The sequence below is a fragment of the Microbacterium hydrothermale genome (genome assembly GCF_004854025.1).
GTDB lineage: Bacteria > Actinomycetota > Actinomycetes > Actinomycetales > Microbacteriaceae > Microbacterium > Microbacterium hydrothermale.
Map to the genome: position 1 here is coordinate 112,857 of NZ_STGM01000006.1, position 53,986 is coordinate 166,842.

Here is a 53,986-nt window from a genome sequence, read left to right on the forward strand (position 1 = left end):
ACGGCGGGGTGACCGCCACCAACCGCACGATCGCCAAGGCCGCCGAGCTCGCCGAGCTCGAGGGCGTGACGAGCGTGGCCCTGGAGGCCAACCCGCGGGGCAACATCGAGGCCGCGGCCCGCGCCGACATCGTGCTGATCGGGGTGAAGCCCGGGATGGTGCCCGACCTGCTCGACGAGATCGCCCCGCACCTGCGCCCCGGGGCGATCGTGGTCAGCCTGGCCGCCGGCGTGACCCTCGCCACCTTCGCGCGGCACCTCGGCGACGACGTCGCCACCCTGCGGTCGATGCCGAACACCCCCTCGCTCGTGGGGAAGGGCGTGACGGGACTCGCGGCCGGCCCCGCGGCATCCGTCGACGACGTCGCGGCGGTGCGCGCGCTGTTCGAGACGGTGGGGGCCGTGCTCGAGGTCCCCGAGGCGCAGATCGACGCCCTCTCGACGATCTCCGGCTCCGGCCCCGCCTACGTGTTCCTGCTGGTGGAGGAGTTCACCAAGGCCGCGGTGCGCATGGGCTTCGACGACGACCAGGCGCGGCTCCTCGCCGAGCAGACCTTCATCGGCGCGACGACGCTGCTCGACGCCTCCGACGTCGACCCCGCCGAGTTGCGTCGCCGCGTCACGAGCCCGAAGGGCACCACCGAGCGCGCCGTCGCCGTGCTGCAGGCGGCGCACCTGGACGACGTCTTCACCCGGGGCGCCGAGGCGGCCCTGGCCCGCGCGAAAGAACTGGCCGCCGGGAGCTGACATGCGCCTGCGCTTCGCGGGACCGATCTGGTACTGGCGCGGCCCCGCGCCGTACCACTTCGTGACCGTGCCGGCCCGGGAGGCGGCTCTCATCGCCGAGGTCTCCCCGGTGGTCACCTACGGGTGGGGCATGATCCCGGCATCCGTCACGGTCGGGGCGACCACGGTGATGACATCGCTCTGGCCGAAGGACGGCGGCTACGTGGTGCCGGTCAAGAAGGCCCTGCAGGATGCCGAGGACCTCGGCGTCGGCGACGAGATCGAGGTCGTGCTCGACATCGACGCGTGACGTCCCGTCGTGCCGGCGCGCGTCACGCGGGAACGCCCCGCGGGTGCTGTCGTCGGTGCCCGTGCTCAGCGGTCGAGGGCCGCGAAGCGCTCGATGTCGCTGTTCGTGCCCGAGACGATGATGAGGTCGTGGTTGGTGACGACCGTGTTCGCCTCGGCGTAGCGGAACGGGCGCCCGGGGCTCTTCACCCCGACGACCGTGACGTTGTACTTCGTGCGCACGCCCGACTCGTTCAGCCCCACGCCGCGCACGAGCTTCGGCGGGTACATCTTGGCCAGCACGAAGTCGTCGTCGAAGCGGATGAAGTCGAGCATGCGTCCGCTCACCAGGTGGGCGACGCGCTCACCCGCCTCCGCCTCGGGGTAGATGACGTGGTTGGCCCCGACGCGGGCGAGGATCTTGCCGTGCGACTGCGAGACGGCCTTCGCCCAGATCTGCGGGACCTTCAGGTCGACGAGGTTCGCGGTGATGAGCACCGACGCCTCGATGAGGGAGCCGACCGCGACGACCGCGACCTGGAAGTCCTGAGCGCCGATCTGGCGCAGCGCGTCGATGTTGCGCGCGTCGGCCTGGACGGCGTGGGTGACGCGCTCCGACCACTTCTGCACGAGCTCGAGGTTGCCGTCGACGGCGAGCACCTCGCGGTCGAGCCGGTCGAGCTCGCCCGCGCAGGCCGCTCCGAACCGCCCGAGGCCGATGACCAGGACGGGGGCGTCACTGCGGATGCGTTCAACCAACGATGGGCCTTTCCACGGGGAGCGCGTACAGCTGCGACCGGGACGACGCCGCCACGGCCGCGGCGAGAGTCACTGTACCAATGCGCCCCATGAACATCGTGGCCGCCATGACGTAGACGGCCGGGTCGGGCAGCTGGGCGGTCAGCCCCGTCGACAGGCCCACGGTGGCGAAGCCCGAGACCACGTCGAAGAGCACGTGCTCGATCGGGGCGTCGGTGATGCGGCTGATGGTGACGGTCGAGACGGCGACGATGGTCGCGCCCCACGCCACGACCGACAGGGCGACGCGCTGCACGTCGCTGGGGATGCGTCGGCCGAAGGCCTGCACCGAGGGGCGGCCCTTCGCCTCGGAGAACACGGCGAGGGCGAGGACGGCGAGGGTCGTGACCTTGATACCGCCGGCGGTGGATGCCGAACCCCCGCCCACGAACATCAGCATCGAGCCGACGATGAGGGTCGCGCCGTTGAGGTCGCCGATGTCGATCACGCTGAATCCGCCGGAGCGCGTCATGGCCGACAGGAAGAACGCCTGGAACGTCGTGTCCCACGCATCCATGCTTCCGAATGTCAGCGGGTTGTCGTATTCCAGCAGCAGAATGACGCCCGCCCCGACGAAGAACAGCACCACCGTGGTGATGATGGTGAGCTTCGCGTGCAGCGACCACAGCCGGAACTTCCAGTAGTGCCGCCACAGCGTGAAGATGACCGGGAAGCCGATCGAGCCGAGGAAGACGCCGGCCATCAGCACCGTGAGCAGGAAGTAGTCCTGCGCGAAGGGCGTCAGGCCGTCGGCGTTGGGGATGAATCCCGTGTTGGTGAAGGCCATCGCCGCGTAATAGGGCGCCTCCCAGAGCGCGACGAGCGGATGGATGCCGCCGATGATGAGCGACGGGTAGATCAGGACGGTGAGCACCGCCTCGATCACGAGGGTCGACAGGGCCACGGTCCGCAGCAGCTGACCGACCTCGCCGAGGCGCACCGTCTGTCCCTCGTTGACCGGTCCGCCGTGCGCGCGCAACGGGTTGCTGTCGCCCGCGGCGATGAGCTTGGCGCGCAGTCCGAGGCGTTTCGAGATGACCAGACCGAGGATGGAGGCCAGCGTGAGCACCCCGAGGGCACCGACGTTGACGCCGATGTAAGTGATGACCCGGCCGAGCGGCGACAGGTCCGAGTACATGTTGATGGTCGACAGCCCGGTCACGCAGATCGTCGACACGGCCGTGAAGACGGCATCGGCGAGGGGGATGCGCTGACCCGTCGCCGAGGCGGCGGGCAGGGAGAAGAGCGCCGTGAAGAGAGCGATCAGGGTCGCGAAGACGAGCACGGCGAAACGGGCCGGCGATGCCGTCGTGAGATTGCGCAGACGATCCCATGCCTCGTAGGCGATGCGCCGCATGCGCACCGGCAGTCGCGCCTCGTTCGGCGTCGCCGCCATGCGCCGCTCCCTTCGATGCCCGAACCCGAATCATGGTACTCGGGGCGGGGCGCGGCTAATCTGATGCCATGGCGGACATCTTCGACGTGATCGCTGACGGAACGCGTCGCGACATCCTTCAGCTGCTCCTCGACCGGGCGACCGGCGGTGAGCGGGGGACGAGCGTCTCCCAGATCGTGGCGGCGCTCGGCGTGAGCCAGCCGACGGTCTCGAAGCATCTCAAGGTGCTGCGCGAGGCCGAGCTCGTCTCGGTGCGCGAAGAGGGGCAGCACCGGTATTACAGTCTCGCGGTCGCGCCTCTCGACGAGGTGGACGACTGGCTCGTGCCGTTCTTCTCCATCGACGAAGAGAACGAGCCGGCTCTCCCCGAGTCCGCGGTGCACGCCGCCGAGGTGGTCGGCCGGGCCGCGGCATCCGTCAAGCACTCGTTCTCGACGGCGTTCCGCAAACTCCCCGGACGGTGAGCCGGAGGATGCCGCACATCGGGCATCTGCAGAGCACATCCGTCACAGAAGCCGCATAGGTTTACAGCCGTCTCGCGCAGACCCTAGAGTGTGCTCAGCATCAGGAGGGTGAGTTCACCCGGAACGAGGGGTGAGCCATGGCCGAGCTGCCGGACGTGCGGTTCTTGACGGTCGCCGAGGTCGCCGAGCTCATGCGCGTGTCGAAGATGACGGTCTACCGTCTGGTGCACGCGGGCGAACTGCCCGCGGTGCGCTTCGGACGCAGCTACCGGGTGCCCGAATCGGCGGTCGTGGAGGCCGTGCAGCGACCGGTGTCCGACGTCGGCTAGACTGATCCGAGGCTTTTTTCCGAACGCCTAGTGTTCCCGGGCGCCGACATCGGCACCCAGACCCCGACTTAGTGAGGTTTTCCGTGGGTTCTGTCATCAAGAAGCGCCGTAAGCGCATGGCGAAGAAGAAGCACCGCAAGCTGCTTCGCAAGACTCGTCACCAGCGCCGCAACAAGAAGTAACGCGGCCACCACACCGAGCGCCTGTCCGATGCGACGGGCGCTTCGTGTATCCGCGCGCTGCGCGACGCCGCGCGCTGCGCGATGCCGCGTTGCGTAGACCCACGCGACGTCGCTCGCGCCCACCCGTCCGCCCTCAGGAGGCACGCATGCAGTCCATCTCGGTCCACGACCTGCACGCGGGGCGCGAGCGCCCCCTCATCGACGTGCGCGAAGAGCACGAGTTCGCCGCGGGGCACGTCCCCGGTGCGGTGAACATGCCGATGTCGACCATCGGCGAGCACCTCGACGACCTGCCGGGCGAGCCCTTCGACGTCATCTGCCAGGCGGGCGGCCGTTCGGCACGCGTGGTCGAGGCGCTCTCGGCTCGCGGCCACGACGCCACCAACGTCGACGGCGGAACGGGTGAATGGATCGCCGCGGGATACGACGTCGAAGCCTGAGCTCCGGCCCCGCGCCGATCGCGCCTCCTAGGATGGAGACGTGACCACCCTCACGTTGATCGGCAAACCCGCGTGCCATCTGTGCGAGGTCGCGGAGCAGATCGTCGACACGGTCATCGAAGGCCTCCCGGCCGACGTGGCCGACCGCATCTCCGTCGAGCACGCCTCCATCGCCGAGGATGCCGCGCTCTACGCGACCTGGTGGGAGAAGATCCCGGTCGTCCTCATCGACGGCGACCTGCACGCGCATTGGCGCGTGTCGGCCGACCGTCTCCGCGCCGCACTGATGGCGGCCGACACCCAAGGAGCCTCCGCGTGAGCATCCGCCACATCGTCCTCTGGAAGCTCTCCGCGGACGACGCCGACACCCGTGCGCTGCACGCCGAGCAGATCAGCGAGAGACTGCTCGCCCTCGAGGGGACGGTCACCGAGATCGACCGCATCGAGGTCGGGCGCAACGTCGTCAACCCCTCGTCGAACTGGGACGTCGCCCTGACGATCGACTTCGCCGACGTCGACGCCCTCGAGCGCTACCAGGTGCACCCCGCGCACCAGGAGGTCGCGGGATTCATCCGCTCGGTCGTGTCCGAGCGGTCCTGCGTCGACTACCCGTTCTGAGCCCGTCCGCTGGGCCGGTGCCGGTTCAGCCGAGAGGCCGCACCGTCGCCGGGACCGCCGCGAGGGCGATGCGGACCGCGTCCCGATCGTCGACGCGCTGGTCGGGCGCGTGCTCGACGACGACCCGGCTGCCGTCGCTCGTGCGCACGGTCGATCGGCGCACGCTGCCCAGGAAGATCGTCTCTTCGACGACCGCATCCACGCCGGGGGCGTCGGGGCCCACCAGCAGCACGTTCTCGGGGCGGACCACGACCTCGCAGTGACCGTCGTGCGCGGCCGCCGCGAGGGGGAGCTCCTGCCCCCACACCTCGACGACGACGCCCTCGACGATCCCGGGGACGGCGCTGACCGGCCCGAGGACCTCGGCGACCGCCGTATCGCCGACGCGGGCGTAGACCTCGTCGGGCGTGCCCGCGGCGACGACGCGCCCCGCATCCATCACGACGAGCTGATCGGCCACGGCGGCACCCTCGGCGGTGTCGCGCGTGGCCCACAGCGTCGTCACGCCGCGTTCCCGCAGCTCTCGAACCAGTCGATCGCGGGTCGCGGCGCGCGCGCTCGTGTGCAGGGCGGCCAGGGCGTCGTCGAGCACGAGGGCGCGGGGCCGCGAGGCCAGAGCACGCGCGAGCGCCCACCGCTGGCGATCGCCGTGCGACAGGCGGTGCACGCTCTTGTGGCCGGTGGTCAGACCGACCAGCTCGCACAGACGGTCGGCCTCGGCATCCGGATCGATGACCCCCGCGTGCCGGCCCGCGGCGACGATCGCCGCGCGCGCACGGCCGAAACGCGCCACCGGCGTGCGGTCGCGGACCTCCGCGACGCGGGGCGCCGCCGGCCCCACACGGCCCTCGATCGTGACGGTGCCCGCATCGGGCCTCTCCGCTCCGCTCACCAGGCGCAACAGCGTCGACGCCCCGCAGCCGGAGGGACCGACGAGACTGACGATGCGTCCGGCGGCAACATCGAGATCGACGCCGTCGAGGATGACGACCCCAGAGCGTTCGCGCCGGACGCCCTCGAGGACGATGGTCCAGCCCGTGGGGCGCGACGCGTCGCCCGGTGACGGATCGAGGGCGGTGACGGCGACCATGACCCGACGGTAGATGCCCCGGATGACATGCGAACGCCCGGGGAGTGAACCCCGGGCGTCGCCGGACCGAACCTTACGGAGCCAGGCGCGTCGGGCCGCGGAAGAGGTAGGTGACCTCGCGGATCGACGACTCGCCGAGCAGCAGCATGAGCACGCGCGCGAGACCCATGCCGAAACCGCCGTGCGGGGGAGCGCCGAAGCGGAAGAAGTCCAGGTAGAAGTCGAGGTGCTCGGGGTCGAGCCCCTTCTCCTTGGCCTGCTCGACGAGGACGTCGACGCGGTGCTCGCGCTGCGCGCCGGTGGTGATCTCGACGCCGTTGAACAGCAGGTCGTACGACTTGGTCAGCCCGGTCTCCTCGTCGCGCATGTGGTAAAACGCGCGGATCTCGGGGTGGTAGTCGGTGATGAAGACGAACTGGTGTCCGTACGTCTCGGCGACGTGCGCGGCGATCTGGCGCTCGCCCTCGGGGTCGAGGTCGCCGTCGGTGCGGGGGATCTCGTAGCCGCGGGCGGCGACGATCTCGCGCGCCTCGGCGAGCGGGATGCGGGGGAACGGGAGCGTCGGAACCTGAACCTCGATGCCGAACAGCTCCTGGATCTCGGCCCCGTGCTTGTCGGCGACGGCCTGGAAGGCGGTCTGCAGGAGCTCCTCCTGCATGCGGGCGACGTCTTCGTGCGAGTCGATCCAGCTGATCTCGGCGTCGATCGAGGTGAACTCGGTCGCGTGACGGCTGGTGAACGACGGGTCGGCGCGGAAGGCCGGGGCGATCTCGAAGATCTTGCCGAAGCCGGCGACCTGCGCCATCTGCTTGAAGAACTGCGGGCTCTGCGCGAGGTAGGCGGTCTTGTCCTCGAAGTAGGGCACCTCGAACAGCTCGGCGTTGGACTCCGAGGGGGAGGCCATGAGCTTGGGGGAGTGCACCTCGATGTAGTCGCGCTCGACCCAGTAGGTGCGCATGGCGTGCTCGAGCGTGGTCTGCACGCGGAAGATGAGGTTGTTGCGGCGCTGGCGCAGGTCGAGGAAGCGCCAGTCCATGCGCTTGTCGGGGCTGCTGTCGGCGGCGATGGGCGTCTCGGGGTTGGCCGCGGCGGCGACCACCAGCTCGCCGACCTTGATCTCGACGCCGCCGAGCTTGACGCGCTCGTCGTGCTTGAGCTCGCCGCGCACGGTCAGGAACGTGCCGGTCGCGAGGCCGCCGATCGTCTCGGTGAGGGCGAGGGCGGCGGCATCCTGCTCGCCGGCGTCCTCGGCGGGGCGCGTCGCCGGGTTGACCAGCTGCACGGCGCCGGTCTCGTCGCGCAGGACGACGAACTGCACCTTCTTCTGATCGCGCACGGTTTCGACCCATCCCGACACCTCGACGGGGCCGGCGGGGAGGGATTTCAGCTGGTTGACCAGGACGCGTTCGCTCACGATCGACCAGTCTACGTGCGGGCGGTCGCGCGCCCCTCGTCGGCTCCGCGTCGGGGGTCGTCGCGGTGCGGCCGGCCGTGTGCGGAGTCGATCCGCGGGCGGGGCGCGCCCGCCGTCCCTATGATGGCGCTCGTGACGTTCTCCCTCCCCCCGGAGTCGTTCCGGACGCTGCGTCCGGAACCCCGCGGGCGTGCCGCGCGACCGTGGGACGTCGCCCTCACCATCGTCCTGCTCGTGCTCCTGCCGCTGCTGGCGCTCGTGGCGACCTACGCCGGGGTGGTCCTCGCCTCCGCCGCGCAGGCCTGCGCGACGCAGTCGTGCGACGCCGGGCTCATGAACACCGGCTTCTGGACCGCCGTCATCGCCCCGTGGGTGATCCTCGTGATCGGCGTCGTCGCCGCCATCGTCCGTCTCGTGCGCCACCGCCTGGCGTTCTGGGTCCCCCTCGTCGCGATCGCGACCATGGTCGCCGTGTGGTTCGTCGCCGCCGCCCTCGTCGGCGCCGGGCTCTCGGCATCCTGAATCGCTCGGGGGCAACCCCCAGGAACCGTGCCGGGCCGGGCCGTAGCCTGGATCGAGGACGCCTGGACGGGCGGCCGATCACCGAGCGCGAAGGCACCCGATGACCGACACCACCCTCTCCCTCTCCCCGCTGCGGGCCGGCTCCGGTTCCGCCGAGGAGCAGTCCTGGCTGACCTCGCTCGCCGACTGGACCGTGTCGCTCATGGAGGTCATCGGGCCCGTCGGCGCCGGCGTCGCGATCGCCCTCGAGAACCTCTTCCCCCCGCTCCCCAGCGAAGTGGTGCTCCCGATGGCCGGGCTCACCGCCAGCCGCGGATCGTTCACCCTCATCGAGGCCCTGCTGTGGACCACGGTCGGTTCCGTCGTCGGCGCCTTCCTGCTCTATGGGCTGGGACGCTGGCTCGGCGCCGCGCGGCTGCGGGCGTTCGCGGCCAAGATGCCGCTGCTGCATCCCGAAGACGTCGACCGGACCGTCGCCTGGTTCGAACGCCACGGCGGCAAGGCCGTGTTCTTCGGTCGGATGATCCCGATCTTCCGCAGCCTCATCTCGATCCCGGCCGGCGTCTCGAAGATGCCGCTGTGGCGCTTCGGGCTGCTCACCGGCGCGGGGAGCCTGATCTGGAACACGATCTTCGTGCTCTCCGGCTACCTGCTCGGCGAGAACTGGCACATCGTGGAGGAGTACGCCTCGATCCTGCAGTACGTCGTCATCGCCGCGGTCGGCGTAGGCGTCGCGTGGTTCCTCTACTCGCGGGTGAGGTCGTTGCTCGCGGCCCGTCGGGACGCCTGAGCGGGGGATATCTCCACGTCGAGGCAACCGGCATCCGGACTCAGTCAGACCACAGAACCCGCGCCTAGACTGGGATCGTGCCCGCCGATCGCCTTCATCTCGTGCGCCACGGAGAGGTCTACAACCCCCGTCGCGTGCTGTACGGTCGGCTCCCCGGTTTCGGTCTGAGCGTCGAGGGGCGCCGCATGGCGCGGCAGGCGGCCGAGTACGTCCACGGCCTCGAGCGTCCCGTGAGCGCCCTCGTGGTCTCGCCCCTGCAGCGGACGCGCGAGTCGGCCGAACCCTTCGTCGAGCTCTTCGGCGCCGAGCCGTTCATCGACGATCGCGTCATCGAGCCCACCAACGTCTTCGAGGGCCGCCGCATGAAGCAGGCGCTCGCGAACCCCCTGAACTGGCGTCACCTGAGCCGCCCCGCCGTGCCCAGCTGGGGCGAACCGTACGAGCGCATCGTCGCCCGCATGGTCGCGGCGATGGACGACGCCTGGAACCGCGTGCCCTCGGGCGACGTCGTCGTCGTCTCGCACCAGCTGCCCATCTGGGTGACACACCTCGCCCTGTCCCACCAGCCCACCCGCCACGACCCGCGCAAGCGCCGCTGCGAACTGTCGAGCGTGACGAGCTTCGAACGGCGCGAGGGCGCCGGCGGTCCGCGGTTCGTCGAGGTGGCGTACGCAACGCCGGCATCCACCGCCGGTGCCGTCGACGTAGGAGCCGTGTGATGCGCCGAATCCTCACCGCGGCCGGAGCCGTCCTGGCCTCCGTCGCGCTCATCGCGGGCCTGTCCGCCTGCAGTGCCGATCCTCTCGCCGACCAGTACCGCGCCGGCGACAACAAGGGCTACATCGCCGCCAACGGCTTCCAGACCAAGGAGATCGCGGCCGACCAGCGCGGCGAACCCGTCGACTTCTCGGGAACACTCGACAACGGCTCTCCCGTCTCGAGCGCCGACTTCGCGGGCAAGGTGCTCGTGGTCAACTTCTGGTACGCCACGTGCGGACCGTGCATCATCGAGGCTCCGCGTCTCGAGCAGGCCTACCAGAGCTTCCAGGGTCAGGATGTCGCCTTCCTCGGCATCAACACGTACGACCAGCCCGCGACGGCCCTGTCGTTCGCGCGCGACCACGAGGTGTCGTACTCCAGCGCGATGGCCGTCGACGACGCGCAGCTGAAGCTCGCGTTCAACAAGGCGACCCCGCTGAACGCCACCCCCACCACCCTCGTGCTCGACAAGCAGGGCCGCGTCGCGGCCCGCATCGTCGGCGAGCTCCCCGAGGCGTCGATCCTCGAGGCGATCGTGCGCACGCTGGTCGCGGAGAACGCGTGAACCCGGGCGCTCTCGTCTTCGACGGGGCGCTGTGGGTGGCCGTCCCCATCGCGCTCGCGGCGGGGCTCATCTCCTTCCTGTCGCCGTGCGTGCTGCCGCTGGTCCCGGGATACCTGGGCTACATCGGCGGTGCCGTCGCTCCCCGCGGGGGATCGGCATCCGGGCCCGGCCGCGGGCGGCTGCTCGGCGGGACCCTGCTGTTCATCGCCGGTTTCACGGCGGTGTTCATGGCGATCAACGTCCTGGGCGGCACCCTCGGCGCCTTCTTCATCGAGTACGCCGACGTCATCACGCGCGTCATGGGCGTGGTCATCATCTTGATGGGGCTGGTGTTCATCGGTCTGTTCGGGCTCGCCCAGCGATCGGTGCGCATGCAGTCCCGCGCGAACCTCGGGCTCATCGGCGCCCCGCTGCTGGGCATCGCCCTCGGCATCGGCTGGACGCCGTGCATCGGCCCCACCCTGACCGCGATCCTCTCGGTGTCGTACAACCTGGGCGACCCGGGCCGGGCGGCGCTGCTCGGACTGGCGTACTCGCTCGGCCTCGGCATCCCGTTCGTCCTGCTCGCCCTGGGCCTCGGGTGGGCCACGCGGTCGGTGTCTTTCGTCCGCAGGCACATCCGCGTCGTGAACCTCATCGGCGGAGGGCTGCTGATCGTCCTCGGCCTGCTCATGGTCACGGGCCTGTGGGGCCAGTGGATGTCGGTGCTGCAGGGGGTGATCCAGGGTGTCCAACTCCCGCTCTGATCGAGGGAACACGATGACCGACCCGCTGCGTCCGTCCGACCACGCCGACAGCGGCTCCGCCGACGAGGTCACCCAGCCGAAGCTGGGCGTCGTCGGCTGGCTGCGCTGGGGATGGCGTCAGCTGACCAGCATGCGCACCGCCCTGGTGCTGCTGCTCCTGCTCGCGATCGCCGCGGTGCCCGGCTCGCTGGTGCCGCAGCGCAGCGCCGACCCGAACGGCGTCACCCAGTACTTCACCGATAACCCCGACCTCGCGCCGGTGCTCGACAAGCTGAGCCTGTTCGACGTCTACACCTCGCCGTGGTTCTCGGCCATCTACCTCCTGCTGTTCATCTCGCTGATCGGCTGCGTGCTGCCGCGCACGAAGCACCACTGGAAGGCCCTGCGCTCGCAGCCGCCGCGTACGCCGGCGCGTCTGTCGCGCCTGGACGACCACCGCTCCCGCACGATCGCGGTCGAGGGTGAAGCGGATGCGGATGCCGATGCCGTGGCGGCGGCCGCCGTGGAGTCCGCGGCCGCGCAGCTGCGCAAGAGCGGCTACCGGGTGGCGCGCTACGACGGGCGCGGATCGTTCTCGGTGTCCGCCGAGCGCGGATACCTGCGCGAGACCGGGAACCTGCTCTTCCACGGTGCGCTCGTGGGCGTGCTGATCGCCGTCGGCGTGGGCGGGGGATTCACCTACACCGGTCAGCGCGTTCTCGTCGAGGGGCAGGCCTTCGCGAACAGCCTGCTCGACTACTCCTCGTTCAACCCGGGTCGCTTCGTCAGCGGCGACACCCTCACGCCGTACTCGATGACGCTCGACAAGTTCGACGTCACCTACGTCCCCCCGGGGCAGCCCGGATCGGGTCAGGCCGGCGATTTCGTCGCGCACGTCACGACGCAGGCCCCCGGTACCGATCCGCAGGACGGGGAGGTGCGCGTCAACCACCCGCTCGACGTGCAGGGCGACCGCGTCTACCTGCTCGGCAACGGCTACGCCCCGACCGTGACGATCCGCGACGCCCAGGGCAACGAGGTGTTCCACGACTCGGTCGCCTTCCTGCCCCAGGATGCCAACATGACCTCGCTCGGCGTCATCAAGGTCGCCGACGGCCTGCCCGAACAGCTCGGCCTGCTCGGATTCTTCTACCCGACGATGGACGTGCTCCCCTCGGGCGCCCTGACCTCCACCTACGGGGCGCTGGAGTACCCGACGCTGACGCTGCGCGTCTACGAGGGCGATCTCGGCATCGACGACGGCACCCCCCGATCGGTGTACACGCTCGACCCCTCGGGCATGACGCAGATCGCCGGAGGAGACAGCGGGAACCCGGCCATCCAGCTCATGCCCGGCCAGACGGAAGACCTGCCGAACGGCCTCGGCACGATCACCTTCGAGAACGAGGCGCCCGCGGGAGCCGTCGGGTACGAGGGGTCGGTCAAGCGTTTCGCCTCCCTGTCCATCCACCGCGACCTCGCGGGACCATGGGTGCTCTCCTTCGCCCTGCTGGCCCTGCTCGGTCTGCTCGCCGCGCTCTTCGTGCCGCGCCGCCGCATGTGGGTCAAGGCCACCCCGCAGGGCGACTCCGTGCTCGTCGAGTACGCGGGCCTCGCGCGCGGGGAGGACCCGACGCTCGCGGCGGCCGTCGACCAGCTCGCCGAGAAGCACGGCGCGACCCTTCCCCCGACCCCCGGCCAGAGCCACCCCGACACCGGAAAAGTAGACTGAGACCATGCCCGGAACCGACCCGCTTCTCCTCGACGAGATCTCCCTCCTCCTGGTGTGGACGGCGGTCGCCATCTACGTGCTGGCGTTCATCGCCTACGCGATCGACCTGGCGCGCCGCTCCGACCTCGCGCTCAAGGCGAAAGACGAGGTCGTCGCGCGCGAGCTCGTGACCGCGGGCGGCGGGGGAGTGATCTCCTCCGGCGGCGGGTCGGCGGCATCCGGTGCCTCCGCCGCTAAGCCGCGCTACCTCTGGGCCCGCCTGGGCACCGTGCTCACGGCGCTCGGGTTCGTCTTCCACCTGGTGGCGACGGTGCTGCGCGGAATCGCCGCCGAGCGCGTGCCGTGGTCGAACATGTACGAGTTCGCCATGACCGGGCTGCTGCTGATCATCGCGGTGTACCTGGCCGTGCTCACCCGCTACGACCTGCGCTTCCTCGGCTCGCTCATGACCGGCCTCGCCGTGCTGCTGCTCGGTGGTGCGACGCTGGCGTTCCACGTGGAGGTCGTGCCGCTCGCCGACCCGCTGAAGTCGGTGTGGCTCGTCGTGCACGTGTTCGTCGCGAGCCTGGCGACGGCGCTGTTCGCTCTGGCTTTCGGGCTCTCGGTCGTGCAGCTCATCCAGACCCGTCGCGAGCGCAAGCTCGCCGAGGCCCCGGGGGATGCCGAGCCGAAGCGCGGCTTCCTGCGCACGGTTCCGAACGCCGACGCCCTCGAGTCGCTGGCCTACCGCTTTGCGATCGTCGGCTTCATCTTCTGGACCTTCACCCTCATCGCCGGCTCGATCTGGGCCAACGACGCGTGGGGCCGCTTCTGGGGCTTCGACACCAAAGAGGTCTGGACCTTCGTCATCTGGGTGCTCTACGCCGGTTACATCCACGCTCGCGCGACCCGCGGTTGGCGCGGCACCCGCTCGGCGTGGCTGTCGATCATCGGCTTCACCGCGGTGCTGTTCAACTTCACGATCGTCAACGTCTTCTTCAAGGGCCTGCACGCCTACAGCGGCCTGACGACGTAATCCCCCCTTCCCGTGGGACTCGGGCCCGTCCGGCTGTCGCCGGGCGGGCCTTTCTGCTCGCGTGCGTCGACGCCCGGCCCGGGCGCGTGCTGCTCCGCCCGGATGCGCTCTGTGCCGTGCGGGCGCGCTCTGCCCCGCCCGGGCGTGCTCTGTGCGAGTGTCCAAGACACCCGGTCGGAAGTCGAACCGGTCCGGGTGTTCTGGACAATCGAGGGTCTTCAGGGGCGCCACCCGCGCGAGCGGAGGGCTCGGGCGACTGGGTCCACGACGCACCTGGCGGGGTCGAGGAGGTGGTGGTCGACGACCCTGACCAGAAGCCATCCACGAGCGGCGATGGCCGGCCAGCGATCGGCATCCCGTCGGAACTGGGCGAGATCGGCGTGTTGCCGGCCGTCGTACTCCACGGCCACGCGGTAGTCGGGATAGGCGAGATCCAGGCGCGCGATGAAGCTGCCGTCCTCGTCGTGGAGGTCGCGGTTGAGCTCGGGCTCCGGCAGACCCGCCCGCATGAGGATGAGACGTACGACCGTCTCCCGTGGCGACTCCGCACCCGCCCGCAGGAGAGGCAGCGCTTCGCGCAGATCGCTCACTCCACGACGGGCGAGACGCAGCGCAGCTTCCTGGAGGTCGGTGTGTTCCGCGAGCCTCCGCGTGAGGATGGCGTCGCCGACGGCGACGAGTCGATCGACGGGGTGCAGCGCACCCAGCTCAGCCCAGGTTTCGGCCGGGGTGGGCACGGGCAGGCCGTGGCGAAGCGTAAGGTACTCGATCGGCACATCGACGCGGTGCCCCGTTACTCCGCGGGTTCGCGGCTCTCGCGCGGGCGGCCGAGCGGAGACGTGCAGGTTCGCCGAGGAGGAGGCGGGCAGAGGGAGGTCCCACAGCATCGCCGCCGTGGTGTGGCTGAAGAATTGCGCCGAGGTCAGGCGCGGCTCGTAGATCCGGCAGAGGGCCACCACGTCCCCGGCCGCCGCGTCGACGCGCGCCCGAAGCCCGTGGAAGGGGGCGTTCAGATCCATAGCCGTCAGCCTGTCTCGCCGCACACCCAGGCTCCGCGCCTCGCGCACGGTGAATGCGGGTCCGAGCTCGTTCGGGAGGGTCTGCCGTCGCATCCTTCGACGACACCGCATCGGGGCGGTCGGCCGCCGCTCCTTCGCGGGCATCCGTGGACGCAGCGCACAAATCCCGCCGTGGGGAGGAGCCTCGCGGTCCTCGGGGCGCCCGGCGGCCCCCGGCACGTACGAGTGTCCGAAACACCCGGACGGCTCGACGGAAGGTCCGGGTGTTTCGGACACTCGAGGTGCGGTGCGGTGCGGTGAGGCGGGCTGCGCGGGTCGAGCGGGGCACGGGCGCGCGGCCCGGGCACGCGGGAGCGTGGTCAGGCGCGCGAGTGTCCAGAACACCCGGACGTTCGAGGAATTCGTCCGGGTGTTGTGGACACTCGACCCTGCGGGACCTACGCGGGCTGGGCGGCGGTCTTCGCGGAGGTCGTGCGGCGGCGCACCACGATCAGCGTCGTGACGATCAGCGACAGCACGGCCCACACGACGAATCCGGCGAGGCCGGCCCCGACTCCACCGGCCGACGACAGGGCGCCGAGCATCGCCTGGTACGCCGGAGCCGTCGGCAGGAGGGATGCCGCGGCGGCCAGCGCCGGAGGCACGGTCGAAACGATGCTCGCTCCCAGCGCCAGCGCCCCGATCACGGCGGCGATCCAGCGACCCGCGCCCCCGAACACCGCGACCAGGGCCTGGTGCACGGCCGCGAAGGCGATGCCGGCCGCGACGCACACGAGGGCGAACATCGCCCAGTCGCCCCAGTCGTACTTCGAGGCGATCTGCACCACCCCGGCCACCAGCAGACCCTGCACGGCGCCGACGAGGGCTGCGGGGGCGAAGCCGCGTAGGGCCACGAGAGCCGACGGGCGGCGGCTGGTGAGGGCGCGCGCCGACACGGCCTGGAACGCCACGAACGAGGCGAGCCCGCCGAACCACAGCACGGCCATCGCCAACAGGGGGACGGCCGCGAGGCCGAACAGCGAGTCGTCGGCGCCGGTCGCCGACACCGGATCGGCCACGACGTCGGCGAGCGTGGTCGCCTGGCTGTCGGTGTAGGTCGGCAGCTGCGCGACGGCCGAGTCCAGCCCGTCGGCGAGCGACGAGGTGCCGCTCGCGACCTGGCTCACGCCGTCGGCGAGTTTGCCGGCGCCGTCTTCGGCTCCGGAGGCCCCGGATGCCAGCTGCGCGGCGCCCGAACTCAGGGTCGCGGCGCCCGCGCCGAGCTTCGTCGTCCCGTCGGCGAGCTGGGTCGCACCGGTGGCGATGCCGTCCATTCCGCCGGCGAGCGTGCCGAGACCGGTCGCCGCCTCGCGGGCGCCGCCGGCGAGGCCGGTCGCGCCGTCGGCGAGCTGCTGGTTGGCGTCGGCGATGGCGCGGATGCCGGCGGGGAGCTGGGCGGCCTGTCCGGCCAGATCGCCGATCCGCGTGACCGTGTCGGTCGCCTGGCCGAGAGAGGCTGCGGCGGCGGCCGCCGCATCGCGCAGGGCCTGGCACTGCTCCGGTGTTCCCGTGCACTCCGCCGCCGCCTTCTGCAGGGCGTCGTTCGCATCGACCAGGGCCTTGTTGACCTGCGGGGCCGCGTCGGCGAGCTTCTGCGCGTCGTCGGCGAAGCCCGGGGGGATCTGGTCGGCGAGACCGTTGATCCGCGTCGCGAGCTCCTGGTTGCCGGCGGCGATGCCGTCGGCCCCGGTCGCGAGCTTGTCCACGCCCGCGGCGGCGTCCCGCGTTCCGCTCGCGAGGGCCGTCGACCCCGAGGCCAGCTTCGAGGCGCCGTCGGCGAGCGGGCCGGTCCCGGCCGCGATCTGAGCGGCCCCGTCGGCGACGCCCGCGGCTCCGGTGGAGAGCTGTCCGAGACCGTCGCGCAGGTCGCCCGCCCCCGTCGCGGCCTGCGAGGCCCCGTCGGCCAGCTGGTGCGCGCCGCTCGCGGCGGAGCCGAGCTGATCGCTCAGCGTGGTGAAGCCGAGGAAGACGTTCTTCAGGTACTGCGACGACAGCTCGCCGCCGTAGACGCTGGTCGCGGTGGTGGCCAGCGCCGAGGTGATGGCTCCATCGACGACGCGCGCGTCCGGGGCCGTCTGCACGCCGATCGTCGCCTTGACCGGCGTCTCGCCCGGCCGCGTCGAGAGCGAGGCGGCCGTGAAGTTCTCAGGGATCGTCACGACGGCCGTGTACGTTCCATCGGCGAGGCCTGCGGCGGCATCCTCGTCGTTCGAGATGACCCAGTCGATGTTGCTCGACTGGTCGTCGGCGCCCTTGACGAGACCGCCGGTGAGCTGTCGACCGAGCGGGACGAGCTGGCCGTTCAGTTCGACCGCCTTGTCGTCGTTGACGATCGCGGCGGTGATGTTCTCGAGCCGGTCGGTGGGGTTGTACAGCGCACCGACCAGGATGCCGCCGATCACGGCGGGCAGCAGGAGCACGCCGATGAGCGTGAGCCAGGTGACGGGGCGGCGCGAGCGGGAGCGCTCGACGGGGAGAGTCATGCGAACACCTCGGAGAGATCGGCGAAGGTTTCGGGTTCGGTGCGGTGCCGTCGCGGCGTGGGCAGGGGCAGGGAGACCACGTCGGGGCGGTGCGCCTCCGACAGCAGGGCGAGGGCGCGGCGTTCGTCGCGGGCCGACACGACGAGCGTGAAGGGCGACGATGCGTCTCCCGCCCGCTCGCGGGCCTCGACCGCGGCGCGGCGGAGCACATGCGCGACGTCGTCGCGGGCGTCGTCGTCGAGGCGGTCGATGTCGGAGACGACGACGATGCGCGTTCCGCGGGCGACGGCCTGGGCCACGTCCGCCTCGGCGGTGGAGGGGTCGTCGAGGAGGGCGACACCGACGCGGGCGCGCACGGCACCGGCGCGTTCGGGCACCAGCAGTCCGTCGACGCGGAGCTTGCCCTCGATCTTCGACAGGCGACCGGCGAGGGCGAGGAGGAGCGTGCGCGTGGTGCGGGTCTCTCCCGTCACCAGCAGCGTGCCGCCGTAGCCCAGGCGCAGCGACACGTCGCGGAACACCGGCTCCTCGGCATCCGACGAGACGGATGTCTGCAGATCGTCGGCGGCGATCGCCATCGCGGGCTCGGCCGGCCAGTCGGTGAGGTGCACCTCCCGCTCGACCGCCTCGCCCTCGACGTCGAGCTTGGGCAGGATGCGGTCGAGCCAGCGCGGCATCCACCACGCCTTCGCGCCCAGCAGCGCAAGGATCGCCGGCACGAGCGTCATGCGCACGAGGAACGCGTCGACGGCGACCCCGACGGCGAGCCCCAGGGCGATGGGCTTCAGGCTCGAGTCACCCTCGGGGACGAACGCCACGAAGACCGCGAACATGATCACGGCCGCCGCCACGACGACGCGGGCGGATGCCGAGAAGCCGCTGCGGACCGCGCCGAGCGCCACCTCGCGGGGCGTGCGTCCGTCGCGTTTCGCGTGCACGTAGTCCTCGCGCATGCGCGAGACGAGGAAGACCTGATAGTCCATCGCGAGGCCGAAGAGCACACCCATCACGACGATGGGCATGAAGCTGATGATCGGTCCGACCTTGGCCACGTGCAGGGCGTCGGCGAACCACCCCCACTCGAACACGGCCGCGACGACGCCGAACGAGGCGGCGACCGACAGCAGGTACCCGCCGGCGGCGGTGAGCGGCACCCAGATCGAGCGGAACACGATCATCAGCAGCACGAGCGACAGGCCCACGACGAACAGGCCGAAGGGCAGGAGGGCGGCGCCCAGCTGATCGGAGATGTCGATCGTGACCGCGGTGTAGCCGGTGACGAGCAGGCGCACGCCGAACTCGTCGTACAGGCGGTCCTCCTGGGCGCGCAGCTCGCGCACGAGGTCGGCGGTGCGGGGGTCGTCGGGGGCCGTTTCGGGGACGATCTGCACGATGCCGGTGTCGGCGGTCTCGTTCGGCGTCGCCAGGGCCACCTCGGCCACGCCGGGGATCTTGGCGATCTCGTCGCCGATGTCGGTCATGAGGTTCAGCGGGTCGTTGGAGGTGACGATCGTCCCCGTCATGATGAGGGGGCCGTTCGCGCCCGGACCGAAGTACTCGTCGGTCAGCTCGTACGCGACGCGGGCCTCGTCGCCCTGGGGCAGCTGTCCCGCGTTGGGGAGGGTCAGCGCGAGGGAGGCGGCGGGGATCGCCGTGACGCCGAGCACGCCGATCACGGCGACGGTGGTGACCACCGGATGCCGGGTGACCAGGCCCACCCAGCGCTTGGCGGGGCCGTTGCGCTGGGCCCGCACGGCCGCCGTCGAGGCGCGACGCACGCTCTCGGCCGCGGCCTCTTCGGCGGCGGCGGCGTCGTCTTCGGCGGTCGCCGTGCGCGAGCGCTTCTTCGGGCGCTTGTAACCCCATCCGACCACGCGCTGTCCGGCGAACCCGAGGAAGGCCGGGGTCAGGGTCAGCCCGACGCACACCGCGATCGCGACCGCGACGGAGGCGGCGATGCCCATGGTGGTGAGGAAGGGGATGCCGGCGAAGCCGAGGCCGATGAGAGCGATGAGCACCGTGATGCCGGCGAAGACCACGGCCGAGCCGGCGGTGCCGACGGCGCGCGCGGTGGACTCCTCGGGGTCCATGCCGGCTCTCGTCTGGTCCTGATGTCGCGACACGATGAAGAGGGCGTAGTCGATGCCGACCGCCAGGCCCAGCATCACCGCCAGCAGCGGCGTCGTCGACGACACCGTGGCGAATCCGGTCGCGATGAAGATGAGCGCGATCGAGAGGGCGACGCCGAGGATCGCGGTGGCCAGCGGCATCCCGGCCACGAGGAACGAGCGGAACGTCACCATCAGCACGAGGGCGGCGATCAGCACGCCGAGGGCTTCGGTGAGGGAGGCGCCGGGGATCTCGGTGGCGAAGAGCTGGCCGCCCAGCACCGCCTGCGAGCCGGCGGGAAGGGCGTCGCCGAGGGCGGTGGCGGCCTCGCGGAGTCCGTCTTCGGTGGCCTGGGGCACCTCGGTGGATTCGCCGGAGAACTGGATGCGCACGATCGCGGCGCGCTGATCGTCGGAGATGCCGCCCGAGATGCGGGAGTCGTAGGGGTCGGTCACGGCTTCGACGAAGTCGAGCCCGCCGACGTCGGTCGTGGTCTTCTGCACGGCGTCCTGGTAGGCCGGGTCCGTGACCTTCGCCCCGTCGGCCGAGACGACGATGATCTCGGCGCTCGCGCCGCTCACCTGGGGGAACGTGCGGCCCAGCATCTCGAGGCCCGCCTGCGACTCGGTACCCGGGATCGTGAAGGTGTTGTCGGTGCCCTTGGCGAACAGGGCGACGCCGCCTCCGGCGAGAACGAGCACGAGCAGCCACGCGGTCAGGACGCGCCACGGGTGGCGGAACGACCAGCGACCCAGGGTGTACAGGAATGTCGACACGGCGGCTCCCACGATCGGTGAACGGGTCGATACATCACCGTATCGGATACATCAATGTATCGTAGTCGGAGCGGGCGAGGTCGAACCTGGATTTCGCCCCAGAAAGAGAGGCAGCGGATGAGCGATTCCGCCCCCGCGACGACGCGCCGTCGCGAGAACACGCGCACCCGTCTCATGGATGCCGCCGCCGAGATGTTCGCCGAGATCGGCATCGAGGCCTCGTCGGTCGAGGCCATCTGCGAGCGCGCCGGATTCACACGCGGCGCCTTCTACTCCAACTTCGCCTCCAAGGAGGAGCTCTTCCTCGCACTGTGCGCGCGATCCGCCGAGGTGACCGTCGCGATGGTGCGCGAACGCGTCACCTCGATCGAGGATCGCGGCCTGGATGCCACGGGCGAGGTCCTCCAGCTCGTGCAGGAGGTGCTCGAGGTCGCCGGCGACGACCGGCTCGACGTGCTGCTCGCCGCAGAGATCCGCGTGCAGGCGCTGCGCAGCCCGGAGTTCGCGGAGGCGTATCTCGCGCTGAACCGTGCGTTGAGCGTCAGCGTGACGCAGCTGGTGCGCGACATCGCCCACGCGCGCGGGCTCTCGCTGCGCGTTCCGGCCGAGATGGCGACCGAACTGCTGCTGTCCGGGTGGGTGACGACCGCCGAGACGGCGCTCATGACGCGTCAGAACGCGACGGACACCCGCGCCGCGCTCGGCGAGCGCCTCGAGCAGCTCGTGCGGCTCATCCTCGAGTGAGCACCCCGTAGCACCGGCTCAGGCGCGCGATCCACCAGTCGCGTCGTTCCTCGTCGGCGGCGACGCGGTCGAGGTCGGCGCCGGAGGGGCGCGGACGCTCCAGGCTCAGCATCCCGTCCCGGGCGACGAGGGGGGATGCCACGACGTCGGCGGTGAACAGCGACGCGGTACCCAGACCGCAGTCGTAGGGCAGCTCCGGCAGCGACGCCGCGAGAGCCGCCCCCATCGACAGGCCGATCGAGGTGTCGAGCGCGCTCGAGACGACCACCGGGAGCCCCGCCTGCCGCACGATCTCGCGCGCCGCGTGGAGGCCGCCGAGGGGCTGCGCCTTGATCACGAGCAGATCGGCGGCCCCGCTGCGCGCGACCCGCAGGGGATCGGCCGCCTTGCGGACGCTCTCGTCGGCGGCGATCGGGATGTCGAGGTAGGCGATGCGCTCCCGCAGCTGCGCGAGCTCGTCGACCTCGGTGCACGGCTGCTCGACGTACTCCAGGTCGAACTCGGCGAGGGCGTGCACCGCTCTCTCGGCCTCGTCGACGTTCCACGCGGCGTTGGCGTCGATGCGCACGCGCCCCTCGGGGCCCATGCTCTCGCGCACCGCCCGCACCCGCGCGACGTCGTCAGCGAGGGTCTGACCGGCCTCGCCGACCTTCACCTTGACCGTTCGGCATCCGTCGTAGCGCTCCAGGATGCCGCGCACCTGGCCCGCGGGCACCGCCGGCATCGTGGCGTTGACGCCGATGCGGTCGCGGACCGGGAGGGGAGAGGGGGACCACCCGTAATCGAGGGCGGCGCCGAGCCAGGTCGCCGCCTCGTCGTCGCCGTACTCGACGAACGGGGAGAACTCCGTCCACCCCTCCGGCCCCTCGAAGACGACCGCCTCGCGGACATGGATGCCGCGGAAGCGGGCAGCCAAGGGGAGCGAGACGACGCGCGCGGTGGCGAGGACGTCGGCGAGCGTGGGGAGGGCGACGGTGCTCATGCCCTCATCATGGCGCTCAGCGGTGATTCGGGGCCGGTGGCCCGCCGGGGAGGAATTTCTGCCGCTCGTCGCTGTATGACGACGACAGATCCCGCTGGTGGTCGAGGGACTCCATCGCCCCCTCGAACTCCGCTCGCGTGCGGCGCGGGCCGAACAGGTAATCCCGCAGTCGCGAGAGCTTCGACATCTTCTTCGTCATGATGACTCCGATCGTCTGGCCTCTCCACGCTACGTGGCCGCGAGCGTGCCGTCCACCCGTCCCGCCGTCCGGGCACGGGCATAGGCTGACGCCATGCTCTTCGACACTCCGGTGCGGCTCGGCGTCCAGATCCAGCCGCAGCACGTGCAGTACTCCGACATCCGCGACGCCGTCCTCCGTCTCGAGGAGATGGGCGTCGACGTCCTGTTCAACTGGGACCACTTCTTCCCGCTCTACGGCGACCCCGACGGGGAGCACTTCGAGGCGTGGACCATGCTGGCCGCCTGGGCCGAGCAGACCGAGCGGGTCGAGTTCGGCGCCCTCGTCAACTGCAACAGCTACCGCAACGCCGACCTGCAGGCCGACATGGCGCGCACCGTCGACCACATCAGCAAGAAGGGCGGCGACGCCGGTCGCTTCATCTTCGGCACCGGTTCGGGCTGGTTCCAGCGCGACTACGACGAGTACGGCTACGAGTTCGGCACCGCGGGCTCGCGGCTGAACGCCCTCGCGACCGACCTCGATCGCATCGCCGCGCGCTGGTCGAAGCTCAACCCCGCCCCCACCCGCGAGATCCCCGTCATGATCGGCGGCAAGGGCGAGCAGAAGACGTTGCGCATGGTCGCCCGTCACGCCCACATCTGGCACAGCTTCGTCGCGCCCGACGAACTGCCGCACAAGTTCGACGTCATCCGGACGTGGGCCGAGACCGAGCAGCGCGACCTGTCCGACCTCGTCGTCTCGAACGAGCTCAAGGACCGCGACGAGGACGTCGCGGACGCGCTGTTCGACGCCGGCACCCGCCTGTTCACGCTCGGTTTCTCGGGCCCCGAGTGGGACTACTCGCTCGTCGAGCGCTGGCTGCGCTGGCGCGACGCCAAGAACGCCTGACGCGAGTCGCCCGCGCGTCGAGCATGTATGCGCGCGAATCCGGATGAAAGAAGGCGCACAAAGGGTGAATTGAGGGCCCTCGGCTCGAGTGGCGGTCTCCTCTTCGAAGCAGGGTGGAGAACAACGTCGTCGACTCTGGAGCTGATCATGCCGAATGCACTCGATACCCATTCCGCCCCGGTCCTTTCTCGTCGTGCACTCATCGGTACTGCTGCATGGTCGGTGCCCGTCGTGGCGGTTTCCGCGGCTGTGCCCGCCCATGCCGCGACCTCGACGGTGCCCCTCGTCTCGGTGACGTCCCCCGACAACACGGTCCCGGCCTCGGGTGGCACGCGCATCACGACGACAGTGCGGACAGCCCAAGGGCAGCCCCGCGCCGGTCAGGCGGTATCGCTCACCGGCCCGACCGGTTCGACGATCGCCGCCCCCAACGGCACCACAGACGGAGCCGGACAGTACGCGACAGACTTCGATCTGCACGACAACTGGGCTTATCCGGGCAGCACCGCCACCATCACCGCGCTGTCCGGTGGCGACTCGGGCTTCGGGGCCTTCACGGTGGTGGGGGCGAACCTGGTGCAGTGCACGACGAGCAACGGCTCTTTCTCACAGAGCCAGATGCCCCTCAACTTCCCCTCGCCCGTGGTCCAGTACGCGTCGGCACTGACGTGGCATTTCGCGATCCTCGCCGACGGCAGCCTGTGGGCCCGTGACCGTCGCACCGGCGGCGCGTTCACCCGGCAGACCGGGGTCTCCGACGTGGTGTCGCTTGCGGCCTGCACGAATTTCAACGGCACGTACTGGGTTCTGCGCCGAGACGGGACCGTCTGGGCGTGGGGCGGCAACACGCACGGGCAGTTGGGCGACGGGACCACCAACGACCGCTGGACGCCCGCCCCGGTCCCCGGGCTGACAGACGTGGTGAAGATCTCTGCGACGACCTTCTGCCTGTTCGCGCTCAAGAGCGACGGCACGTCGTGGGCGCTCGGGGGGAACTTCATCGCCGGCCGCGCGGGAGTCGGCTCGACGGTCGACACCATCCCCGTCACCCAGCAGGCGAACGGTACGGACGTGGTCGATATCGTCGGGCGCCCCTCCCTCGGGGGGATGTTCCTGAAGGCCGACGGAACGGTCTGGATGTGGGGCAGTAGCGTGCGCGGGTACAGCGGTATGGGATCGACCAGCCAGACGGCACAGACGTCGCCCGTGCAGGTTCCCGGGTTGTCCGACATCGCCTCGATCACGATCGGGATGGGCGCGGTGGATTGGAACAGCGCGACGATGTTCGTCCTCGACAAGAACGGAAACGCGTGGGGCTGGGGTGACAACTACACGGGCGTCCTCGGCGCGAACTTCTCGGGGGACCGTGCGCTGAGTCCCGTTCCTCTCGCGGGATTGTCGGGGGCGACGCAGCTCGCCGTCAACAACGGTATGGCGTTCGCACTCATGCCGGACGGGACCGTCAAGGGATGGGGCAATGGGCTCAGGACGCCGACATCGGTCGCAACCCCACGCCCCGTCACGTCTTTGCAGCAGGTCTGCAACGCCTCCGCGTATGACACGACGCTGAGCTACATCTCCGGACCGGCCGCGGGCTCCTGAAAGGGAAGAGGCGGCTACGGCTTGAACTGCGCTCCGCCGGACGTGCCCGTCCAGTTTCTCGCGGCTTCACCGGCGTAGTACGCGGACTCGCTCTGATGGTTCAGCGAGCGGCGGGCGTCCTCGGACGCATCGTGCGGGGGTGCGCCCAGGAAGTACTCCCGGATGCGGCCAAAAATCGACACCTTCTTCGTCATGATGGCTCCGATCGTCGGGGTGCCCACGCTACGACGCCCGCCCGGAGGGTGTCCAGTGCGCCTCGTTCCCGTCCGTCGCCGAGCGGCCGCGCGTAGGCTGAAACCGTGACCGTCTCCGAGCTCTTCGACCCCGCGGAATGGACCCTGGCGCCCGGCGCCGAGGACTACACCGACATCACCGCCCACGTCACCCACGACGGTCGCGTCGCGCGCATCGCGTTCGACCGCCCCGAGGTGCGCAACGCGTTCCGCCCGCACACCGTCGACGAGCTGTACCGCGCCCTCGACATCGCGCGGCAGGACCACCGCATCGGCGTCGTGCTGCTGACCGGCAACGGACCCAGCCCGAAGGACGGCGGCTGGGCGTTCTGCTCGGGCGGCGACCAGCGCATCCGCGGGCGCGACGGCTACAAGTACTCTCATGAAGAGCACGTCGTTCACGACCCGGGCCGCGCGGGACGCCTGCACATCCTCGAGGTGCAGCGCCTGATCCGTTTCATGCCGAAGGTCGTCATCGCCGTGGTCCCCGGGTGGGCGGCCGGCGGCGGCCACTCCCTCAATGTCGTCTGCGACCTGTCGATCGCCAGTCGCGAGCACGGTCGCTTCAAGCAGACGGATGCCGACGTCGGCTCGTTCGACGCCGGCTACGGTTCCGCGTACTTCGCGCGTCAGATCGGGCAGAAGTTCGCCCGCGAGATCTTCTTCCTGGCCGAGGAGTACTCCGCCGAGCGCGCCTACGAGATGGGGGCGGTGAACCGGGTCTTCGCGCACGCGGAGCTCGAGCGGGAGGCGCTGGCGATGGCCCGCACGATCCTCACCAAGTCGCCCACGGCGATCCGCATGCTCAAGTACGCCTTCAACGCCGTCGACGACGGGCTCGTCGGCCAGCAGCTGTTCGCCGGGGAGGCCACGCGCCTCGCCTACGGCACCGACGAGGCCGTCGAGGGCCGCGACTCCTTCCTCGAGAAGCGCGAGCCCGACTGGTCCGACGTGCCGTGGCACTACTGAGCGCCGGGGCCGCCGCGTGAGGCTCGAGGCGCCGGCATCCCAGGATCCGCGCGACGTCCTGCGCGCGCTGCGCGCCGCCGTGCTCGGGGCGGGACCGGCCGTCGCGCTCGGTGCGGGCGGACGGGTCGACGAGGTGCCGTCGGGGACCGCCGTCGTCGTGACCACCTCCGGTTCGACCGGGGTGCCGAAGTCGGTGATCCTCTCGCGCAACGCCCTCATCGCGAGCGCCTACGCGACCGCCGCCCGCATCGGCGAGGGGGCGTGGCTCCTCGCCGTTCCGGCGACGTACGTTGCGGGCGTCCAGGTGCTCGTGCGCGCCCTGCTCGCCGATCGCGAGCCGGCCGTGGTCGCGGGGCCCTTCCGCCCCGAGCCGTTCGCCGCGGCTGCTCTCGGCATGGCCTCGCACGAGAACGGTGCGCGCGTCCCGACGTACACCTCGCTCGTCCCGGCGCAGTTGCAGCGACTCCTGGATGCCGCCGAGACCGACGCCACCGTGACCGATGCGCTGCGGTCGTTCGAGGCGATCCTCATCGGCGGGCAGGCCCTCGCCCCCGCGGTCGCGGAGCGAGCGCACGCCCTGGGAGCGCGGATCGTCCGCACCTACGGATCGAGCGAGACGAGCGGGGGATGCGTGTATGACGGCCTGCCCCTCGACGGCGTCGACGTCACCATCGTCGACGGCGAGGTGCGACTGTCGGGACCGATGCTCGCCGAGGGCTACCTCGGCGACCCCGAGCGCACGGCATCCGTCTTCCCCACCGCCGCCGACGGAACCCGGTGGTACCGCACCGGCGACGGGGGAGAGATCGTCGAGGGCGTGCTGCGGGTGACCGGGCGACTCGACAACGTCATCGTCTCGGGCGGGGTGAACGTCTCGCTCGATCGGGTCGAGGCCGCCGTCCGTGGCGTGGCCGGCCTCGAAGAAGCGGTGGTCGTGCCCGTCCCGGATGCCGAGTGGGGCCAGGGATCCGCGGTCGTCGTGCCGGGCCTCTGGCCCGACGACGAAGGCGCCGTCCTCGAGCGGGTGCGCGCCGTGGTCGGCGCGGCGGTGGGCGCCCCCGCGCGCCCGGCGCGGGTGGTCGCCGTCGCCGAGCTCCCGACGCTGTCGTCGGGCAAGCCCGATCGCGCGGCCCTGCGCGCGGCGCTCGGGCACGACCCGCGGGCATAGGATTGCCCTCCGTGGCAGCACCCTCTCGCAAGCGTTCGCACCCGGCCAAGAAGCGTCGACCCGGCGGCAACCCGCAGAAGGCGAAGGCGGGCGCCCCGCAGGCCGCGGCTCCGGCCACCGCGCGCGACTGGATCGCGGCGGCCCGCCTGCGCACGCTGCCCCTCGCCATCACGCCGGTGCTCATCGGCACGGGGGCGGCGACGCTCGTCGACGAGCAGCTCCATTGGGTGATCGCCCTCGCCTGCCTCGCGGTCGCCTTCGCGCTGCAGATCGGTGTCAACTACGCCAACGACTACTCCGACGGCATACGCGGCACCGACGACGTGCGCGTGGGCCCCGGACGACTGACCGGGGGCAAGAAGGCGAAGCCGCGCACCGTGCTGCTCGTCGCCCTGGCGTTCTTCGCGCTCGCCGCGGTGATCGGCCTCGCCCTGGTCATCCGCACGGGACAGTGGTGGCTCCTCGCCGTCGGCGCGGTCTGCATCGTCGCGGCGTGGTTCTACACCGGCGGCAAGCGCCCGTACGGTTACAACGCCATGGGCGAGCTGTTCGTGTTCGTGTTCTTCGGCCTGGTCGCGACCCTCGGCACGACGTGGCTGCAGGTGCGCTCCCTGCCGCAGGAGGCGTGGTTCGGCGCGGTGGCCGCGGGGCTGCTCGCGTGCGCGGTGCTGCTGGCCAACAACCTGCGCGACATCGACCAGGACCGCCTCGCCGGCAAGCGCACGCTGTCGGTGCTGATCGGTCGGCGCCCCACGCAGGTGCTGTTCACGCTGTTCGTTCTCATCCCCTTCGCGATCGCCGTGTTCCTCGCGTTCGTCTACCCGATCGCGTGGCTCACCCTGATCGCGCTGCTGGGCGGACTGGCCGCGATCCTCATCGTGTGGACGTACCGGACGCCGCGCGAGCTCATCACGGCCCTGCAGGTGACGAGCTTCACCTCGGTGGCCTACGGCGCGCTGCTGTTCTGGGCGTTCGCGGGCTGACGGCCCCGCTGCGCCGGCAGCGTCGCAGCGCGCGCGGATGACGCGGGAGGCCGGGCCTCAGCCCGCCGCGGGGCGGTGATCGCCGCTGTCGTCGGGCCGGGTGGCATCCACCACCGCGTCCTCGGCGTCGGCGTCGGCGTCGGCGCCGGAACGGCGACCCGTCGTCGCGCGCTGGGCACGACGCTCGGCGAGACCGCCCGTGACCTTCTCAAGGGGACGGCGCAGGAACAGCAGCGACAGGCTGAAGCCGATGAGCGCCGCGAAGATCGCGGCGAGCCACGGCAGCTCCCGGAAGACAGGGAAGAGCAGAAGGATGCCGAGGGGCACGAGGAAGGCGAGCAATCGCAGCACCGTGTAGACGAGGGCCGAACGAGCACGCATTGCTTCATTCTACGGCGGCGCCGGCGCGGCCCCTCCGCGGTCGTTCGACGGTGGGCGAAGGCTCGCGGTCTCCGGGCCCCCGTCCAGCCGCCGCACGTAGAATCAGTCCATGGCACGGCTGCTTCTCATCCTGGCGCTCGTGGCGGTCCTGTTCTGGGTCTACACGATCGTCGATTGCGCTGTGCAACCCCCCTCTCGTCACCGCGGGGTGAGCAAGCCGGCGTGGCTGGCCATCGTCATCCTGCTCCCGGTGCTCGGCGGCATCCTGTGGTTCGCGATCGGCCGCGGCCGTGCGAGCCAGACGGTCGTGCGGCGGGCGCCCGATGACGACCCCGAGTTCCTCGGACGCATGACGGCCTCGGCCCGAGCCGAGCAGGACGAGCGCATCCGCCGCCTCGAAGAAGAGCTCGCGCAGCTCGACGCCGATGCCGACGACCCGCCCCGTCCGCCGCGCACCACCGACCCGGGCGACACCCCCGGCAGCGGAAAGCCCGGCGACGACGACACCCGCGGTCAGCGCGGCACCGTCGGCTGAGCCCGTCGTGACCTCGCCGAACGACCGCTCCGCCGCGCCCGCCACCGACGCGGCGGCCGCCCTTCTCGCGGGTCTCGTGGCCCGCGGCGTCCAGCACATCGTGGTCAGCCCGGGTTCCCGCTCGCAGGCGCTCGCCCTCGTCGCGGCCGAGCTCGAGCGCGCCGGGCTCGTGCGCCTGCACGTGCGCATCGACGAGCGCGTCGCGGGGTTCACGGCGCTCGGCATCGGGCGCGAGACCGGGATGCCGGCCGTCGTCGTGTGCACCTCGGGCACCGCCGTGGCCAACCTCCTCCCCGCCGCTCTCGAAGCCCATCACGCGGGGGTCCCGCTCCTGCTCCTCACCGGGGATCGGCCGCCCGAGCTGCGCGGGGTCGGAGCGAATCAGACCACCCGCCAGCCGGGGCTGTTCCGCTCGGCGACGCGCTTCGAGGCGGATCTCGCCGTGCCGGAGGCCGTCGACCACACCGGCGACGACGCGCAGAGCGTCGCCCTCGACCAGGTCGCCGCCGAGGCGATGGGCGCCTCCCTCGGCGAGGGTGCGCGCGCGGCCGGCCCGGTTCACCTCAACGTGCCCTTCCGCGAGCCGCTCGCCGGCGCGGTGCCGTCGTGGCTGCTCGAGCGGGCGGCATCCCGAGACTCCGACACCGCCGCCGCCGAGGCCGTCATCCCCGATGACGGCGACCTCTCCGGGGCGCTGTACCAGGGTGGGGGCGGCATCGGCATCGCCGACGTCGCGCCGGAGACCGGGGCTGCGCACCCCGTCGCGGCCGGCCCCCGCACCATCGTGGTCGCGGGAGCCGACGCGGGACCCGCCGCGGAGCAGTTCGCGCACGAGGGCGGCTTCCCGCTGGTCGCCGAGATCGTCAGCGGCGCGCGCTTCGGCCGGCACGTGGTGCACGGCTACCGGGCCCTGCTGAGCGACCCCGACCTCGGCGGACGGGTGGAGCGCGTCGTCGTCTTCGGCCGGCCCACCCTCAGCCGCGAGGTGACGCGTCTGCTCATGCGCGACGACGTCGAGATCCTCGCGGTACGCGGTCCGGGCGAACCCGTCAACCTGAACGGCGCGACGACGGCCGTCGACGCCGTCCGGGCGACGGGCACGGACGATCGCGCGTGGCTCGGTGAGTGGATGCGCGCGTCGCGCGACGCCGCGGTCGACCTCTCGCCCCCGGCTCCCGACGCCGAGGGACTGGCCTCCGCGGTCCCCGCCGAACGCCTCGGCGCGATCAACGCCGAGGTCGGCGTCATGCGCGCCCCCGTCGACCGGCCCGCTCTCGTCGACGCGCTGTGGCGGGCCACCTGGCCGCACGACCGCCTGGTGTTCGGTTCGTCGCGCATCGTGCGCGTCGCCGACGAGCTGCTCGGCGGCAAGAAGGTCACCGTGCACTCCAACCGCGGGCTCGCCGGGATCGATGGGACCATCGCGACGGCGACCGGGGTCGCCCTCGCCAGCCAGGTCGACGAACGGCCCGGCGTGACCCGCCTCCTGCTAGGAGACCTCGCGTTCCTGCACGACATGGGCGCGCTGCTGCTGCCTCCCGGCGAGCAGGAGCCGCGCCTGCAGGTCGTCGTCGGCAACGACGGCGGCGGCACGATCTTCGACGGTCTCGAGGTGGCATCCGTCGCCGGTGACGACGCGATGACGCGCGTGCAGTACACCCCGCAGACCGCGCGACTCGAACAGCTCGCCCTCGCCTTCGGGTGGGAGTACCACCGCTGCACCACCCGGGTCGCCCTCGACCAGGTGCTCACCGCCCCGAGCGGGGGACGCCAGCTGATCGAGGTGCCGCTCCCGCGCTGAGAGCCGGGTCGGGGTCTCCCGCGCCCGTGCGGATCCCGTCAAGCTCTGGCGTCGATCCCGGATGCCACGGCACCATGTCGGGATGAGCAGAAGCCAGAGATGGTCCACGCCCGCCGCCGACGCCCTGCGCGTCGACCCGGGGTTCCGCCTCGCCGACATCGACACGCGGTCGACACCGGGGTACGACGGAGACAAGGACGACGGCAAGGCCGATCTCGACGCGGGCCGCGAGCCGCTGGAGGATCTGCAGGAGCGACTCTTCGCCGAGAGCGTGGCCGGCACCGCGACCGGTTCGGTGCTGCTGGTGCTGCAGGCGATGGACACCGCGGGCAAGGGCGGCATCGTGCGCCACGTCGTGGGGGCGGTCGACCCTCAGGGCGTCGAGCTCGCGTCGTTCAAGAAGCCGACCAGCGAGGAGCTCGCCCACGACTTCCTGTGGCGCATCGAGAAGCGCCTGCCGAACACCGGTCACATCGGGGTGTTCGACCGCTCGCACTACGAGGACGTGCTCATCGGACGCGTGCGTTCCCTCGCCCCCGCCGACGAGATCGACCGTCGGTACGGCGCCATCGTCGCTTTCGAGGCGCAGGCGGCCGAGATGGGCATCCGAGTGGTCAAGGTGATGCTGCACATCTCGAAGGACGAGCAGCGCGAGCGCCTGGCGAAGCGGCTCGATCGCCCCGACAAGCACTGGAAGTACAACCCCTCCGACGTCGACGAGCGCGAGCTCTGGGACGACTACATGGACGCGTACCAGGTCGCCATCGAGCGCACCTCGACACCGGTCGCCCCGTGGCACGTGGTGCCCGCCGACCGCAAGTGGTACGCCCGCCTCGCGGTGCAGCAGCTGCTGATCGACGCGCTGGTCGACATCGACCCGCAGTGGCCGGCGGCCGACTACGACGTCGAGGAGGAGCGCCGGCGTCTCGCCGCGTCGTGACTCAGGCCAGGGCCTCGACGATCGGACGGAACTTCACGCGCGTCTCCAGCAGCTCGGACTCCGGCACGCTGTCGGCGACGATCCCCGCGCCGGCATAGGCGGTGATCGGCGCCGTCGGCGACGACGGGGCCGACCGATCGATCTGCGCGCACCGCAGCGCGATCGCCCACTCGCCGTCTCCCGAGGCGCCGGTCCACCCGACGGCCCCGGCGTAGCGCCCGCGGTCGAAGGGCTCGAGGCGGCGGATGACCTCCATCGCCGCGGCCGTGGGCGTCCCCGCGACGGCGGCGGTGGGGTGGAGCACCGAGAGCAGGTCGAGAGAGGAAGCGTCTTCGCTGAGCACGCCCTCGACGTCGGTGGCGAGGTGCCAGACGTTCGGCAGCTTGAGGGTGAAGGGCCGCGACTCGGCCGCGAGCGACGAGGTGTGGGGGGCGAGGGCTTTCAGGACGCTCTGCACGGCGAAGCGGTGCTCGTCCTGGTCCTTGGTGCTCTCGGTGAGGGCGATGGATGCCGCGACGTCGGCGTCGGCGTCCCCGCCGCGCGCCACGGTCCCGGCGAGCACGCGCGCCGTCACCGTGCCGTCCGACACCGTCACCAGCGTCTCGGGGCTCGCCCCGATCAGGCCGTCGACGGCGAACACCCAGCAGTCGGGGTATCCCTCGAGGAGGGAGCGCACCAGGCGCCGCAGGTCGGAGCCGGCCGGAACCGTCCCGGTGATGTCGCGCGCGAGCACGACCTTGGCCACCTCGCGGGCGCCGATGGCCTCGATGGCCTGGCGGACGGCGTCCTGGTACTTCTCGGCCGTCTGCCGACCGGGGCCCAGGGTGGCCGACCAGTGCGGACCGAAGGGGGAGCGCGGGGGCAGCTCGGGCTCGGGCTCGTCGGGGGTGTCGTCGAAGGCCAGGCGCGTGACCCAGGCCCGGCCGCTGTGGCGTCCGACGATCATGCCGGGCACGCGCAGCACGTTCTCGCGCTCGGAGCGGGGGTCGAAGACGAACGAGCCGAAGGCCACGAGACCGGTTCCCGGCAGCTGCACGGGGTCGTCGACGTCGGCGGCCGCGGCGATCGCCCGCCACCGCTCCGAGATGGTCGCGTCACCCGGCTGCGCGCCGACGTACCGCAGCGTGAGCAGGTCGCCGAACGCCGCGAGCGACTCCCCGCGCCGGCTCCAGAAGAGAGGGTCGTACGGCGTCGTGTACGCCAGGACGTCGTCCATCGGGGGGATCTCGCGCGTGATCACGCGCAGGCGCGGCACGACGTCTTCCGCGGGTTCGAGCACGTCAGCCAGCGTAGACCCGCGCCGATCGGTGCGGCGGTGCGCGGCATCCGGATGCTCCAGCGTCGAGCAGACGCGGCGTGCACGACGCAGGAGATCCCGCTCCCGGCGGCGTCGCAGGGCCGCTTTCGCGGCGTCGAGGTCGTTGACTCCTGCGTCGTGTCCGCGAGCGCGCGGAGGCCGGGGTCGGGAGCGTTTTAGACTCCGGAACATGGATACGCGTCCCGCCCCCGGCACCCGCCTGATGTTCGAGTGGCGCAAGTGGGACGGCTCGCCGCACTGGGTGCAGGACAGCGTCTACCTCGGTTCCGACGAGTGGGGCGAGTGGTTCGGCCAGCAGGTGGGGTGGCGCAGCGCGCGGCCCGGAGCGGAGTTCGTCTGCCGTCAGCCGAACGTGACCCTCGTTCCGGCCAGCGGCGACTGGGCGTTCACGCACAACGCCGACCCGCACCCGGTCGCCGTCTACATCGACCTCGCGTGGGACGTGCGCTGGCACGACGACGGCGTGCCCCGCGGCATCGACATGGACCTCGACGTCGTGCGCCGCACCGACGAGCGCGGTACTTGGATCGACGATCGCGACGAGTGGGACGAGCACCGCGTGCGGTACGGCTACCCCCTCGACATCGTCGAGCACCTGGATGCCACGGCCACCGACCTCGAACGACGCGTGCGCGATCGGGAGGCCCCGTTCTCGGACGAGGTGACCGGCCCCTGGTTGGAGCGCCTCGCGGCGCTGGCAACCCCCGGCGACGACGACCCGGCGCCCGCCTAGACTCGACGGGTGAGCAGCGACCCCAACCGCGCCGACCTCGGCAAAGACCCGCAGCGCGTCAGCGGCATGTTCGACCAGGTCGCCGCCGCGTACGACCGCACCAACTCGGTCCTCAGCCTCGGCAACGACCGGCTCTGGCGCACGGCCGTCCTGCGGGCCGTGGCGCCGAAGCGGGGCGAGCGCATCCTCGACCTCGCGGCGGGGACGGGTACCTCGTCGATGGCGTTCGTGCCGAGCGGGGCGCACGTGGTCGCCGCGGACTTCTCGAAGGGCATGATCGCCGAGGGCCGTCGCCGACACGGAGACGTCCCGAACCTCGAGTTCGTGCAGGCGGATGCCACCGACCTGCCGTTCGACGACGGCGAGTTCGACGCGGTGACGATGTCGTTCGGGCTGCGCAACGTCAACGACCCGCGGCGCGCGCTGCGCGAGCTGCGCCGCGTCACCCGCCCCGGCGGGCGCATCGTCGTGTGCGAGTTCTCCCACCCGCCGTCTCGTGCGTTCAACGCGCTCTACCGCTTCTACAACGACCGCGTCCTCCCGGTCGTGGCGAAGGCCGTGAGCAGCAACGCCGAGGCCTACGACTACCTCAACGAGTCGATCCGCGACTGGCCCGACCAGCCGACGCTGGCCCGCTGGATGCGGGACTCGGGATGGGACGAGGTGGCGTACCGCAACCTGTCGTTCGGGATCGTCGCGCTGCACCGCGGCATCCGCCCGGCCTCCTGAGGCCCTGTCAACCGTCGAGATACCCGCGGCGGCCTCCGGCCACGCCAGGATAGGCTGAAATCGTGACCCCGAGACCGTCTGCGGCCAACACCCGCCTGTCGGGAAAGTTGGGCCTGAGCGACCGCATCTTCGCCGGCCTGCGTTCTCGCACCCTCCTCTCCACCGTCGAGGCGGGTCTCGCGCGCGTCGAGACGGAGCTCGAGGGCGAGGTGCGCAGCGCCGACAAGCTCGCCGACGTCACCGCGCGCTACCTCTACGAGGCCGGCGGAAAGCGCGTGCGCCCGATGCTCGCGATCCTCACGGCGCAGCTCGGCCAGGGCACGACGAAAGAGGTCGTCGAGGTCGCCACGGCCCTCGAACTGACCCACCTCGGCTCGCTGTACCACGACGACGTCATGGACGGCGCCGACAAGCGCCGCGGCGTGCCCAGCGCGCAGACGGTGTGGGGCAACAACATCGCCATCCTCACCGGAGACCTGCTCTTCGCCCGGGCGAGCCAGCTCATGGCCCGCCGCGGCGAGCGTGCGATCCAGCTGCAGGCCGACACGTTCGAGCGCCTCGTGCTGGGCCAGATGCACGAGACCGTCGGCCCCCAGGAGGGTGACGAGCCCGTCGACTTCTACCTGCAGGTGCTGGCCGACAAGACCGGCTCGCTCATCGCCGCGGCCGCGCAGTCGGGCGTCATCTACTCGGGAGCCCCCGAGGAGTTCGAGAAGCCCATGGTCGTCTTCGGCGAGAAGGCCGGCGTCGCCTTCCAGCTGCTCGACGACGTGATCGACCTGTCTCCCGACCCGTCCGAGACCGGCAAGGTCCCCGGCACCGACCTGCGCGCGGGCGTGCCGACCATGCCGTACCTGCTGCTCGGCCACCGTTCCGACTCGGCATCCGCCGACCTGCGGGCCCGCATCGACGACGGTCAGGAGCGCATCGCCGCCGGTGCCGACCCGTCGATCCTCGACGGTGCGCTCGCCGAGCTGCGCGACCACGAGACCACGCACGAGACCCTCGCTCTCGCGCACCGCTGGTCGCAGGAGGCCATCGACGCTCTCGCGCCGCTGCCCGACGGCGCCGTGCGCGAAGCGCTGACGCGCTTCGCCCGCGCCGTGGCCGACCGCTCGGCCTGACCTTTTTCCACCACCCCCCGATCGCGATCGAGAGGAACCCATGACGAAGCTGCGCCTCGCCATCGTCGGAGCCGGCCCCGCCGGCATCTACGCCGCCGACATCCTGCTGAAAGCCGAGCGTCAGTTCGACGTCTCCATCGACCTCTTCGAGCAGCTCCCCGCGCCCTACGGCCTGGTCCGCTACGGCGTTGCCCCCGACCACCCGCGCATCAAGGGCGTCATCACGGCCCTGCGCGAGGTGCTCGACCGCGGCGACATCCGCATCTTCGGCAACGTCCGCTTCGGCGAGGACATCACCCTCGACGACCTCAAGAAGCACTACAACGCCGTCATCTTCTCGACCGGCGCGATCCGCGACGCCGATCTCGACATCCCCGGTATCGACGCGGAGGGCTCCTACGGCGCCGCCGACTTCGTCAGCTGGTTCGACGGCCACCCCGATGTGCCGCGCACGTGGCCGCTCGAGGCCGAGTCGGTCGCGGTGATCGGCAACGGCAACGTGGCCCTCGACATCACGCGCATGCTCGCCAAGCACGCCGACGACCTGCTGCCCACCGAGGTTCCCGACAACGTGTACCAGGGCCTGAAGGCCTCGCCCGTCACGGACGTGCACGTCTTCGGCCGCCGCGGCCCCGCGCAGGTGAAGTTCACCCCGCTCGAACTGCGCGAGCTCGGTGAGCTGCGTGACGTCGACATGGTCGTCTACGACGAGGACTTCGACTACGACGAGGCCTCGAAGGCCGCGATCGAGACCAATAAGCAGGTCAAGGTCATCGACCGCGTCCTGCAGCAGTGGCGCACGCGCCCGGGCGTCAACAACGCCGGGGGAGAGGCCTCGCGCCGCCTCCACCTGCACTTCTGGGCCAAGCCGCTCGAGGTCGTGAAGGACGCCGACGGTCGCGTCGCCGCCCTGCGGTACGAGCGCACGAAGCCCGACGCCGAGGGCGGGGTCGTCGGCACCGGCGAGATCCGCGAGGTTCCGATCCAGTCGATCTACCGCGCCGTCGGCTACTTCGGGTCGCCGCTGAAGGACATCCCCTTCGACGAGCTGCGCGGCGTCATCCCCAACCACGAGGGCCAGGTGCTCTCGGCCGAGTCGAACTCCCGGATGCCGGGACTGTACGCCACCGGGTGGATCAAGCGCGGCCCCGTCGGTCTCATCGGACACACCAAGTCGGATGCCATGGAGACGGTGCGCCACGTGATCAACGACCAGGGCGACTGGTGGCAGCCCGAGCACCCCGAGGAGGAGGCCATCCCGGCCCTTCTCGCGGAGCGCGGGGTGCGCTGGACCGACCTCGACGGCTGGCACCGCCTCGACGAGCACGAGATGGCCCTCGGCGCCCCGCACGAGCGCGCCCGCATCAAGGTCGTGCCCCGCGACGAGATGATCGCGATTTCGCGCGGGGAGTGACCCTCGGCCCCGGCGGGGCCGGCGAGAAGATCTCGTGCCCCGCGACGAGATGATCGCGATTTCGCGCGGGGAGTGACCCGCGTCTCGGAGAGCCGCCCCGTCGTGGCGACGTGGGCGGCTCTTCGGCGTCCGGGCTCAGTCGCGCCGGCGCGCCCGCCGGAGCGCGCGAACGCCGTCTCTTCACGTCCCCGAGGCGGCTCCTCGCGAATATCATCCGTCCCTCGCGGGGGCAAGCCTGAGGCTGTGGAATTCCTTTGCTCGGCAGGATGGAGCCACGACGAGGGGGCCGTGAGGTCCCCGCACCGAGGCGAGGGGGCCGGATGCGAAACCTCAGACGGATCGTGGCCGGAGCCTCGGCGCTGGCCCTCGCGGGAACGCTCGGCGCCTGTTCCGCCGGGGACGGGGTGCCGACGCTCACCTGGTACATCAACCCCGACGACGGTGGTCAGGCCGAGATCGCGGCATCCTGCACCGAGGCGGCCGACGGGGCGTACCGCATCGAGACCTCGCTGCTCCCGCGCGACGCGGCCTCGCAGCGCGAGCAGCTCGCCCGGCGTCTCGCGGCGAGCGACCGCTCGCTCGACATCATGAGCCTCGACCCGCCGTTCACCCCCGAGCTCGCCGAACCCGGCTTCCTCGCACCGGTGCCCGACGACCTGCAGAACACCGACGGGGTGGTGCAGGGCGCGGTGCAGTCCGCCAGCTGGAACGGCGAGCTCGTCACGGTGCCCTTCTGGGCGAACACGCAGCTGCTCTGGTATCGCAAGTCGGTCGCCGAGGCTGCGGGCCTCGACATGAGCCAGCCCGTGACGTGGGACCAGATCATGCAGGCCGCCGAGGACCAGAACAAGCAGCTCGGCGTGCAGGGCGCCCTCGCGGAGTCGCTCACCGTGTGGATCAACGCGCTCGTGGCATCCGGGGGCGGGCAGATCCTCGAGAACCCCGACGCCAAGCCCGACGAGATGCAGCTCGGACTCGAGTCGGATGCCGGCAAGAAGGCCGCCGACATCATCGGGCGCATCGGTTCGTCGGGGCTCGGCGGCCCGGGTCTTCCCACCGCCGACGAGAACGCGAGCATGAACCTGTTCCAGGGCGACAACGGTTCGTTCATGGTCAACTGGCCCTTCGTCTACCCGGCGATGCAGGGCTCGGCCCCCGAGGTCGTCGACGACCTCGGCTGGGCGGTCTACCCCCGGGTGGATGCCGGCACCCCGGCCGCGCCTCCCGTCGGCGGCATCAACCTCGGCGTCGGGGCCTACAGCGAGAACGTCGACCTGGCCTGGCAGGCGGTCGCGTGCATCGTCAGCCCCGAGAACCAGGCGCAGTACTTCGTCACCAACGGCAATCCGCCCTCGAACCTCGCCGCATACGACGACGCGGAGGTGATCGAGAAGTTCCCGATGGCCTCCACCATCGCGGAGTCCCTGCAGCTGGGCGCGCCGCGTCCGCAGACGCCGTACTACAACGAGATCTCCATCGGACTGCAGCGCACGTGGCATCCGCCGACCGCGGTGAACCCGGATTCGACGCCGCAGTCCTCGACCGACTTCATCCTCGCGGTGCTCAGAGGGGAGCGACTGCTGTGACCGACACGATCACCCGCGCCACGGGGCGCGCCGAGCCGGCGGCCCCCGCGAAGAAGAAGCGTCGCTCCGACCGCGCCCGCGCCGAGGCGCGCCTGGGCTGGATGCTCGCGGGCCCCGCCTTCGGCATCATGCTGCTGGTCACCCTGTACCCGATCGTGCAGGCGATCTGGGATTCCCTGTTCAGCCTGCGGCTCACCGCGCCCGGCGACCGTGAGTTCATCTGGTTCCGCAACTACCAGGTGATCCTCGGCGACCCGGCGTTCTGGCAGTCGATGGGGGTGACGCTGTTCATCACGGTCGTGACCGTGCTGCTGGAGCTCATCATCGGCTTCGCCTTCGCGCTCGTGATGCACCGCGCGATCAAGAAGCTGCGCGGCTTCGCCCGCACGGCGATCCTGGTGCCGTACGGCATCATCACCGTCGTCTCGGCGTTCGCGTGGTTCTACGCCTTCGACATCAACTCCGGCGGGTACGTCAACAACTGGCTGTCGTGGATCCCCGGGTTCGACGAGAACCTCAACTGGTTCGCGTACCAGGGCACCTCGCTCACCGTCATCATCCTCAGCGAGGTCTGGAAGACGACCCCGTTCATCTCCCTGCTGCTGCTGTCGGGCCTCGCGCAGGTGCCGGGAGACCTCGAGGAGGCCGCCAAGGTCGACGGGGCCACGTCGTGGGAAGTGCTGCGCCGCGTCATCCTGCCCAACATGAAGGCCGCGATCATGGTCGCGGTCCTGTTCCGCACCCTCGAGGCGTTCCGCATCTTCGACAACATCTTCATCATGACCGCGGGGGCCAACGACACCGAGGCGCTGTCGCTGCTGGCCTACAACACCTCGATCGGACGGCTCGAGATCGGCCTCGGGTCCGCCATCTCGGTGCTGCTGTTCCTGAGCGTGCTGATCATCGCGGGCATCTTCATCAAGGGCTTCAAAGTGGATCTGTCGGCGGGGAGAAACTCCTGATGCGCGCAATGACCTGGCCCCAGCGGATCGTGTGGCTCGTGATCATCGCGGCCGTGCTCGTGTGGTCGCTGTTCCCGGTGTTCTCGATCCTCATGACCTCGTTCAAGACGCAGGCGGGGCTCTTCTCGGGCACGCTCCTCCCGCAGGAATGGACACTCGACAACTACGCGACGATCCTCGCTCCGGGCGGCAGCGCGCAGGACCTCTTCCTGCCGGCGCTGCGCAACTCGATCGGCATCTCCCTCATCGCGACCTTCGTCGCGGTGGTGCTCGCGACCCTCTGCGCCTACGCGATCGCGCGCCTCGACTTCCCGGGAAAGCGCATCATCCTCACCACGGCGCTCGCGGTGTCGGTCTTCCCGATCGTGTCGATCGTGACCCCGCTGTTCAACCTGTGGCGCGTCGTCGGGCTGTACGACACGTGGCTCGGCCTGATCATCCCGTACCTCTCGCTCACGCTGCCGATCTCGATCTGGACGCTCGCGGCCTTCTTCCGTCAGATCCCGTGGGAGCTCGAGCAGGCCGCGCAGGTCGATGGAGCGACCCCGTTCGAGGCCTTCCGCAAGACGGTCGTCCCCCTCGCCGCCCCGGGGGTGTTCACCACCGCGATCATCGCGTTCTTCATCGCGTGGAACGACTTCGTCTACGGCATCTCGCTGACGTCGACGGATGCGGCCCGCCCGGTGCCCGCGGCGCTGTCGTTCTTCACCGGGGCCTCGCAGTTCGAAGAACCCACCGGCGCCATCTCGGCCGCCGCCATCGTGGTGACGATCCCCATCGTCATCGTCGTCGTCATCTTCCAGCGCCGGATCGTGTCCGGACTCACGCAGGGCGCCGTCAAGGGATAGAGGAGAGAGTCATGGCATCCATCACCCTCAACAGAATCGTCAAGACCTACGACGACGGTTTCACCGCGGTCAAGGGCGTCGACCTCGACATCGCCGACGGTGAGTTCGTGATCCTCGTCGGGCCCTCGGGCTGCGGCAAGTCGACGCTGCTGCGCATGATCGTGGGCCTCGAGGACATCTCCGACGGCGAGCTGAGGATCGCCGACGAGGTCGTCAACGACAAGGCGCCGAAGGACCGCAACCTCGCGATGGTCTTCCAGAACTACGCGCTGTACCCGCACCTGACGGTGTACGAGAACATCGCGTTCCCGATGCGGCTCAAGTCGAGCGACCTCGACGACAAGGAGATCGACGAGCGCGTGCGCCGGGCGTCGAAACTGCTCGAGCTCGACGAGCACCTCGATCGCAAGCCCGCGAACCTCTCGGGCGGTCAGCGGCAGCGCGTGGCGATGGGCCGCGCGATCGTGCGCAACGCCAGCGCGTTCCTCTTCGACGAACCGCTGTCGAACCTCGACGCGAAGCTGCGCGGACAGATGCGCACCGAGATCGCGCGCCTGCAGCGTTCGCTCGGCATCACGACCGTGTACGTCACGCACGACCAGACCGAGGCCATGACCCTCGGCGACCGCGTCGCGGTGCTGCGCCGCGGCGAGCTGCAGCAGGTCGCGAGCCCGCGCGGGCTCTACGACCAGCCGGTGAACCTCTTCGTCGCCGGGTTCATCGGCTCGCCGCCCATGAACTTCCTCAGCGGAACCGTCGACGGCGACGTGCTGCGCCTGCCGATCGCCGACGTGCCGCTCGACGATCGCCTGCGCGCAGCGGTCGAGGGCCGTGACCTCGTGATCGTCGGGGTGCGCCCCGACGCCTTCGAAGACGCGGATGCCACCGAGCGCGACCTCGAGGGAGGCGTCACCGCCGAGCTCGACATCGAGATGACCGAGTGGCTCGGTGAGGTGCTCTACGCCTATGTGCCCTATGAGACCGACGCCACGGTGAAGGACAAGCTGTCGGAGCTCGATCGCGACCTCGACGGCGAGAGCCTGCGCACCGAACTCGTGGTGGCTCTGGATGCCATGAGCTCGATCCGCGCGGGGGATGCCGCGCGCCTGTGGTTCTCGCCCGACTCGCTGCACCTGTTCGACCCGGAGACGGGCGTGAACCTCACGCGCGACGAGGCGAAGGCCGAGAAGCTCGAGGAGGACGCCCGCGCCGCGCGCAAGCGCGCGCTGGAGCGGGCGAAGGAGCGGGCGTCGCGCGAGGAGGCGTCGGCGGCGCGCGTGCCGAACTCCTGACATTCCGGCGCCCCGGTGCCTTCTGCGGTGCTGCGGACCTGTTCAGCCGTGATTTCTCCGGAGTTTCGCCCGTGCGGGACACGGTAGACGCCCCACCCTAGGCTGAGGCGATGGGGGAGTGGCATCCGGACATCCTCGGCGAGGGCTTCGAGCAGCGGACACTGCCGCTGCGTTCCGACGACGAGGGCGAGGTCGTCGCCACGCTCGTCCGCTCGCGCCCTCACCCGGGCGCACGCCTGTTCGGCGAGTGGCGCGACGCCGATGTGCTCTACGTGCACGGCTGGTCGGACTACTTCTTCCAGACCGGACTGGCCCGCTTCTTCACGGATCGCGGCGCCCGCTTCCACGCCCTCGACCTGCGCAAGTACGGCCGCAGCCTGCGGCCCGGCCAGACGCCCGGATACACGGTGTCGCTCGACGTCTACGACGCCGACATCGCCGCGGCGCTGGATGCGATGGGCACCGCCCGCGAGGGGCGCCGCCTCGTGCTGCTCGGGCACAGCACGGGCGGTCTCACCCTCACGCTGTGGGCGGCGCGGCACCCCGGCGTCGCCGACCTGCTGGTGTTGAACAGCCCCTGGCTCGAACTGCAGCTCGGACCGCTCGGACGTCAGGCGCTCGCGCCGATCGTCAACGTCCGCGCCCGTCTCGACCCGCTCGGGACGCACCCGGTCGTCGACCTGGGGTTCTACACGCGTGCGCAGCGCGAACTTGGGACGCTCCCCGAGGCCCCCGAGGGGTGGCGGCCGGCGCAGGGGTTCCCGACGCATCCCGGCTGGTTGGCCGCGGTCATCGCGGGCCACGCGCGTGTGGCATCCGGGGTCGACGTGGGGAGCCCGGCGCTCGTGCTGCTGTCGAAGCGGTCGACCTCGGCGCTCAGCTGGAGCGACGCGATGCGCGCGAGCGACTCGGTGCTCGTCGTCGACGACATCGCCCGGGCGGCGACGCGCATCGCCGCGACCGTCACCATCGCCCGCATCGACGGGGCCCTGCACGACGTGTTCCTGTCGGCGCCCGAGGCGAGGGATGCCGCGTATGCGGCGCTCGCCGCGGGAATGCGCGGGTGAGGTCGGCGTACACGGTCGACCCCCGGGGGACGGATGCAGGTCCGTCCGTCCCGGGGGTCGTCGTGCGTGCGCCGGTCAGCCGCCGATCAGGCTGACCAGCAGGCGGATCGAAAGAGCCACCACCGCGACCAGCCCGATGCCGCCCGCGAGGTTCTGCCACCACTTGTTGCGAAGCGGCCCCATCAGCTTCCGGTTGTTGGCCATCGCGATGATCAGCGCCGCGAGGATCGGGGCGAAGAGCACGGTCAACGCCTGAGCGATCACGATGAGCTGCACGGGGGAGGTGCCGGCGAACGCGAGGGTCACGCCGATGCCGAACAGCAGGATGAAGGCGCTGCCCAATCGGGCGGTCCGTGTCTCGGCCGATGCGCCGCGCCCGAGCGCGTCCGAGAGCATCGTCCCGCCGGCGATGCAGTTCGGGATCATCGACGAGAACGCGGCGCCGAAGAAGCCGAGCGCGAAGATGAACGCGCCCACGGGACCGGCCACCGGTTCGAAGATCTTCGCGAGCCCCGTGAACGCGCCGGGCGTGTCCGCGCCGGTCTGGCCGAGGACGGATGCCGCCACCACGATGACCAACGCCGTCATGAGACCGGGGGCGACGATGCCCGGGATCGTGTCGACGATCGTGATGTCGCGGTACTCGCTCTCGTCGCGCCGGCGGGCTTTGGTGCCGTAGGACGCGAAGAAGGCGGCGTTGATCGAGAAGTTCGTGCCCACGAGCCCGATGATCAGAAGCCAGGCCCCGCCGGGGACGACGGGGATGAGGCCCGCTCCCGCCGCCGCCCAGTCGGGATTCGATGCGAAGGCCGAGGCGATGAAGCAGAACGCCATGAGGGCGACGATGGCGATGAGGATCTTCTCGACCACGCCGTAGATCTTCTTCAGCAGCAGGATGGTGCCCACGAGCACCGTGCAGATCACCGTCCACATCACCGGGGAGGTGCCGGGGATCAGCATCGACAGGCCCACGCCCGAGCCGACCGCGTTGCCGACCGAGAAGCACAGGGTGATGAGGAAGACGCCGATGCCGGCGACGACTCCCGCCCAGGTGCCGAGGGAGTCTTTGATCGACGAGATGAGAGACACGGGCGTGCGGATGCCGAGGCGCACGCTCATGTCGGTGAGGAAGATCATGAGGATCGTCGAGACGACGATGACCCAGATGAGGGCGTACCCGTAGAGCGCTCCGGCGTTCATCGCCGTGGTGAGGTTGCCGGGTCCGAACTGCCAGGCGCCCGCGACGAACGCGGGGCCGATGAGGGCGAGGCGCCGCCAGAACGTGCGCCTCGTGCGGTGGGATTCGACGATGCTGCGCACCGTCTCTGTCGAGACGCGTCCGTGGCCGGTGCCGGGGGTCGCGGGTGGTCGCTGGGTGGTGCGGTCGCTCATGCTGGTTCCTTCCGTCGTCGTTGACGTGATGGGTTCATGAGGGGCGGCCGGGTGATGGCCGCCCCACGGGGTCACGCCGGGACGACCACGCTGCCGAGCTCGGCCGAGGCGAAGGCCGCGGCGATCTCGGCGTCGGCTCCCGCCGGAAGGGGCAGCAGGGGCTCACGCACGGTGGCGTGATCCAGGATGCCACGGTTGACCAGCCCCCGCTTGAGGGCGACGGTGCCCTCCATGTGCGAACCGCGGTGATACACCGCCTTCGTCACCGGGAGCAGGCGTTCGTGGATGGCGTGCGCGGCGGCGTAGTCGCGCGCCTTGCCCGCTTCGATGAGGTCGACGAGCAACTCGGGCGCGATGTTGCCGTAGCCCACCAGGAGACCGTCGACGTCGAACATCGTCGGCAGCAGGTACTCGTCGTGGCACGACAGCACCTGCAGCTCGGGGTAGGCGGCGCGGAGCGCGGGGATCTCGGTGTACCAGCGCCGCATGTTGCGTACGCCGTTCTTGGTGTGGTTCACGCCCTCCTGCCCGGCGATCTCGAGCTGGGTGTCGAGGTCGTACGACGCCTTCGTGTTGTCGGGGTACTGGAAGAGGATCTCCTCGAGGCCCGACTCCTCCCAGATGGCGCGGTAGCGGGTCTGCGGAGCGCCGGGCTGGAAGCCGAAGCGCAGCCAGCCGTGCGAGGGGTAGACCAGGGCACCCTTCGCGCCGGCGGCGGCGGCATCCTTCGCCTCGAGGGCGGCGGTGAGGTTGCCCTCCTTCGTGATGCCCGCGATGATCGGCAGCCGGTCGTCGACGGAATCGCGGAAGGCGCGGATGACGTCGAGCTGCTCCTTCTCGGTGAGGAAGGTGCCCTCGCCGGCGTGGCCGAGCACGACGAGGCTCTTGACGCCGTCGATTGATCCGAGCCAGGCGCCCAGGCGCTGGATGGCGTCGTAGTCGACGTCGCCGTCGGGGGTGAACGGGGTAACGGGGGCGGGGTTCAGGCCGCGGAGGTCGAGGACCATCGTCGTCTCCTTCTGTCGTCTCTTCGTCGAGTCACCTGCGGAGTGGGAACGTTTGCAGGAACGATTGCAAGTGTGCGCCGCCCGACGTGGCGATGTCAAGGGTTCGGATGAAAACGTTCCCGGGAAGGATCCTCACGCCCGGGTAGGCTGGCCCGAGGAGGCGTCATGGCGGACATCGAGACGGGCGAGCGGCACATCGTCACGCTGAAAGACGTCGCACGCGCCTCGGGCGTCAGCATCTCCACCGTCAGTCGCGTGCTCGACGACCGCATTCCGCGATCCAGCTCCGCCACGGCCGCTCGCGTGCGCGCTGTCGCGGACGACCTCGGGTACCGGCGCAACGTCTCGGCCTCGAGCCTTCGTCGCGGGGCCACCGCCACCATCGGGGTGCTCGTCCCGCGCCTGACGGATGCCGTGATGGCGCTGATGTTCGAGGCGGTGGAGCGCGCCGCCCGTCGACGCGGCTACTTCGCGGTCGTCGCGACGTGCGGAGACGACGCCGACGACGAGCGTCGCGCGACCGAGACGCTGCTGGGACGCGGGGTCGACGGCCTCGTCCTCGCCACGGCCCGCCTCGACGACGCCCTTCCCGCGTCGCTGCGCGACGACGGCGTGCCCCACGTGCTCGCCCTGCGCACCGACGATCTCAGCCCGTCTGTGCTGGGCGACGACGAGACGGGAGGCTATCTCGCGGTGCGGCACCTGCTCGATCTCGGTCACCGCGACATCGGCATCGTCACGGGCCCGTGGTTCACCTCGAGCGGTCGTGATCGCCGAGCGGGTGCAGAGCGTGCTCTGCGCGAGGCCGGAGCGCCGCTCCGCGACGAACGGGTCCTGGCCGTCGGATACGGACTCGATCACGGGATCGATGCCGGCCGCCGACTGCTCGATGCGCCGAGTCCGCCGACCGCCGTCTTCGCCGCCAACGACAATCTCGCTCTGGGGGTGTCGAGCGTGGCGCAGTCGCTGGGGATGGCGGTCGGGCGCGACCTGTCCCTGGTCGGTTACAACGACATCCCCCTCGTCTCGCGGCTGCCGGTGCCGTTGACGTCGGTGCACACGCACTTCGATCGCATCGCCGAGACGGCTTTCGACCTGCTCCTCGCCGCGCCGGGCGGTGCGCGCATCGAGAGGGTCATGCCCACTCTCATCCCGCGCTCCTCGACGGCGAGACCGCCGGGCTGATCGCGGCTCGGGACGACCGCGCACGGCGGTCGGGCGGGCGGGAGAGGTCTAGCGTAGAACGCGATCGAAGGAGCACCATGATCCCCACGTCGTCCGCGTCCGCGACCGAGCGCTACCGCGCCGCCCGAGACGAACTCCTCGCCGCCCGCACCGACGCCGCGCGCGCCGCGTCGTTCGCCTGGCCGCGCTTCGAGGGGCCGTTCAACTGGGCGATCGACTGGTTCGACCCCATGGCGCGCGGCAACGACGCGACGGCGCTGATCGTCGTCGACGACGACGAGACACACCACGAGCGCACTTTCGACGAGCTCGCGCGTCGCTCCGACCAGGTCGCGGCGTGGCTGTCGTCGCAGGGCGTCGCGCGCGGCGACGCCGTGCTCCTCATGCTCAACAACCAGGTCGAGCTGTGGGAGGCGATGCTCGCCATCATGAAGCTCGGCGGGGTCATCGCGCCCACGACCACCGCCCTCGGACGCGTCGACCTCGGCGACCGCATCGCGCGCGCCGACATCCGCCACGTGGTCGTCGGGGCGGCCGACGCCGACAAGTTCGACGACCTCCCCGAGGGACTCGGCCGCATCGTCGTGGGCGGAACCCACCCGGGGTGGGTCTCGTACGACGACGCCTTCGCCCAGGATGCCGAGCCGGCGCGGCATCCGGGGACCACCGCCGACGAGCGGCTGCTGCTCTACTTCACCTCGGGCACGACGTCGAAGCCGAAGCTGGTCGAGCACACCCACGCGTCGTACCCGGTCGGCCACCTCAGCACCATGTACTGGCTGGGGCTGCAGCCGGGCGATGTGCACCTGGCGATCAGTTCGCCGGGGTGGGCGAAGCACGCGTGGAGCCTCTTCTTCGCGCCGTGGATCGCCGGCGCGACCGTGCTGGCGCTGAACTACTCGCGGTTCTCGGCGGAGCGACTGCTGACCGAACTCGAGAACGACCGGGTCACCACGTTCTGCGCGCCGCCGACGGTGTGGCGCATGCTCATCCAAGCCGACCTCACCGGACGCCGCGGGGCGCTGCGCGAGGTCGTGTCGGCGGGCGAGCCGCTCAACCCCGAGGTGATCGCCTCAGTGCAGCGCGCGTGGGGTCTCGACATCCGCGACGGGTATGGGCAGACCGAGATGACCGCGGTCGTGGCGAACACGCCCGGCGCCGATCTCGTGCCCGGGTCGATGGGGCGTCCGCTCCCGGGATGCCCGGTGGTGCTCGTCGACCCCGTCTCGGGGGAGCGCGCCGACGAGGGCGAGATCTGCATCGACCTGTCCGACCGCCCGGTCAATCTCATGACCGGATACGTGGGCGACGCCGAACGCAACGCCGAGGCGTTCGCCGACGGACTCTTCCACACGGGCGACGTCGCCCGCCGCGACGAGACCGGCAGCATCACCTACATCGGGCGCACCGACGACGTCTTCAAGGCGTCGGACTACAAGATCAGTCCGTTCGAGCTCGAGAGCGTGCTCATCGAGCACCCCGCCGTCGTCGAGGCCGCGGTCGTCCCCGCCCCCGACGACCTGCGTCTGGCCGTGCCGAAGGCCTACATCGTGCTGGCGGGTGGGCACGAGGAGGGCGAAGAGGTCGCGCTCGACATCCTGCGTTTCGCCCGCGAGCGGCTCGCCCCCTTCCAGCGCGTGCGCCGTGTGGAGTTCTTCGACCTGCCCAAGACGATCTCGGGGAAGATCCGCCGCGTCGAACTGCGTCAGCGGGAAGAAGCCGTGTTCCGCGGCGAGGTGGTCTGCGTGGAATGGCGCGACGACTCCCTGCGCGGATGACACGGTCCGCAACCCCTCGCCTCACGCCCGTCCGCATGTGAGCATCGGTACATGGATCACGACAAGAAGCAGCCTTTCGAGAACCCCACCGTCGACGACGAGAGCGATATGCCGTCGCTGCAGGAGGAACGCAACGTGGGACGCGACACCGAGCGCGAGATCACCCAGATGATCAACGGCATCGAGGGCTGAGCCCCTCGTTGCGCCCCCGAGCGGCCTGGACGGTCGCGATCAGCGTCGTCGCGGTCGCGGCCGTCGTCGGCGTCGCCGCGGTGATGACCTCCGCGGCACGGGACGCGCCGGAGGCGGCGCCCGCGGCATCCGCGTCGACACGGCCCACCCCCGCGGCGTCGCGCACTCCGTCGCCGACCCCCACCCCGACCGCGACACCCACCCCGACCGCGCGGCCCGGGACGGTGCTCGTCGACCGTAAGAACGACGGCAGCGTCCGCATGCTGGTCGCAGGCGACTCCCTCACCGCCGGATTCTTCGCGACGACGAAGGATCAGGGCTTCATCCGACTCGTCGCGGACGACATCGGATCGGTCGACGTCACGGGCGCCGCGCAGGCGCAGCAGACGCTGTCGACCGTCGCGGCCGTCACCGACGTCCCCTCCGACGTGGGGGTCGCCGTCGTCGAGCTCGGCACGAACGACGTCGGGGTGCCGACACCCCTCGCCGACTTCGAACAGCAGTACGCGAGCCTTCTCGATCGCATCCGATCGACGTCGCCGAAGGCCGGTTTGCTCTGCCTCGGCACCTGGACCGCCGACGGCGCGGCCTACGACGAGGTCATCGCGCGCTCGTGCGCGGCCCGCGCCGGCGTGTACGTCTCGCTCGCCGAGGCCTTCGCGACCGCGGAGTTCCACGGCCCCGCCGGGCGGGAGACGTTCGCCGGTGCCGGAGACGAATTCCACCCGAATGACGCGGGTCACCGGGCGATCGCGGATGCCGTTCTCGCGGCGTTGACGCACTGACGCGCGTCCGCGGCGCCCGGCGTGCGACACTTCCGGGATGGATGACGCACTCGATCCCGGTCCGTTCTTCCACGGCACCCGGGCGGCGCTCCGGGTGGGCGACCTCCTCACCCCCGGATTCCGGTCGAACTACCGCCCCGAGATCGTGATGAACCACGTGTATTTCACGGCGCTGCTCGACGGGGCCGGCATGGCGGCGGAGATCATCCCCGGTGGCGCACCGCCCCGCGTCTACGAGGTCGAACCGCTCGGACCCTTCGAGAACGATCCGAACGTCACCGACAAGAAGTACCCCGGCAATCCGACCCGGTCGTTCCGCACCACGGCATCCCTCCGGATCGTCGCGGAGCGCGACGACTGGACGCGTCTGACGCCGGAGGCTCTGGCGCTCTGGCGCGAGCGTCTGGCGAAGATGCGCGACGAGAACGCCGAGATCATCAACTGACGGACGGCTCGAACGGGCGGCCCGACCCCGCCGCGGGCGGGGTCACACCGGCTCGGTCGTCCGGATGAGACCGCAGTTCACGCACGACCACGCGACGAGGAAGCGCTCGTCGTCGAGGATCTCGAAGCGCAGGGGATCGCCGCACGTCGGGCACGTGAGGGGGTCGAGCGGTCTGCTCATCGCGCGAACGTCACGTGGATCACGCCGCTCTCCGCGACCTCGGAGGTGACGGAGTAGCCGGTGTCGAGACCGGGAAGGTCGTCCCACAGGCGACCGCCGCGGCCGAGGACGACGGGGCGAACAGCGACGTGCAGACGGTCGACGAGGCCGCCGGCCAGGGCGGCGCGGACGGTTGACAGCCCGCCGCCCACGCGCACGTCGGCGCCGCCGGCGAGCTCGCGCGCTCGGGCGACGGCATCCGCGATCCCCTCCGCGGAGAACTCGAAACGCGTGCCGTTGGCGAAGGAGATCGGTGTGCGCGGGCGGTGCGTCAGCACGATGACCGGCACGCGGAAGGGCGGCTCGTCGCCCCACCATCCGCGCCAGTCGGGGTCGTCGGGGAAGGAATGAAGGCCGAACATCGCCGCCCCCATGATCTCCGCGCCGACGCCCTCGAAGTACGCGGCGGCGTAGCGGTCGTCGACGCCGGTTGTACCCGCACCCGAGTTGTCGCCGAACACCCGCGCACGGAACGTGCGCGTCGCCATGTAATCCTCGACGAGCCGTTCCCAGTCGGCACCCATGGGGTTCTCGGGGGTGGGACCAGCGGGCGCGGCGACGCCGTCGAGGGAGATGTTCAGATCGACGCGGACGGCCATGGGCTGATCCTCCTGCGACCGGGTCAGCGGTAGTTCGTAAACTGCAGGTCGACGTCGAGGTCGGCGGCCTTGAGCAGGCGCTGCACCTCCTGCAGGTCGTCGCGGGACTTGGACTGAACGCGCAGTTCGTCACCCTGGATCTGCGACTTCACGCCCTTGGGGCCCTCGTCGCGGATGATCTTGCCGATCTTCTTCGCGTTCTCCTGCGAGATGCCCTCCTTCAGCGTGGAGGTGATGCGGTACTCCTTGCCGCTCTGCACCGGCTCGCCGCTCTCGAGGCTCTTCAGCGAGATGCCGCGCTTGATGAGCTTGGTCTGGAAGACGTCGAGCACGGCGTTCGCGCGCTCTTCGGAGTTCGCCTTGATGACGATCGACTCGCCGCTCCACGCGATGGAGGCGTCGGTGCCCTTGAAGTCGTAGCGCTGCTCGACCTCTTTGTGCGCCTGGTTGAGGGCGTTGTCGGCTTCCTGCCGGTCGATCTTGGAGACGATGTCAAACGATGAGTCAGCCATGACTCAAAGGTACCGGCGTCGAGCGGCGGCGTGCCGGGCTGGACGCCGTGTCCCCGGAACGCGCCGCGCCTCGACACCGCGCGCCGTCGCGCCTAGCGTCGAGTGATGGCCGTGCGTGGAAAGACCCTCGTCGTGACCGTTCTCGCCCTGGTGGCGATGGGTGCCGCGGGCTGCGCCCCCGAGGCGGAGCCGACGACCCCGCCTTCCGCGGTGCCCTCCCCGACGGCGGATCGGCCGACCCCGCTCGCGTACGCCGTGCCGTCCCCGGGCCCCTCCGAGGTCGCCCGCGCCGTATACGAGCTCGTCGAGGGAGTGAACACCACCGACACCGTGGTATCGGACGCGTTCGAGGCGGGCGATGCGCTGACGGTCGAGGGGCAGTGCGAGGGCGGGCAGGCGATGACGTACGCGCTGCGCGACTCGACGCCCGAAGGGGAGGGGGCCGTGCTGACGAGCGGCACCTTCGCGTGCGACTCGCCGGCGCCGCAGGGCAACACCTATGCCGTCGGGCTGTCGGGCACGGTGCAAGTCGTCCTCACGGTCGATTCCGACACGGAGCGCGCCTGGGTGACGGTGACGAAGTGAGGCCGACGGGCGCCACGGTCCCGCGTCGCTCGTAGACTCGGATGCCATGCGAGCACTCACCGAAGACGAGGTCAGGGACGCGTTCGTCAACGCCACCCCCGACGAGCTGCGGATCATCGCCCTTCCCCATGACTTCCTGCTGGCGGACTGGGATCACCTCGACTTCCTCGCCTGGCGCGATCCGCGCACGCGCGGACGCGGCTACGTGCTGACCGAGCACGAGGGGCAGCCGACCGCCGTGGTGCTGCGTGCCGCCGAGGGACAGTCCCGCGCCCGCTCCGCGATGTGCAATCTCTGCCACACGATGCAGCCCGGCGACCAGGTGTCGCTCTTCACCGCTCGCAAGGCCGGAGAGGCGGGGGAGCACGGCGACACCGTCGGCACCTACATTTGCGCCGACCTCTCCTGCCACGAGACGGTGCGCCTGGCCGCCCCGCTCGCCCCGAGCGAGATCCGCGCGAGTGTCGACCGCAAGATCGACGGCACCAAGCGTCGCACCGAGGAGTTCGTCTCGCGCGTGCTCGACGCGGCGGAGGTGACCCGGTGACCGGTCGGGTGGTCGTCATCGGCGACGCCCTCATCGACGAGCTGCGCGACGAGACCGGCGTGCGCGAGTTCGTCGGGGGCGCCGGACTCAACGTGGCCGTGGGTCTCTCGCGGCTCGGGGTGCCGGCATCCCTCATCGCCATGGTCGGCGACGACGAGGCGGGGGAGCAGATCCGCCGCTACCTCGACGAGTACGATGTCGAGCTGCTCGTGAGCCCGTCGGAGCACGGCACCTCGCGCGCGGTCAGCACGCGCTCTGCGGGCGGCGAACCCGAGTACGTGTTCAACGAGGCCGCCCAGAACCGCCGCGTCTCCTACGGAGACGTCGAGCGCGCGGCGATCGCCGCCGCCCCCATGGTCGTCGTCAGCTGCTTCCCGTTCGACGACCGCGAGCAGACCGACCTGCTCATCGACGCCACGGCATCTCCGTCGACGCCCCTCGCGATCGACCCGAACCCGCGCAGCGGCATGCTGCACGACCGGGCCGAGTTCGTCCGCGGCTTCGAGAAGGCGGCATCCGGAGCCCTTCTCGTCAAGGTCGGCGAGGACGACGCGCACCTGCTCTACGACGCTCCGCTCGAGCACCTGCGCGAGAAGCTGATCGGTCTCGGCGTGGGCGCGGTGCTCGCGACCTACGGCGCGGGCGGGGCGGCGATCGACGCCGGCGGCACGTCGGTGTCGCGGGGCATCTCCGACCTTCCGGGCCGGATCGTCGACACGATGGGTGGGGGTGACGCGGTGCTCGCGACGACCGCCGCCCTCGTGCGCGATCGGCTGCCCGAGACGGCGCAGGAGTGGGATGCCGTGCTCTCTCGCGCCATGGACGTGGCGGCGGCGACCTGCCGGCGCGAGGGCGCGCTGCTGCGCACGCCCGCCTGAAGACAACACGCTGCGTGGTTTGAGGCACCCCTCCGGGGATAGTAGAGTGGTTTCTCGCGCCTCTGGTCGACTGTGAAAGCCGGGCGGGTGCGCATCTGGCGAGTTACCCAAGCGGCCAAAGGGATCTGACTGTAAATCAGACTGCATTGCATTCGGGGGTTCGAATCCCTCACTCGCCACCGGAAGAAGGAGGCCCGGTTTCTCACCGAAGAACGAGAAACCGGGCCTCTGGCGTTGTCTGTGTTCATGACCGCTGACCGGCATCGAACGCCGTGACGCCCGCACTCGAGCTCGGGCCGGGCCCGGTTGCGCGCGCGTGCTGACCGAGCGACCGCAGTCTCCGGCGGGGCGGCCGTCATCGTCCGGCGTTCAAGACGACCTCTGCTCGTGTCGACGTGGCGCATCGGGTCGAATGGTCCTCGTAGGGCGGTTCGACTCGATGGCGGCGTCATGAGTGGGCTGGACAGCGAGAAGGCGGTGCGCCGCAACGCGCACCGCCTCGTGATTCTTCGCGTTCATCTCGGCGACGTCGGTCTCGCTGTGTGGGGCGAGCTCCCCTGCGCGCGCTCACGCCGGGCCGTGCGCCAGCGCCGGATCGCATACACGATGCCGGCGACGAGCGCGGCGACGATGATGAGGGAGATGATGAAATTCACCATCGTGAAGTTGTCCATCATGGCTTCCTCCTTAGGACGAGACCTGGAAGGTGCCCGAGGCGGTGCGGAAAGTCGCGTTCGCTGTGATCGTGGAATAGACCACGAAAGCGCTGTAACGCTTGTCGACGCCCATGGACGACGTCGAACCTGAGTTCGTCTGGCAGGGGTCGTCGGAGTAGACGAGGCCCACACCGCTCTGACCGACCGTTCCGTATGCGCGGACGTTGAAGCACGTCGTGATCTCCTCGACGTTCGTCGATCCGGTGGCGTTCAGCTGGCCGTTGTAGCCGTTGTCGACGGAGAACTCCGCGTTGTCCAGATACATCGAGCCGCTGATAGCACCTGTGCCGCCGGCGCCCGATCCGTTCGCGCTGAAATCACCGCCGTGCACGGCCATCGTCGATATCGCACCTTCGACAGGTGCCTT

The 53,986-nt window shown here is 70.7% G+C and carries 61 protein-coding genes and 1 tRNA gene (2 of these 62 only partly in view); 42 read left to right on the forward strand and 20 right to left on the reverse strand.

All coding sequences use genetic code 11. The annotated features are described in order from the left end of the window. Together proC and FB047_RS12580 are read left to right on the forward strand one after the other, a co-directional pair. On the forward strand, window positions 1-746 hold the 3' portion of the coding sequence (proC, locus tag FB047_RS12575) for a pyrroline-5-carboxylate reductase (protein ID WP_136587555.1). 106 nt of this gene lie to the left of the window's left edge; 746 of the gene's 852 nt are visible here — the last part of the coding sequence; the start codon falls outside the window, past its left edge; its stop codon occupies window positions 744-746. A gap of 1 nt (window position 747) precedes the next feature. Further along, the gene (locus FB047_RS12580; protein ID WP_136587556.1) at window positions 748-1,035 is read left to right on the forward strand and encodes a DUF1905 domain-containing protein; all 288 of its coding nucleotides are present in this window, start codon (window positions 748-750) and stop codon (window positions 1,033-1,035) included. Window positions 1,036-1,100: 65 nt separating this feature from the next. Here the strand turns inward: FB047_RS12580 and FB047_RS12585 are convergent, their stop codons facing one another. Both FB047_RS12585 and FB047_RS12590 read right to left on the reverse strand, forming a co-directional pair. Next, the gene (locus FB047_RS12585) at window positions 1,101-1,772 is read right to left on the reverse strand and encodes a potassium channel family protein (RefSeq protein ID WP_136587557.1); all 672 of its coding nucleotides are present in this window, start codon (window positions 1,770-1,772) and stop codon (window positions 1,101-1,103) included. Next, window positions 1,765-3,168: a TrkH family potassium uptake protein gene (locus FB047_RS12590; protein ID WP_167494243.1), complete on the reverse strand. Its 1,404-nt coding sequence runs from the start codon at window positions 3,166-3,168 to the stop codon at window positions 1,765-1,767. The genes FB047_RS12585 and FB047_RS12590 overlap by 8 nt, the downstream gene beginning before the upstream one ends. A 107-nt stretch (window positions 3,169-3,275) precedes the next feature. Here FB047_RS12590 and FB047_RS12595 point away from each other — a divergent pair, with 107 nt between their 5' ends. The 6 genes from FB047_RS12595 (at window position 3,276) to FB047_RS12620 (ending at window position 5,240) form a co-directional block, all read left to right on the forward strand. Continuing rightward, on the forward strand, window positions 3,276-3,671 hold the full coding sequence (locus FB047_RS12595) for an ArsR/SmtB family transcription factor (RefSeq protein ID WP_136587559.1): 396 nt from the start codon (window positions 3,276-3,278) through the stop codon (window positions 3,669-3,671). 137 nt (window positions 3,672-3,808) lie between these two features. Beyond that, the gene (locus tag FB047_RS12600; protein ID WP_076677409.1) at window positions 3,809-4,000 is read left to right on the forward strand and encodes a helix-turn-helix domain-containing protein; all 192 of its coding nucleotides are present in this window, start codon (window positions 3,809-3,811) and stop codon (window positions 3,998-4,000) included. Window positions 4,001-4,083: 83 nt separating this feature from the next. Beyond that, complete coding sequence (locus FB047_RS12605) at window positions 4,084-4,182, forward strand: 30S ribosomal protein bS22 (protein WP_003792170.1); 99 nt, start codon at window positions 4,084-4,086, stop codon at window positions 4,180-4,182. 146 nt (window positions 4,183-4,328) lie between these two features. After that, window positions 4,329-4,622, forward strand: coding sequence for a rhodanese-like domain-containing protein (locus tag FB047_RS12610; protein ID WP_136587560.1), 294 nt, complete (start codon window positions 4,329-4,331; stop codon window positions 4,620-4,622). Window positions 4,623-4,662: 40 nt separating this feature from the next. Next, entirely contained in the window at window positions 4,663-4,941 is a 279-nt protein-coding gene (locus FB047_RS12615) for a glutaredoxin family protein (protein WP_136587561.1), read from the forward strand. Next, window positions 4,938-5,240, forward strand: coding sequence for a Dabb family protein (locus tag FB047_RS12620; RefSeq protein ID WP_136587562.1), 303 nt, complete (start codon window positions 4,938-4,940; stop codon window positions 5,238-5,240). Before FB047_RS12615 ends, FB047_RS12620 begins: the two co-directional genes overlap by 4 nt. A gap of 25 nt (window positions 5,241-5,265) precedes the next feature. Here the strand turns inward: FB047_RS12620 and FB047_RS12625 are convergent, their stop codons facing one another. Together FB047_RS12625 and aspS are read right to left on the reverse strand one after the other, a co-directional pair. Continuing rightward, a complete protein-coding gene (locus FB047_RS12625; RefSeq protein ID WP_136587563.1) occupies window positions 5,266-6,330 on the reverse strand; it encodes an ABC transporter ATP-binding protein in 1,065 nt (354 codons plus the stop codon). 73 nt (window positions 6,331-6,403) lie between these two features. Beyond that, window positions 6,404-7,744, reverse strand: coding sequence for an aspartate--tRNA(Asn) ligase (gene aspS, locus FB047_RS12630; RefSeq protein WP_136587564.1), 1,341 nt, complete (start codon window positions 7,742-7,744; stop codon window positions 6,404-6,406). Between the two features lie 132 nt (window positions 7,745-7,876). Here aspS and FB047_RS12635 point away from each other — a divergent pair, with 132 nt between their 5' ends. The 7 genes from FB047_RS12635 (at window position 7,877) to ccsB (ending at window position 13,852) form a co-directional block, all read left to right on the forward strand. Then, window positions 7,877-8,266 carry a DUF6264 family protein gene (locus tag FB047_RS12635; RefSeq protein ID WP_136587565.1) on the forward strand — a complete coding sequence of 130 codons (390 nt, stop codon included), beginning with the start codon at window positions 7,877-7,879 and terminating at the stop codon, window positions 8,264-8,266. Between the two features lie 100 nt (window positions 8,267-8,366). Beyond that, complete coding sequence (locus FB047_RS12640) at window positions 8,367-9,056, forward strand: DedA family protein (RefSeq protein WP_136587566.1); 690 nt, start codon at window positions 8,367-8,369, stop codon at window positions 9,054-9,056. Between the two features lie 77 nt (window positions 9,057-9,133). Then, window positions 9,134-9,775, forward strand: a complete 642-nt coding sequence (locus tag FB047_RS12645; RefSeq protein ID WP_136587567.1) for a histidine phosphatase family protein — start codon at window positions 9,134-9,136, stop codon at window positions 9,773-9,775. After that, window positions 9,775-10,380 carry a TlpA family protein disulfide reductase gene (locus FB047_RS12650; protein WP_136587568.1) on the forward strand — a complete coding sequence of 202 codons (606 nt, stop codon included), beginning with the start codon at window positions 9,775-9,777 and terminating at the stop codon, window positions 10,378-10,380. Before FB047_RS12645 ends, FB047_RS12650 begins: the two co-directional genes overlap by 1 nt. Next, window positions 10,377-11,126, forward strand: coding sequence for a cytochrome c biogenesis CcdA family protein (locus tag FB047_RS12655; RefSeq protein ID WP_136587569.1), 750 nt, complete (start codon window positions 10,377-10,379; stop codon window positions 11,124-11,126). The genes FB047_RS12650 and FB047_RS12655 overlap by 4 nt, the downstream gene beginning before the upstream one ends. Before the next feature lie 13 nt (window positions 11,127-11,139). After that, entirely contained in the window at window positions 11,140-12,837 is a 1,698-nt protein-coding gene (gene resB / locus FB047_RS12660; RefSeq protein ID WP_136587570.1) for a cytochrome c biogenesis protein ResB, read from the forward strand. A 4-nt stretch (window positions 12,838-12,841) separates the two neighbouring features. Further along, entirely contained in the window at window positions 12,842-13,852 is a 1,011-nt protein-coding gene (gene ccsB / locus FB047_RS12665; protein WP_136587571.1) for a c-type cytochrome biogenesis protein CcsB, read from the forward strand. Window positions 13,853-14,070: 218 nt separating this feature from the next. Here the strand turns inward: ccsB and FB047_RS12670 are convergent, their stop codons facing one another. The 3 genes from FB047_RS12670 to FB047_RS12680 all read right to left on the reverse strand — a co-directional run bounded on the left by FB047_RS12670 (window position 14,071) and on the right by FB047_RS12680 (window position 20,278). Next, entirely contained in the window at window positions 14,071-14,871 is an 801-nt protein-coding gene (locus FB047_RS12670) for an endonuclease domain-containing protein (RefSeq protein ID WP_136587572.1), read from the reverse strand. 437 nt (window positions 14,872-15,308) lie between these two features. Further along, on the reverse strand, window positions 15,309-17,393 hold the full coding sequence (locus FB047_RS12675) for a YhgE/Pip domain-containing protein (RefSeq protein ID WP_136587573.1): 2,085 nt from the start codon (window positions 17,391-17,393) through the stop codon (window positions 15,309-15,311). Next, a complete protein-coding gene (locus tag FB047_RS12680) occupies window positions 17,390-20,278 on the reverse strand; it encodes an MMPL family transporter (protein ID WP_136587574.1) in 2,889 nt (962 codons plus the stop codon). The genes FB047_RS12675 and FB047_RS12680 overlap by 4 nt, the downstream gene beginning before the upstream one ends. A 117-nt stretch (window positions 20,279-20,395) precedes the next feature. Between FB047_RS12680 and FB047_RS12685 the strand changes: the two genes are divergently transcribed. Next, a complete protein-coding gene (locus FB047_RS12685) occupies window positions 20,396-21,022 on the forward strand; it encodes a TetR/AcrR family transcriptional regulator (protein ID WP_136587575.1) in 627 nt (208 codons plus the stop codon). Here FB047_RS12685 and FB047_RS12690 read toward each other — a convergent pair. Both FB047_RS12690 and FB047_RS12695 read right to left on the reverse strand, forming a co-directional pair. Then, entirely contained in the window at window positions 21,009-22,004 is a 996-nt protein-coding gene (locus FB047_RS12690; protein ID WP_136587576.1) for an o-succinylbenzoate synthase, read from the reverse strand. The two genes, FB047_RS12685 and FB047_RS12690, sit on opposite strands and share 14 nt — an antisense overlap. A 16-nt stretch (window positions 22,005-22,020) precedes the next feature. Continuing rightward, window positions 22,021-22,203, reverse strand: a complete 183-nt coding sequence (locus tag FB047_RS12695; protein ID WP_136587577.1) for a hypothetical protein — start codon at window positions 22,201-22,203, stop codon at window positions 22,021-22,023. A 93-nt stretch (window positions 22,204-22,296) separates the two neighbouring features. On the opposite strand from FB047_RS12695, the gene FB047_RS12700 reads away from it, so the two are divergent. After that, window positions 22,297-23,094, forward strand: a complete 798-nt coding sequence (locus tag FB047_RS12700) for an LLM class F420-dependent oxidoreductase (protein WP_136587578.1) — start codon at window positions 22,297-22,299, stop codon at window positions 23,092-23,094. A gap of 27 nt (window positions 23,095-23,121) precedes the next feature. Further along, window positions 23,122-24,696 (forward strand): RCC1 domain-containing protein, encoded by a 1,575-nt coding sequence (locus tag FB047_RS12705; protein ID WP_136587579.1) that lies wholly within the window; start codon window positions 23,122-23,124, stop codon window positions 24,694-24,696. Between the two features lie 14 nt (window positions 24,697-24,710). On the opposite strand, the gene FB047_RS12710 is transcribed toward FB047_RS12705, so the two are convergent. Next, on the reverse strand, window positions 24,711-24,890 hold the full coding sequence (locus FB047_RS12710; RefSeq protein WP_136587580.1) for a hypothetical protein: 180 nt from the start codon (window positions 24,888-24,890) through the stop codon (window positions 24,711-24,713). 105 nt (window positions 24,891-24,995) lie between these two features. On the opposite strand from FB047_RS12710, the gene FB047_RS12715 reads away from it, so the two are divergent. The 3 genes from FB047_RS12715 to FB047_RS12725 are packed head-to-tail and all read left to right on the forward strand — an operon-like array spanning window position 24,996 to window position 28,049. Then, complete coding sequence (locus FB047_RS12715; protein WP_136587581.1) at window positions 24,996-25,898, forward strand: 1,4-dihydroxy-2-naphthoyl-CoA synthase; 903 nt, start codon at window positions 24,996-24,998, stop codon at window positions 25,896-25,898. Between the two features lie 16 nt (window positions 25,899-25,914). After that, window positions 25,915-27,066, forward strand: a complete 1,152-nt coding sequence (locus FB047_RS12720) for an AMP-binding protein (RefSeq protein ID WP_136587582.1) — start codon at window positions 25,915-25,917, stop codon at window positions 27,064-27,066. A gap of 11 nt (window positions 27,067-27,077) precedes the next feature. Next, window positions 27,078-28,049 carry a 1,4-dihydroxy-2-naphthoate polyprenyltransferase gene (locus FB047_RS12725; protein WP_136587583.1) on the forward strand — a complete coding sequence of 324 codons (972 nt, stop codon included), beginning with the start codon at window positions 27,078-27,080 and terminating at the stop codon, window positions 28,047-28,049. A gap of 57 nt (window positions 28,050-28,106) precedes the next feature. Here the strand turns inward: FB047_RS12725 and FB047_RS12730 are convergent, their stop codons facing one another. Further along, window positions 28,107-28,430 carry a DUF4229 domain-containing protein gene (locus FB047_RS12730; RefSeq protein WP_136587584.1) on the reverse strand — a complete coding sequence of 108 codons (324 nt, stop codon included), beginning with the start codon at window positions 28,428-28,430 and terminating at the stop codon, window positions 28,107-28,109. Window positions 28,431-28,539: 109 nt separating this feature from the next. Here FB047_RS12730 and FB047_RS12735 point away from each other — a divergent pair, with 109 nt between their 5' ends. The 3 genes from FB047_RS12735 (at window position 28,540) to FB047_RS12745 (ending at window position 31,706) form a co-directional block, all read left to right on the forward strand. Next, window positions 28,540-28,965, forward strand: coding sequence for a PLD nuclease N-terminal domain-containing protein (locus FB047_RS12735; protein WP_136587585.1), 426 nt, complete (start codon window positions 28,540-28,542; stop codon window positions 28,963-28,965). Continuing rightward, the gene (menD, locus tag FB047_RS12740; RefSeq protein ID WP_136587586.1) at window positions 28,856-30,766 is read left to right on the forward strand and encodes a 2-succinyl-5-enolpyruvyl-6-hydroxy-3-cyclohexene-1-carboxylic-acid synthase; all 1,911 of its coding nucleotides are present in this window, start codon (window positions 28,856-28,858) and stop codon (window positions 30,764-30,766) included. Before FB047_RS12735 ends, menD begins: the two co-directional genes overlap by 110 nt. An 82-nt stretch (window positions 30,767-30,848) precedes the next feature. Next, window positions 30,849-31,706: a PPK2 family polyphosphate kinase gene (locus FB047_RS12745; protein ID WP_136587587.1), complete on the forward strand. Its 858-nt coding sequence runs from the start codon at window positions 30,849-30,851 to the stop codon at window positions 31,704-31,706. A gap of 1 nt (window position 31,707) precedes the next feature. Here the strand turns inward: FB047_RS12745 and FB047_RS12750 are convergent, their stop codons facing one another. Further along, window positions 31,708-32,922 carry an isochorismate synthase gene (locus FB047_RS12750; protein WP_136587658.1) on the reverse strand — a complete coding sequence of 405 codons (1,215 nt, stop codon included), beginning with the start codon at window positions 32,920-32,922 and terminating at the stop codon, window positions 31,708-31,710. A gap of 271 nt (window positions 32,923-33,193) precedes the next feature. Between FB047_RS12750 and FB047_RS12755 the strand changes: the two genes are divergently transcribed. From FB047_RS12755 to FB047_RS12795, 9 genes are all read left to right on the forward strand, one after another. Next, the gene (locus tag FB047_RS12755; protein ID WP_136587588.1) at window positions 33,194-33,757 is read left to right on the forward strand and encodes a DUF402 domain-containing protein; all 564 of its coding nucleotides are present in this window, start codon (window positions 33,194-33,196) and stop codon (window positions 33,755-33,757) included. A gap of 9 nt (window positions 33,758-33,766) precedes the next feature. Beyond that, complete coding sequence (locus tag FB047_RS12760; RefSeq protein ID WP_136587589.1) at window positions 33,767-34,486, forward strand: demethylmenaquinone methyltransferase; 720 nt, start codon at window positions 33,767-33,769, stop codon at window positions 34,484-34,486. A 62-nt stretch (window positions 34,487-34,548) separates the two neighbouring features. Next, complete coding sequence (locus FB047_RS12765; RefSeq protein WP_136587590.1) at window positions 34,549-35,610, forward strand: polyprenyl synthetase family protein; 1,062 nt, start codon at window positions 34,549-34,551, stop codon at window positions 35,608-35,610. A gap of 40 nt (window positions 35,611-35,650) precedes the next feature. Then, complete coding sequence (locus tag FB047_RS12770) at window positions 35,651-37,024, forward strand: FAD-dependent oxidoreductase (RefSeq protein ID WP_136587591.1); 1,374 nt, start codon at window positions 35,651-35,653, stop codon at window positions 37,022-37,024. A 320-nt stretch (window positions 37,025-37,344) separates the two neighbouring features. Next, the gene (locus tag FB047_RS12775) at window positions 37,345-38,610 is read left to right on the forward strand and encodes an extracellular solute-binding protein (protein WP_136587592.1); all 1,266 of its coding nucleotides are present in this window, start codon (window positions 37,345-37,347) and stop codon (window positions 38,608-38,610) included. Beyond that, a complete protein-coding gene (locus FB047_RS12780) occupies window positions 38,607-39,572 on the forward strand; it encodes a carbohydrate ABC transporter permease (RefSeq protein ID WP_136587593.1) in 966 nt (321 codons plus the stop codon). The genes FB047_RS12775 and FB047_RS12780 overlap by 4 nt, the downstream gene beginning before the upstream one ends. After that, entirely contained in the window at window positions 39,572-40,420 is an 849-nt protein-coding gene (locus FB047_RS12785) for a carbohydrate ABC transporter permease (RefSeq protein ID WP_136587594.1), read from the forward strand. Before FB047_RS12780 ends, FB047_RS12785 begins: the two co-directional genes overlap by 1 nt. 11 nt (window positions 40,421-40,431) lie before the next feature. Then, the gene (locus FB047_RS12790; RefSeq protein ID WP_136587595.1) at window positions 40,432-41,712 is read left to right on the forward strand and encodes an ABC transporter ATP-binding protein; all 1,281 of its coding nucleotides are present in this window, start codon (window positions 40,432-40,434) and stop codon (window positions 41,710-41,712) included. A gap of 110 nt (window positions 41,713-41,822) precedes the next feature. Beyond that, on the forward strand, window positions 41,823-42,779 hold the full coding sequence (locus FB047_RS12795) for an alpha/beta hydrolase (RefSeq protein ID WP_136587596.1): 957 nt from the start codon (window positions 41,823-41,825) through the stop codon (window positions 42,777-42,779). 75 nt (window positions 42,780-42,854) lie between these two features. On the opposite strand, the gene FB047_RS12800 is transcribed toward FB047_RS12795, so the two are convergent. Next, window positions 42,855-44,171: an Nramp family divalent metal transporter gene (locus tag FB047_RS12800; RefSeq protein WP_136587597.1), complete on the reverse strand. Its 1,317-nt coding sequence runs from the start codon at window positions 44,169-44,171 to the stop codon at window positions 42,855-42,857. 71 nt (window positions 44,172-44,242) lie between these two features. Next, entirely contained in the window at window positions 44,243-45,178 is a 936-nt protein-coding gene (locus FB047_RS12805) for a dihydrodipicolinate synthase family protein (protein WP_136587598.1), read from the reverse strand. Between the two features lie 165 nt (window positions 45,179-45,343). Here FB047_RS12805 and FB047_RS12810 point away from each other — a divergent pair, with 165 nt between their 5' ends. The 3 genes from FB047_RS12810 to FB047_RS16965 all read left to right on the forward strand — a co-directional run bounded on the left by FB047_RS12810 (window position 45,344) and on the right by FB047_RS16965 (window position 48,333). Further along, the gene (locus FB047_RS12810) at window positions 45,344-46,363 is read left to right on the forward strand and encodes a LacI family DNA-binding transcriptional regulator (RefSeq protein WP_136587599.1); all 1,020 of its coding nucleotides are present in this window, start codon (window positions 45,344-45,346) and stop codon (window positions 46,361-46,363) included. 77 nt (window positions 46,364-46,440) lie between these two features. Continuing rightward, window positions 46,441-48,141 (forward strand): AMP-binding protein, encoded by a 1,701-nt coding sequence (locus FB047_RS12815; RefSeq protein WP_136587600.1) that lies wholly within the window; start codon window positions 46,441-46,443, stop codon window positions 48,139-48,141. A 51-nt stretch (window positions 48,142-48,192) separates the two neighbouring features. Next, entirely contained in the window at window positions 48,193-48,333 is a 141-nt protein-coding gene (locus FB047_RS16965) for a hypothetical protein (RefSeq protein ID WP_167494238.1), read from the forward strand. Here the strand turns inward: FB047_RS16965 and FB047_RS17255 are convergent. Beyond that, the gene (locus FB047_RS17255; protein ID WP_240752795.1) at window positions 48,314-48,619 is read right to left on the reverse strand and encodes a hypothetical protein; all 306 of its coding nucleotides are present in this window, start codon (window positions 48,617-48,619) and stop codon (window positions 48,314-48,316) included. The genes FB047_RS16965 and FB047_RS17255 overlap by 20 nt on opposite strands. On the opposite strand from FB047_RS17255, the gene FB047_RS12820 reads away from it, so the two are divergent. Both FB047_RS12820 and arr read left to right on the forward strand, forming a co-directional pair. Continuing rightward, window positions 48,594-49,118 (forward strand): SGNH/GDSL hydrolase family protein, encoded by a 525-nt coding sequence (locus FB047_RS12820; RefSeq protein ID WP_240752797.1) that lies wholly within the window; start codon window positions 48,594-48,596, stop codon window positions 49,116-49,118. The two genes, FB047_RS17255 and FB047_RS12820, sit on opposite strands and share 26 nt — an antisense overlap. Before the next feature lie 37 nt (window positions 49,119-49,155). Then, window positions 49,156-49,563 (forward strand): NAD(+)--rifampin ADP-ribosyltransferase, encoded by a 408-nt coding sequence (gene arr / locus FB047_RS12825; RefSeq protein ID WP_136587601.1) that lies wholly within the window; start codon window positions 49,156-49,158, stop codon window positions 49,561-49,563. A 42-nt stretch (window positions 49,564-49,605) separates the two neighbouring features. Here arr and FB047_RS16970 read toward each other — a convergent pair whose 3' ends face one another. Genes FB047_RS16970 through FB047_RS12835 form a run of 3 tightly spaced genes read right to left on the reverse strand, consistent with a single transcriptional unit; the run spans window position 49,606 to window position 50,893 of the window. Further along, complete coding sequence (locus tag FB047_RS16970) at window positions 49,606-49,743, reverse strand: hypothetical protein (protein WP_167494239.1); 138 nt, start codon at window positions 49,741-49,743, stop codon at window positions 49,606-49,608. Next, window positions 49,740-50,381 carry a dihydrofolate reductase family protein gene (locus FB047_RS12830; RefSeq protein WP_136587602.1) on the reverse strand — a complete coding sequence of 214 codons (642 nt, stop codon included), beginning with the start codon at window positions 50,379-50,381 and terminating at the stop codon, window positions 49,740-49,742. The genes FB047_RS16970 and FB047_RS12830 overlap by 4 nt, the downstream gene beginning before the upstream one ends. A gap of 23 nt (window positions 50,382-50,404) precedes the next feature. Then, window positions 50,405-50,893: a YajQ family cyclic di-GMP-binding protein gene (locus tag FB047_RS12835; RefSeq protein WP_076677322.1), complete on the reverse strand. Its 489-nt coding sequence runs from the start codon at window positions 50,891-50,893 to the stop codon at window positions 50,405-50,407. Window positions 50,894-50,998: 105 nt separating this feature from the next. On the opposite strand from FB047_RS12835, the gene FB047_RS12840 reads away from it, so the two are divergent. The 4 genes from FB047_RS12840 (at window position 50,999) to FB047_RS12855 (ending at window position 53,082) form a co-directional block, all read left to right on the forward strand. Then, a complete protein-coding gene (locus tag FB047_RS12840; RefSeq protein WP_136587603.1) occupies window positions 50,999-51,478 on the forward strand; it encodes a hypothetical protein in 480 nt (159 codons plus the stop codon). Between the two features lie 46 nt (window positions 51,479-51,524). Beyond that, on the forward strand, window positions 51,525-52,025 hold the full coding sequence (locus FB047_RS12845; RefSeq protein WP_136587604.1) for an FBP domain-containing protein: 501 nt from the start codon (window positions 51,525-51,527) through the stop codon (window positions 52,023-52,025). Beyond that, window positions 52,022-52,903, forward strand: coding sequence for a PfkB family carbohydrate kinase (locus tag FB047_RS12850; protein ID WP_136587605.1), 882 nt, complete (start codon window positions 52,022-52,024; stop codon window positions 52,901-52,903). Before FB047_RS12845 ends, FB047_RS12850 begins: the two co-directional genes overlap by 4 nt. A gap of 97 nt (window positions 52,904-53,000) precedes the next feature. Continuing rightward, window positions 53,001-53,082 (forward strand) — tRNA-Tyr (locus FB047_RS12855). 336 nt (window positions 53,083-53,418) lie between these two features. On the opposite strand, the gene FB047_RS16975 is transcribed toward FB047_RS12855, so the two are convergent. After that, the gene (locus FB047_RS16975; RefSeq protein ID WP_167494240.1) at window positions 53,419-53,580 is read right to left on the reverse strand and encodes a hypothetical protein; all 162 of its coding nucleotides are present in this window, start codon (window positions 53,578-53,580) and stop codon (window positions 53,419-53,421) included. A 10-nt stretch (window positions 53,581-53,590) separates the two neighbouring features. Further along, window positions 53,591-53,986, reverse strand: the 3' portion of a protein-coding gene (locus tag FB047_RS12860; RefSeq protein ID WP_136587606.1) for a hypothetical protein. It continues 243 nt past the right edge of the window; the window shows 396 of its 639 coding nt (coding positions 244-639); the start codon falls outside the window, past its right edge — the gene reads right to left on this strand; the stop codon is at window positions 53,591-53,593.

Excerpts from the sequence above, each read along its gene's own strand:
- FB047_RS12830 (WP_136587602.1), bottom strand. The coding sequence starts at position 50,381 with ATGGCCGTCCGCGTCGATCTGAACATCTCCCTCGACGGCGTCGCCGCG.
- FB047_RS12800 (WP_136587597.1), bottom strand. The coding sequence starts at position 44,171 with ATGAGCGACCGCACCACCCAGCGACCACCCGCGACCCCCGGCACCGGC.
- FB047_RS12845 (WP_136587604.1), top strand. The coding sequence starts at position 51,525 with ATGCGAGCACTCACCGAAGACGAGGTCAGGGACGCGTTCGTCAACGCC.
- FB047_RS16965 (WP_167494238.1), top strand. The coding sequence starts at position 48,193 with ATGGATCACGACAAGAAGCAGCCTTTCGAGAACCCCACCGTCGACGAC.
- FB047_RS12625 (WP_136587563.1), bottom strand. The coding sequence starts at position 6,330 with ATGGTCGCCGTCACCGCCCTCGATCCGTCACCGGGCGACGCGTCGCGC.
- FB047_RS12805 (WP_136587598.1), bottom strand. The coding sequence starts at position 45,178 with ATGGTCCTCGACCTCCGCGGCCTGAACCCCGCCCCCGTTACCCCGTTC.
- FB047_RS12810 (WP_136587599.1), top strand. The coding sequence starts at position 45,344 with ATGGCGGACATCGAGACGGGCGAGCGGCACATCGTCACGCTGAAAGAC.
- FB047_RS12595 (WP_136587559.1), top strand. The coding sequence starts at position 3,276 with ATGGCGGACATCTTCGACGTGATCGCTGACGGAACGCGTCGCGACATC.
- FB047_RS12600 (WP_076677409.1), top strand. The coding sequence starts at position 3,809 with ATGGCCGAGCTGCCGGACGTGCGGTTCTTGACGGTCGCCGAGGTCGCC.
- FB047_RS12835 (WP_076677322.1), bottom strand. The coding sequence starts at position 50,893 with ATGGCTGACTCATCGTTTGACATCGTCTCCAAGATCGACCGGCAGGAA.
- FB047_RS12790 (WP_136587595.1), top strand. The coding sequence starts at position 40,432 with ATGGCATCCATCACCCTCAACAGAATCGTCAAGACCTACGACGACGGT.
- FB047_RS12705 (WP_136587579.1), top strand. The coding sequence starts at position 23,122 with ATGCGCGCGAATCCGGATGAAAGAAGGCGCACAAAGGGTGAATTGAGG.
- FB047_RS12745 (WP_136587587.1), top strand. The coding sequence starts at position 30,849 with ATGAGCAGAAGCCAGAGATGGTCCACGCCCGCCGCCGACGCCCTGCGC.
- FB047_RS12590 (WP_167494243.1), bottom strand. The coding sequence starts at position 3,168 with ATGCGGCGCATCGCCTACGAGGCATGGGATCGTCTGCGCAATCTCACG.
- FB047_RS12695 (WP_136587577.1), bottom strand. The coding sequence starts at position 22,203 with ATGACGAAGAAGATGTCGAAGCTCTCGCGACTGCGGGATTACCTGTTC.
- FB047_RS12775 (WP_136587592.1), top strand. The coding sequence starts at position 37,345 with ATGCGAAACCTCAGACGGATCGTGGCCGGAGCCTCGGCGCTGGCCCTC.
- arr (WP_136587601.1), top strand. The coding sequence starts at position 49,156 with ATGGATGACGCACTCGATCCCGGTCCGTTCTTCCACGGCACCCGGGCG.
- FB047_RS12690 (WP_136587576.1), bottom strand. The coding sequence starts at position 22,004 with ATGAGCACCGTCGCCCTCCCCACGCTCGCCGACGTCCTCGCCACCGCG.
- FB047_RS12700 (WP_136587578.1), top strand. The coding sequence starts at position 22,297 with ATGCTCTTCGACACTCCGGTGCGGCTCGGCGTCCAGATCCAGCCGCAG.
- resB (WP_136587570.1), top strand. The coding sequence starts at position 11,140 with ATGACCGACCCGCTGCGTCCGTCCGACCACGCCGACAGCGGCTCCGCC.
- FB047_RS12755 (WP_136587588.1), top strand. The coding sequence starts at position 33,194 with ATGGATACGCGTCCCGCCCCCGGCACCCGCCTGATGTTCGAGTGGCGC.
- FB047_RS12650 (WP_136587568.1), top strand. The coding sequence starts at position 9,775 with ATGCGCCGAATCCTCACCGCGGCCGGAGCCGTCCTGGCCTCCGTCGCG.
- FB047_RS12580 (WP_136587556.1), top strand. The coding sequence starts at position 748 with ATGCGCCTGCGCTTCGCGGGACCGATCTGGTACTGGCGCGGCCCCGCG.
- FB047_RS12815 (WP_136587600.1), top strand. The coding sequence starts at position 46,441 with ATGATCCCCACGTCGTCCGCGTCCGCGACCGAGCGCTACCGCGCCGCC.
- FB047_RS12610 (WP_136587560.1), top strand. The coding sequence starts at position 4,329 with ATGCAGTCCATCTCGGTCCACGACCTGCACGCGGGGCGCGAGCGCCCC.
- FB047_RS12795 (WP_136587596.1), top strand. The coding sequence starts at position 41,823 with ATGGGGGAGTGGCATCCGGACATCCTCGGCGAGGGCTTCGAGCAGCGG.
- FB047_RS12670 (WP_136587572.1), bottom strand. The coding sequence starts at position 14,871 with ATGGATCTGAACGCCCCCTTCCACGGGCTTCGGGCGCGCGTCGACGCG.
- FB047_RS12820 (WP_240752797.1), top strand. The coding sequence starts at position 48,594 with ATGCTGGTCGCAGGCGACTCCCTCACCGCCGGATTCTTCGCGACGACG.
- ccsB (WP_136587571.1), top strand. The coding sequence starts at position 12,842 with ATGCCCGGAACCGACCCGCTTCTCCTCGACGAGATCTCCCTCCTCCTG.
- FB047_RS12730 (WP_136587584.1), bottom strand. The coding sequence starts at position 28,430 with ATGCGTGCTCGTTCGGCCCTCGTCTACACGGTGCTGCGATTGCTCGCC.
- FB047_RS12770 (WP_136587591.1), top strand. The coding sequence starts at position 35,651 with ATGACGAAGCTGCGCCTCGCCATCGTCGGAGCCGGCCCCGCCGGCATC.
- FB047_RS12785 (WP_136587594.1), top strand. The coding sequence starts at position 39,572 with ATGCGCGCAATGACCTGGCCCCAGCGGATCGTGTGGCTCGTGATCATC.
- FB047_RS16970 (WP_167494239.1), bottom strand. The coding sequence starts at position 49,743 with ATGAGCAGACCGCTCGACCCCCTCACGTGCCCGACGTGCGGCGATCCC.
- FB047_RS16975 (WP_167494240.1), bottom strand. The coding sequence starts at position 53,580 with ATGATGGACAACTTCACGATGGTGAATTTCATCATCTCCCTCATCATC.
- FB047_RS12710 (WP_136587580.1), bottom strand. The coding sequence starts at position 24,890 with ATGACGAAGAAGGTGTCGATTTTTGGCCGCATCCGGGAGTACTTCCTG.
- FB047_RS12750 (WP_136587658.1), bottom strand. The coding sequence starts at position 32,922 with ATGGACGACGTCCTGGCGTACACGACGCCGTACGACCCTCTCTTCTGG.
- FB047_RS12840 (WP_136587603.1), top strand. The coding sequence starts at position 50,999 with ATGGCCGTGCGTGGAAAGACCCTCGTCGTGACCGTTCTCGCCCTGGTG.
- menD (WP_136587586.1), top strand. The coding sequence starts at position 28,856 with ATGCCGACGACCCGCCCCGTCCGCCGCGCACCACCGACCCGGGCGACA.
- FB047_RS12735 (WP_136587585.1), top strand. The coding sequence starts at position 28,540 with ATGGCACGGCTGCTTCTCATCCTGGCGCTCGTGGCGGTCCTGTTCTGG.
- FB047_RS12685 (WP_136587575.1), top strand. The coding sequence starts at position 20,396 with ATGAGCGATTCCGCCCCCGCGACGACGCGCCGTCGCGAGAACACGCGC.
- FB047_RS12640 (WP_136587566.1), top strand. The coding sequence starts at position 8,367 with ATGACCGACACCACCCTCTCCCTCTCCCCGCTGCGGGCCGGCTCCGGT.
- FB047_RS12675 (WP_136587573.1), bottom strand. The coding sequence starts at position 17,393 with ATGACTCTCCCCGTCGAGCGCTCCCGCTCGCGCCGCCCCGTCACCTGG.